At 65.4% G+C, this 51969-nt stretch carries 64 protein-coding genes, 1 pseudogene and 1 riboswitch; of the genes and pseudogenes, 33 read left to right on the top strand and 32 right to left on the bottom strand.

Annotation, left to right across the window (positions count from 1 at the left end):
• Window positions 1-283: 283 nt before the first annotated feature.
• The gene (locus NHF53_RS05220) at window positions 284-697 is read right to left on the bottom strand and encodes a helix-turn-helix domain-containing protein (RefSeq protein ID WP_112690106.1); all 414 of its coding nucleotides are present in this window, start codon (window positions 695-697) and stop codon (window positions 284-286) included.
• A gap of 87 nt (window positions 698-784) precedes the next feature.
• On the opposite strand from NHF53_RS05220, the gene NHF53_RS05225 reads away from it, so the two are divergent.
• Window positions 785-1528 carry a cation transporter gene (locus NHF53_RS05225; RefSeq protein ID WP_252833373.1) on the top strand — a complete coding sequence of 248 codons (744 nt, stop codon included), beginning with the start codon at window positions 785-787 and terminating at the stop codon, window positions 1526-1528.
• Between the two features lie 28 nt (window positions 1529-1556).
• On the opposite strand, the gene NHF53_RS05230 is transcribed toward NHF53_RS05225, so the two are convergent.
• The 4 genes from NHF53_RS05230 to NHF53_RS05245 form a co-directional block, all read right to left on the bottom strand.
• A complete protein-coding gene (locus tag NHF53_RS05230; RefSeq protein ID WP_252833374.1) occupies window positions 1557-1874 on the bottom strand; it encodes a hypothetical protein in 318 nt (105 codons plus the stop codon).
• 452 nt (window positions 1875-2326) lie between these two features.
• Window positions 2327-3037 (bottom strand): hypothetical protein, encoded by a 711-nt coding sequence (locus NHF53_RS05235; protein ID WP_252833375.1) that lies wholly within the window; start codon window positions 3035-3037, stop codon window positions 2327-2329.
• A gap of 197 nt (window positions 3038-3234) precedes the next feature.
• Window positions 3235-3756 carry a DUF1697 domain-containing protein gene (locus NHF53_RS05240; RefSeq protein WP_114365063.1) on the bottom strand — a complete coding sequence of 174 codons (522 nt, stop codon included), beginning with the start codon at window positions 3754-3756 and terminating at the stop codon, window positions 3235-3237.
• Window positions 3757-3853: 97 nt separating this feature from the next.
• Complete coding sequence (locus NHF53_RS05245) at window positions 3854-5962, bottom strand: S9 family peptidase (RefSeq protein WP_252833376.1); 2109 nt, start codon at window positions 5960-5962, stop codon at window positions 3854-3856.
• Between the two features lie 177 nt (window positions 5963-6139).
• On the opposite strand from NHF53_RS05245, the gene NHF53_RS05250 reads away from it, so the two are divergent.
• The 3 genes from NHF53_RS05250 to NHF53_RS05260 all read left to right on the top strand — a co-directional run bounded on the left by NHF53_RS05250 (window position 6140) and on the right by NHF53_RS05260 (window position 7625).
• Window positions 6140-6418 carry a CopG family ribbon-helix-helix protein gene (locus NHF53_RS05250; protein ID WP_252833377.1) on the top strand — a complete coding sequence of 93 codons (279 nt, stop codon included), beginning with the start codon at window positions 6140-6142 and terminating at the stop codon, window positions 6416-6418.
• Window positions 6418-6738, top strand: coding sequence for a type II toxin-antitoxin system RelE/ParE family toxin (locus tag NHF53_RS05255; protein WP_114365068.1), 321 nt, complete (start codon window positions 6418-6420; stop codon window positions 6736-6738). Before NHF53_RS05250 ends, NHF53_RS05255 begins: the two co-directional genes overlap by 1 nt.
• A gap of 89 nt (window positions 6739-6827) precedes the next feature.
• Complete coding sequence (locus NHF53_RS05260; RefSeq protein ID WP_252833378.1) at window positions 6828-7625, top strand: polysaccharide deacetylase family protein; 798 nt, start codon at window positions 6828-6830, stop codon at window positions 7623-7625.
• Window positions 7626-7985: 360 nt separating this feature from the next.
• On the opposite strand, the gene NHF53_RS05265 is transcribed toward NHF53_RS05260, so the two are convergent.
• Complete coding sequence (locus NHF53_RS05265; RefSeq protein WP_114365070.1) at window positions 7986-9275, bottom strand: NAD(P)/FAD-dependent oxidoreductase; 1290 nt, start codon at window positions 9273-9275, stop codon at window positions 7986-7988.
• A gap of 222 nt (window positions 9276-9497) precedes the next feature.
• Window positions 9498-9998: a GNAT family N-acetyltransferase gene (locus NHF53_RS05270; protein WP_252833379.1), complete on the bottom strand. Its 501-nt coding sequence runs from the start codon at window positions 9996-9998 to the stop codon at window positions 9498-9500.
• A 26-nt stretch (window positions 9999-10024) separates the two neighbouring features.
• On the opposite strand from NHF53_RS05270, the gene NHF53_RS05275 reads away from it, so the two are divergent.
• On the top strand, window positions 10025-10594 hold the full coding sequence (locus NHF53_RS05275) for an XRE family transcriptional regulator (protein WP_252833380.1): 570 nt from the start codon (window positions 10025-10027) through the stop codon (window positions 10592-10594).
• A 24-nt stretch (window positions 10595-10618) separates the two neighbouring features.
• Here the strand turns inward: NHF53_RS05275 and NHF53_RS05280 are convergent, their stop codons facing one another.
• Window positions 10619-11272, bottom strand: coding sequence for a hemolysin III family protein (locus NHF53_RS05280; protein WP_252833381.1), 654 nt, complete (start codon window positions 11270-11272; stop codon window positions 10619-10621).
• A gap of 199 nt (window positions 11273-11471) precedes the next feature.
• On the opposite strand from NHF53_RS05280, the gene NHF53_RS05285 reads away from it, so the two are divergent.
• The gene (locus NHF53_RS05285; RefSeq protein ID WP_252833382.1) at window positions 11472-11849 is read left to right on the top strand and encodes an MAPEG family protein; all 378 of its coding nucleotides are present in this window, start codon (window positions 11472-11474) and stop codon (window positions 11847-11849) included.
• Between the two features lie 105 nt (window positions 11850-11954).
• Here NHF53_RS05285 and NHF53_RS05290 read toward each other — a convergent pair whose 3' ends face one another.
• Together NHF53_RS05290 and NHF53_RS05295 are read right to left on the bottom strand one after the other, a co-directional pair.
• On the bottom strand, window positions 11955-12272 hold the full coding sequence (locus NHF53_RS05290; RefSeq protein WP_114365075.1) for a TraR/DksA C4-type zinc finger protein: 318 nt from the start codon (window positions 12270-12272) through the stop codon (window positions 11955-11957).
• Window positions 12273-12301: 29 nt separating this feature from the next.
• Complete coding sequence (locus NHF53_RS05295; RefSeq protein ID WP_114365076.1) at window positions 12302-12712, bottom strand: universal stress protein; 411 nt, start codon at window positions 12710-12712, stop codon at window positions 12302-12304.
• Window positions 12713-12999: 287 nt separating this feature from the next.
• Here NHF53_RS05295 and NHF53_RS05300 point away from each other — a divergent pair, with 287 nt between their 5' ends.
• The 3 genes from NHF53_RS05300 to NHF53_RS05310 are packed head-to-tail and all read left to right on the top strand — an operon-like array spanning window position 13000 to window position 15221.
• Entirely contained in the window at window positions 13000-13920 is a 921-nt protein-coding gene (locus NHF53_RS05300) for a metal-dependent hydrolase (RefSeq protein WP_114365077.1), read from the top strand.
• Between the two features lie 10 nt (window positions 13921-13930).
• Window positions 13931-14749 (top strand): class I SAM-dependent methyltransferase, encoded by an 819-nt coding sequence (locus tag NHF53_RS05305; protein ID WP_252833383.1) that lies wholly within the window; start codon window positions 13931-13933, stop codon window positions 14747-14749.
• A gap of 13 nt (window positions 14750-14762) precedes the next feature.
• Window positions 14763-15221 carry a cupin domain-containing protein gene (locus tag NHF53_RS05310; RefSeq protein ID WP_252833384.1) on the top strand — a complete coding sequence of 153 codons (459 nt, stop codon included), beginning with the start codon at window positions 14763-14765 and terminating at the stop codon, window positions 15219-15221.
• A gap of 1 nt (window position 15222) precedes the next feature.
• On the opposite strand, the gene NHF53_RS05315 is transcribed toward NHF53_RS05310, so the two are convergent.
• Window positions 15223-15789: a nucleoside 2-deoxyribosyltransferase gene (locus tag NHF53_RS05315; RefSeq protein WP_114365080.1), complete on the bottom strand. Its 567-nt coding sequence runs from the start codon at window positions 15787-15789 to the stop codon at window positions 15223-15225.
• Window positions 15790-15996: 207 nt separating this feature from the next.
• On the opposite strand from NHF53_RS05315, the gene NHF53_RS05320 reads away from it, so the two are divergent.
• Together NHF53_RS05320 and NHF53_RS05325 are read left to right on the top strand one after the other, a co-directional pair.
• Window positions 15997-16569: a GNAT family N-acetyltransferase gene (locus tag NHF53_RS05320; RefSeq protein ID WP_252833385.1), complete on the top strand. Its 573-nt coding sequence runs from the start codon at window positions 15997-15999 to the stop codon at window positions 16567-16569.
• Window positions 16570-16594: 25 nt separating this feature from the next.
• Window positions 16595-17161, top strand: coding sequence for a type 1 glutamine amidotransferase family protein (locus NHF53_RS05325; RefSeq protein WP_252833386.1), 567 nt, complete (start codon window positions 16595-16597; stop codon window positions 17159-17161).
• A 9-nt stretch (window positions 17162-17170) separates the two neighbouring features.
• Here NHF53_RS05325 and NHF53_RS05330 read toward each other — a convergent pair whose 3' ends face one another.
• From NHF53_RS05330 to NHF53_RS05345, 4 genes are all read right to left on the bottom strand, one after another.
• Window positions 17171-17455, bottom strand: coding sequence for a hypothetical protein (locus NHF53_RS05330; protein ID WP_252833387.1), 285 nt, complete (start codon window positions 17453-17455; stop codon window positions 17171-17173).
• Window positions 17456-17462: 7 nt separating this feature from the next.
• Window positions 17463-18209: a CbtA family protein gene (locus tag NHF53_RS05335; protein ID WP_252833388.1), complete on the bottom strand. Its 747-nt coding sequence runs from the start codon at window positions 18207-18209 to the stop codon at window positions 17463-17465.
• A 12-nt stretch (window positions 18210-18221) separates the two neighbouring features.
• Entirely contained in the window at window positions 18222-18407 is a 186-nt protein-coding gene (locus NHF53_RS05340) for a CbtB-domain containing protein (protein ID WP_252833389.1), read from the bottom strand.
• 126 nt (window positions 18408-18533) lie between these two features.
• A riboswitch (cobalamin riboswitch) is annotated at window positions 18534-18746 on the bottom strand.
• Between the two features lie 16 nt (window positions 18747-18762).
• On the bottom strand, window positions 18763-18987 hold the full coding sequence (locus tag NHF53_RS05345; protein ID WP_112690081.1) for a hypothetical protein: 225 nt from the start codon (window positions 18985-18987) through the stop codon (window positions 18763-18765).
• A 454-nt stretch (window positions 18988-19441) separates the two neighbouring features.
• Here NHF53_RS05345 and NHF53_RS05350 point away from each other — a divergent pair, with 454 nt between their 5' ends.
• On the top strand, window positions 19442-19678 hold the full coding sequence (locus NHF53_RS05350; protein ID WP_114365086.1) for a DUF1127 domain-containing protein: 237 nt from the start codon (window positions 19442-19444) through the stop codon (window positions 19676-19678).
• Between the two features lie 155 nt (window positions 19679-19833).
• On the opposite strand, the pseudogene NHF53_RS05355 reads toward NHF53_RS05350, so the two are convergent.
• From NHF53_RS05355 to NHF53_RS05370, 4 genes and pseudogenes are all read right to left on the bottom strand, one after another.
• A pseudogene (locus NHF53_RS05355) lies at window positions 19834-20034 on the bottom strand (type II toxin-antitoxin system HicB family antitoxin); the annotation flags it as partial.
• Window positions 20035-20075: 41 nt separating this feature from the next.
• Complete coding sequence (locus NHF53_RS05360; protein WP_252833391.1) at window positions 20076-20993, bottom strand: cytochrome c; 918 nt, start codon at window positions 20991-20993, stop codon at window positions 20076-20078.
• A gap of 93 nt (window positions 20994-21086) precedes the next feature.
• Entirely contained in the window at window positions 21087-21530 is a 444-nt protein-coding gene (locus NHF53_RS05365; RefSeq protein WP_252833392.1) for a cytochrome c, read from the bottom strand.
• A gap of 84 nt (window positions 21531-21614) precedes the next feature.
• Complete coding sequence (locus NHF53_RS05370; protein ID WP_252833393.1) at window positions 21615-21767, bottom strand: hypothetical protein; 153 nt, start codon at window positions 21765-21767, stop codon at window positions 21615-21617.
• A gap of 205 nt (window positions 21768-21972) precedes the next feature.
• On the opposite strand from NHF53_RS05370, the gene NHF53_RS05375 reads away from it, so the two are divergent.
• Window positions 21973-22239 (top strand): type II toxin-antitoxin system ParD family antitoxin, encoded by a 267-nt coding sequence (locus NHF53_RS05375; protein ID WP_252833394.1) that lies wholly within the window; start codon window positions 21973-21975, stop codon window positions 22237-22239.
• Complete coding sequence (locus tag NHF53_RS05380; protein ID WP_252833395.1) at window positions 22232-22522, top strand: type II toxin-antitoxin system RelE/ParE family toxin; 291 nt, start codon at window positions 22232-22234, stop codon at window positions 22520-22522. Before NHF53_RS05375 ends, NHF53_RS05380 begins: the two co-directional genes overlap by 8 nt.
• A 36-nt stretch (window positions 22523-22558) precedes the next feature.
• Here the strand turns inward: NHF53_RS05380 and NHF53_RS05385 are convergent, their stop codons facing one another.
• Window positions 22559-23188, bottom strand: a complete 630-nt coding sequence (locus NHF53_RS05385) for a LysE family translocator (RefSeq protein ID WP_252833396.1) — start codon at window positions 23186-23188, stop codon at window positions 22559-22561.
• Between the two features lie 130 nt (window positions 23189-23318).
• Here NHF53_RS05385 and NHF53_RS05390 point away from each other — a divergent pair, with 130 nt between their 5' ends.
• Complete coding sequence (locus NHF53_RS05390; RefSeq protein WP_252833397.1) at window positions 23319-24020, top strand: YafY family protein; 702 nt, start codon at window positions 23319-23321, stop codon at window positions 24018-24020.
• Here NHF53_RS05390 and NHF53_RS05395 read toward each other — a convergent pair.
• The 5 genes from NHF53_RS05395 to NHF53_RS05415 all read right to left on the bottom strand — a co-directional run bounded on the left by NHF53_RS05395 (window position 24017) and on the right by NHF53_RS05415 (window position 27879).
• Entirely contained in the window at window positions 24017-24862 is an 846-nt protein-coding gene (locus NHF53_RS05395) for a metallophosphoesterase (protein ID WP_252833398.1), read from the bottom strand. The two genes, NHF53_RS05390 and NHF53_RS05395, sit on opposite strands and share 4 nt — an antisense overlap.
• Before the next feature lie 136 nt (window positions 24863-24998).
• Complete coding sequence (locus NHF53_RS05400) at window positions 24999-25325, bottom strand: hypothetical protein (protein WP_252833399.1); 327 nt, start codon at window positions 25323-25325, stop codon at window positions 24999-25001.
• A gap of 436 nt (window positions 25326-25761) precedes the next feature.
• Window positions 25762-26364, bottom strand: coding sequence for a superoxide dismutase (locus tag NHF53_RS05405; protein WP_252833400.1), 603 nt, complete (start codon window positions 26362-26364; stop codon window positions 25762-25764).
• Window positions 26365-26582: 218 nt separating this feature from the next.
• Complete coding sequence (locus tag NHF53_RS05410) at window positions 26583-26927, bottom strand: YkgJ family cysteine cluster protein (protein ID WP_252833401.1); 345 nt, start codon at window positions 26925-26927, stop codon at window positions 26583-26585.
• 220 nt (window positions 26928-27147) lie between these two features.
• Complete coding sequence (locus NHF53_RS05415) at window positions 27148-27879, bottom strand: hypothetical protein (protein ID WP_252833402.1); 732 nt, start codon at window positions 27877-27879, stop codon at window positions 27148-27150.
• A gap of 140 nt (window positions 27880-28019) precedes the next feature.
• Here NHF53_RS05415 and NHF53_RS05420 point away from each other — a divergent pair, with 140 nt between their 5' ends.
• Window positions 28020-29102: an AraC family transcriptional regulator gene (locus NHF53_RS05420; protein WP_252833403.1), complete on the top strand. Its 1083-nt coding sequence runs from the start codon at window positions 28020-28022 to the stop codon at window positions 29100-29102.
• Between the two features lie 89 nt (window positions 29103-29191).
• Here the strand turns inward: NHF53_RS05420 and NHF53_RS05425 are convergent, their stop codons facing one another.
• Window positions 29192-29581: a DUF302 domain-containing protein gene (locus tag NHF53_RS05425; RefSeq protein ID WP_252833404.1), complete on the bottom strand. Its 390-nt coding sequence runs from the start codon at window positions 29579-29581 to the stop codon at window positions 29192-29194.
• A gap of 71 nt (window positions 29582-29652) precedes the next feature.
• Complete coding sequence (locus NHF53_RS05430) at window positions 29653-31080, bottom strand: PLP-dependent aminotransferase family protein (RefSeq protein ID WP_252833405.1); 1428 nt, start codon at window positions 31078-31080, stop codon at window positions 29653-29655.
• A 114-nt stretch (window positions 31081-31194) separates the two neighbouring features.
• Between NHF53_RS05430 and NHF53_RS05435 the strand changes: the two genes are divergently transcribed.
• Window positions 31195-32058, top strand: coding sequence for a DMT family transporter (locus NHF53_RS05435; RefSeq protein WP_252833406.1), 864 nt, complete (start codon window positions 31195-31197; stop codon window positions 32056-32058).
• Window positions 32059-32065: 7 nt separating this feature from the next.
• On the opposite strand, the gene NHF53_RS05440 is transcribed toward NHF53_RS05435, so the two are convergent.
• Window positions 32066-33031, bottom strand: coding sequence for a hypothetical protein (locus NHF53_RS05440; RefSeq protein WP_252833407.1), 966 nt, complete (start codon window positions 33029-33031; stop codon window positions 32066-32068).
• Between the two features lie 268 nt (window positions 33032-33299).
• Here NHF53_RS05440 and NHF53_RS05445 point away from each other — a divergent pair, with 268 nt between their 5' ends.
• Entirely contained in the window at window positions 33300-34268 is a 969-nt protein-coding gene (locus NHF53_RS05445; RefSeq protein ID WP_114365052.1) for a hypothetical protein, read from the top strand.
• 24 nt (window positions 34269-34292) lie between these two features.
• Window positions 34293-34649: a hypothetical protein gene (locus NHF53_RS05450; protein WP_252833408.1), complete on the top strand. Its 357-nt coding sequence runs from the start codon at window positions 34293-34295 to the stop codon at window positions 34647-34649.
• Between the two features lie 13 nt (window positions 34650-34662).
• Here the strand turns inward: NHF53_RS05450 and NHF53_RS05455 are convergent, their stop codons facing one another.
• A complete protein-coding gene (locus NHF53_RS05455) occupies window positions 34663-36378 on the bottom strand; it encodes a peptidase domain-containing ABC transporter (RefSeq protein WP_252833409.1) in 1716 nt (571 codons plus the stop codon).
• Window positions 36379-36666: 288 nt separating this feature from the next.
• The gene (gene msrB / locus NHF53_RS05460; protein WP_252833410.1) at window positions 36667-37080 is read right to left on the bottom strand and encodes a peptide-methionine (R)-S-oxide reductase MsrB; all 414 of its coding nucleotides are present in this window, start codon (window positions 37078-37080) and stop codon (window positions 36667-36669) included.
• Window positions 37081-37291: 211 nt separating this feature from the next.
• Here msrB and NHF53_RS05465 point away from each other — a divergent pair, with 211 nt between their 5' ends.
• A complete protein-coding gene (locus tag NHF53_RS05465; protein ID WP_252833411.1) occupies window positions 37292-38635 on the top strand; it encodes a ferric reductase-like transmembrane domain-containing protein in 1344 nt (447 codons plus the stop codon).
• 23 nt (window positions 38636-38658) lie between these two features.
• On the opposite strand, the gene NHF53_RS05470 is transcribed toward NHF53_RS05465, so the two are convergent.
• Entirely contained in the window at window positions 38659-39132 is a 474-nt protein-coding gene (locus NHF53_RS05470) for a helix-turn-helix domain-containing protein (RefSeq protein ID WP_252833412.1), read from the bottom strand.
• An 83-nt stretch (window positions 39133-39215) separates the two neighbouring features.
• On the opposite strand from NHF53_RS05470, the gene NHF53_RS05475 reads away from it, so the two are divergent.
• The 13 genes from NHF53_RS05475 to NHF53_RS05535 all read left to right on the top strand — a co-directional run bounded on the left by NHF53_RS05475 (window position 39216) and on the right by NHF53_RS05535 (window position 51092).
• Window positions 39216-39623 (top strand): hypothetical protein, encoded by a 408-nt coding sequence (locus tag NHF53_RS05475; protein ID WP_252833413.1) that lies wholly within the window; start codon window positions 39216-39218, stop codon window positions 39621-39623.
• Window positions 39624-39865: 242 nt separating this feature from the next.
• Window positions 39866-42265, top strand: a complete 2400-nt coding sequence (locus tag NHF53_RS05480) for a putative monovalent cation/H+ antiporter subunit A (protein ID WP_252833414.1) — start codon at window positions 39866-39868, stop codon at window positions 42263-42265.
• A 250-nt stretch (window positions 42266-42515) separates the two neighbouring features.
• Window positions 42516-42935 carry a Na+/H+ antiporter subunit B gene (locus NHF53_RS05485; protein ID WP_252833415.1) on the top strand — a complete coding sequence of 140 codons (420 nt, stop codon included), beginning with the start codon at window positions 42516-42518 and terminating at the stop codon, window positions 42933-42935.
• Window positions 42935-43312, top strand: coding sequence for a Na+/H+ antiporter subunit C (locus tag NHF53_RS05490; RefSeq protein WP_252833416.1), 378 nt, complete (start codon window positions 42935-42937; stop codon window positions 43310-43312). Before NHF53_RS05485 ends, NHF53_RS05490 begins: the two co-directional genes overlap by 1 nt.
• Window positions 43313-43496: 184 nt before the next feature.
• Window positions 43497-45083: a Na+/H+ antiporter subunit D gene (locus tag NHF53_RS05495; RefSeq protein WP_252833417.1), complete on the top strand. Its 1587-nt coding sequence runs from the start codon at window positions 43497-43499 to the stop codon at window positions 45081-45083.
• Window positions 45080-45553 carry a Na+/H+ antiporter subunit E gene (locus NHF53_RS05500; RefSeq protein ID WP_252833418.1) on the top strand — a complete coding sequence of 158 codons (474 nt, stop codon included), beginning with the start codon at window positions 45080-45082 and terminating at the stop codon, window positions 45551-45553. The genes NHF53_RS05495 and NHF53_RS05500 overlap by 4 nt, the downstream gene beginning before the upstream one ends.
• Entirely contained in the window at window positions 45550-45921 is a 372-nt protein-coding gene (locus tag NHF53_RS05505; protein WP_114365041.1) for a cation:proton antiporter, read from the top strand. Before NHF53_RS05500 ends, NHF53_RS05505 begins: the two co-directional genes overlap by 4 nt.
• Window positions 45918-46253: a monovalent cation/H(+) antiporter subunit G gene (mnhG, locus tag NHF53_RS05510; RefSeq protein ID WP_114365040.1), complete on the top strand. Its 336-nt coding sequence runs from the start codon at window positions 45918-45920 to the stop codon at window positions 46251-46253. Before NHF53_RS05505 ends, mnhG begins: the two co-directional genes overlap by 4 nt.
• A 429-nt stretch (window positions 46254-46682) precedes the next feature.
• Window positions 46683-47111 (top strand): MucR family transcriptional regulator, encoded by a 429-nt coding sequence (locus tag NHF53_RS05515; protein WP_114365039.1) that lies wholly within the window; start codon window positions 46683-46685, stop codon window positions 47109-47111.
• A gap of 370 nt (window positions 47112-47481) precedes the next feature.
• Entirely contained in the window at window positions 47482-48474 is a 993-nt protein-coding gene (locus NHF53_RS05520) for an ornithine cyclodeaminase family protein (protein ID WP_252833419.1), read from the top strand.
• Between the two features lie 5 nt (window positions 48475-48479).
• Window positions 48480-49445 carry a threonine/serine dehydratase gene (locus NHF53_RS05525; protein ID WP_252833420.1) on the top strand — a complete coding sequence of 322 codons (966 nt, stop codon included), beginning with the start codon at window positions 48480-48482 and terminating at the stop codon, window positions 49443-49445.
• Between the two features lie 407 nt (window positions 49446-49852).
• Entirely contained in the window at window positions 49853-50266 is a 414-nt protein-coding gene (locus tag NHF53_RS05530; RefSeq protein ID WP_252833421.1) for a helix-turn-helix domain-containing protein, read from the top strand.
• Entirely contained in the window at window positions 50259-51092 is an 834-nt protein-coding gene (locus NHF53_RS05535) for a DUF6456 domain-containing protein (protein ID WP_252833422.1), read from the top strand. The genes NHF53_RS05530 and NHF53_RS05535 overlap by 8 nt, the downstream gene beginning before the upstream one ends.
• Before the next feature lie 303 nt (window positions 51093-51395).
• On the opposite strand, the gene NHF53_RS05540 is transcribed toward NHF53_RS05535, so the two are convergent.
• On the bottom strand, window positions 51396-51830 hold the full coding sequence (locus tag NHF53_RS05540; RefSeq protein WP_252833423.1) for a SufE family protein: 435 nt from the start codon (window positions 51828-51830) through the stop codon (window positions 51396-51398).
• Window positions 51831-51969: the final 139 nt, after the last annotated feature.

The raw sequence follows: 51969 nt of genomic DNA on the forward strand, positions 1-51969 counted from the left end.
CCCGGCATGACGGAGGACGGAGGCGTGCGCCCCTTACGACTGCCCCTCACCCTGACCTGCCAGGGCAGAGCCGCGTGTCTCTGCCCGTCCTTCGGCCCCCCGTAGGAACGGGGAGAGGGACGGCCAACGCGGTGCCTCAGTGCCGATCTCCCCCCTTGAGGGGGAGATGCCCGGCAGGGCAGAGGGGGGTGTCAGTGCAAGCGCCGAGATTGGGGGCACCCCCCTCTGTCACTTCGTGACATCTCCCCCTCAAGGGGGGAGATCGGTCGCCAGAATACTCCCCTCAGTGCTCGCCCTCGCAGAGGCCGTGGTCGGAGAGGGCGCGGATGACGTGGCAGTCCCCGACGCTGTGGCCGTCGCAGCAGGCGGCGATGCGGGAGAGTTCCGTTTCGAGCTTGCGCAGCCGGGCGATCTTCTCGCGCACCTCGGCGAGCTGTTCGCGGGCAATCTCGTCGGCGCGCTCGCAGGGCCGTTCCGGATGGCCGCTCAGCGCCAGAAGCTCGCGGATCGCCTCGATCGGAAAGCCGAGGTCGCGCGCGTGGCGAATGAAGGCGAGCCGCTCGAGATCGCTCGTCTCGTAGCGCCGCTGGTTGCCGCCGGTCCTGTCGGCGGCGGAAATCAGCCCCATCTGTTCGTAGTAGCGGATCGTCGGGACCTTCACCCCGGTCCGCTTCGCCATGTCGCCGATCGACAGCATTTTTTTCGCCCGCCCCTCTTGAACCTCTAGTCGCTAGAGAGACTAGGTAGGGTCAAGCCTTGCAGGATCAAGAGGGAAGGAAGAGCGATGAGTGCGAGCTGCGGCCATAGCCACGGAACCTTCGAGGGCGTCTCCGCCGAATACAAGCGCCGGCTCTGGGCAGTGATCGCCATCAATGCCGGCATGTTCGTGGTGGAGATGACGGCAGGCCAGCTCGCGCGCTCGCAGGCGCTACAGGCCGACGCGCTCGACTTCTTCGCCGATGCCGTCACCTACGGCATCTCGCTCGCCGTCATCGGCGCGCCGCTCGGCGTGCGCAGCCTTGCGGCCGCCGGCAAGGGCGCGAGCCTCTTCCTGATGGGGCTCTTCGTCTTCGCCACCACGCTCTGGCGGGTCTTCTACGACGGCATGCCCGAAGCGCCGGTGATGGGGCTGATCGGCTTCCTGGCGCTCGCCGCCAACGTCACCAGCGTGCTGCTCCTGATGCGCTACAAGGACGGCGACGCCAATGTGCGCTCCGTCTGGCTCTGCTCGCGCAACGATGCGATCGGCAACGTCATCGTGATGATCGCCGCCCTCGGCGTCTGGGGCACCGCGACCGCCTGGCCGGACCTCGCCGTCGCCGCCGTGATGGCGGGCCTCTTCCTCAATTCGTCGGTGCAGATCCTCAGCCAATCCTGGCAGGAATGGCGCCGCGGCGGGGCAGCAGCGCTGGCCGAGGTGGTCGACCAGGGCTGCTGCGGCAGCGGTGCCTGCGGCACGGGCCACGATCACGCCGCGTCAGGGCATGAAGACCATGCCCATGACAACCGCCACGATCACGTGCATTGACGGAGAAAAGAGAGAGTTTGGCCGCCGCTCAGTCTTCCATGTCCTCGACGGGACCGAATTCGCGGTAGAGCGCCTCGACCTGTTCGAGCTGCGAGCGTTCGGCCTCGCTGCCGTCGACAGGCGATGCGGCGAGGGTCGTCGTGGTGCCGGAACGGCGACCGCCGTCCAGGCTCCAGAGTGCGGTGGCGAGCGAGGCGGAGACGAAAGTGCTGCTGAAAGCGGGCCCGCCGGCGCGGCGCGGATTTGCGGCAGCCGTCGTCTCGGCGGCCAGCTCCTCCGTCTCGGCAACGGTGCGCACATACCGGTTCTGATAAGAATAGCCGCCGAGGCCACTTTCGATCCGCATTTCACGCTCACTTCTTCAGTTGTTAACCTTTTGTTAACTTTTGAAGCTTGCGCGAAACTTGCGTCGGGTCACGCAGCACCATTGCCAGCCGGGGGCAAATCAGCTAGCGGCGCCGCCCGTGAAGCGGCCTATGGTGCGCGTGGCGAGGCGCCGTCGAAGATGTCGCAGAGGACGAGCTGGCCCCGCCCCTTCGAATCACCCCCTGCGGCAGAAGGCACGATGAAACTCGGCGATCGGCCCGTCGCCGTCGTTGATCGACATCAAACGGCGCCAGAAGCGGAATGAGCGTCGAGATGCGCGGCCCTCCCCTCGGCTGTCTCTTGATGCTGGATGATGCAAGATCGGTGAGGGTCGCGAAACCGGCAGGGACCTTGCACGGGGAAATTCCTCGATTCTTTGGCTTCAGCACCCGACGGCGTGTTCAGAGCGCGCGGCGTCCTGTACAGAAATCATCAAAGTCTCCTGGTGAACATGTTCGTTGCGGGAGACCTCTTCCCTGCCGGGGCCTTTTCGATTTGCGCCTTGGTCCAAAGGGCCTGCTGCACTGCAAGCCATGGAAAGGTCGAGGTTATGTCGGTGTATTGGCGATTTCTGACGAACGTGATTGTGCCTTTTATAAACCGGACTGGGCACTGAGCCTGCTGATCGCAGACCTCTGGTTCATAGAGTGTTGTAGGGTCTTTGGGGTCGGGCAGGATCCAGAGTTTCGGCAAGAGTTCCAGCCCGAACGGCATTGTCCGGCGCTCGGAGGCGGCCTTCCTCAGCGCGTCGATGGTCTCCCGGTCTCCTGCCCGTTCGAGATGAAGCAGTTTCAGCGGGATGAGGTTTGGATAGTTCCATCTCTCGATCTGATAACGATAGTAGTTGAGATCTGGACCATTGACGCTGACGAGCAGAAGGTGTCCGCTCGGCAACTTGGCGGTGGCTGCATCAGCCAGCACGTCAGTTGTGATACCTTTCCAACTGCCGTTCATGGTCGGATGCGACTTGTAGATGACCTCCCAGATGGCCGTTGCCCTGGCAGGACTGCCATCGACCTCGAAATCGGCATCGATGCGATAGCGTACCGTGACATCGGGAAAGGCAAAGAACGTAAGCCAGATCAGATAGACGACGACCGACGCGAGGGAGCCCAGAAGGAGTACCCGGTTCTTTGTACGCATATAGCTCTATCCACTAGAAGGCGAAAGGAACGACAATATGCAGAGACTGGTAGTGCCATCTGGTGAAGAGAGTAAGCCCTGAAAACCGGCTGTATTTTTGAAAATCTGCGGACATGCTCGAGAATATGTCGTCCAATACATAACGGCCCTCCTTGAGGGTCGCGCCGTTCCGGCAAAGCCGAGTGCACGCTCCGCCCTCACCCCTCCTCGATCCCACCAGCGAGTTCAGCCAGCCGGGCGACGGTGTTGATGTTGCGGGAGGTGCCGGCCTTCAGCGCCGGGAGCCTGATCTTCGAGCGGCCGGAGCCGATCGGGTAGTGCACGTAGATTTCCCGGCCGCGCACCACCGCCTCCTCGCCGTCGGGGGCGAGGAAACCGTGCAGGGCGTCGTCGCCGGGCGCCTCACCGAAGAAGCTGACGAGCACGCGCTCCGGCGCCATTGCCCCGAAGGGATTGCCGTCGAGGACGGCCCTGAGCTCCGCCGGTGTACGGACGAAGACGCCGGGGGCCTTGCCGAGACGAATGCCGAGCGCCGCGTCGAGCCGCGCGGCGATCACCGCCGGATCGCCGCCGTCGCGGAAGATCAGGTTGCCGGACTGGATATAGGTGGAGACCTCGGCGAAGCCGAGGCCTTCGGCGAGCGCCTTCAGCTCCGCCATCGGCAGTTTCCCGGTGCCGCCGACATTGACGGCGCGGATCAGGGCGACATAGGCGGGCATCGTCTCTCCTCTCCGGGCGGAAGGCGGCGCGCCGCCGCCGTTACAGACTTAGCGCGAGACGGTGGAGGGGCAATGGCTTAGAGAAACGAACGCCCCCTCACATTTTCCCCGCCACCTTCACCGCAAAGGCGTATTCGAAGGCGATTTCCTCGAGGCGCTGGAAGCGGCCGGACTTGCCGCCATGGCCGGCGGCCATGTTGGTCTTCAGGAGATAGGGGCCTGCCTCGGGCGCCGTCTCGCGCAGCTTCGCCACCCATTTGGTCGGCTCCCAGTAGGTCACGCGCGGGTCGGTGAGGCCGGAGAGTGCGAGGATCGGCGGATAGGATTTTTCGCCGACATTGTCGTAGGGGCTGTAGGCGGCGATCCAGCGATACTCCTCTTCCGATTCGATCGGGTTGCCCCATTCCGGCCATTCCGGCGGCGTGAGCGGCAGGGTGTCGTCCAGCATGGTGTTCAGGACGTCGACGAAGGGCACGGCGGCGATGATGCCGGCGAATTTTTCCGGCGCCATGTTGGCGACCGCCCCCATCAGCATGCCGCCGGCCGATCCGCCTTCGGCGATGATCCGGTCGTAAGCGGTGAAGCCCTCCTTCACCAGATGGTCGGCGGCGGTGATGAAGTCCTTGAAGGTGTTGACCTTCTTCTCCATCTTGCCGTCCTCGTACCAGGAAAAGCCCTTGTCCTTGCCGCCGCGGATATGGGCGATGGCATAGACGAAGCCGCGGTCGGCGAGCGACAGGCAGTTGGTGTTGAAGCCGGCGGGAATGGTGATGCCATAGGCGCCGTAGCCATAGAGCAGGCACGGTGCAGAGCCGTCGAGCTTGGTATCCTTGCGGTAGAGCAGTGTGACCGGCACCTTCTCGCCGTCATGGGCAGGCGCGAAGACCCGCCGTGTCACGTAGTCGTCCGGGTTGTGGCCGGAGGGCACTTCCTGGGTCTTCAAGAGCGTGCGCTCGCGCGTCGCCATGTTGTAGTCGAAGAGCTGGGAGGGCGTCGTCATCGACGAATAGGAAAAGCGGATGACGTCGGTGTCGTATTCGGCGGCGCCCGAAAGCCCGAGCGAATAGGCCTCTTCCGCAAAGGCGATCGCGTGCTCCTCGCCCGTCTTCCGGTCGCGGATCATGATTTCCGGCAGGCCGTCGCGGCGCTGCAGCCAGACGAGGTGGCGGGCGAAGGCCATGTGGGAGAGGATCAGCAGGCCGGGCGTATGCGGCACCACTTCCTTCCAGTTCTCCTTGAAGGGAGCGCCAACCGGCGCCTCCATGATCTTGAAATCCTTGGCGCCGCCGTCGTTGGTCAGGATGTAGAAGACGTCGCCGCCCTCGGCGAGCGAATATTCGACCCCCTCCTCGCGCGCGGCGACCAGCAGCGGCTCGGCCGTCAGCTCCTTCGTCGAGAGGATGCGGAACTCGCTCGTCTCGTGGTCGTGGATGTCGATATAGATGAAATCGTCGAGCAGCGAGCCGCCGACGCCCATGAAGAAGCCGTGGTCCGTCTCCTCATAGACCAGCCGGTCGGAAGACTGCGGCTCACCGACGATGTGGTGGAAGACCTTGGAGGGGCGATGGTTGTCGTCCTGCAGGGTGTAGAAGAAGCTCTTGCCGTCCGGCGCCCAGGCGCCGCCGCCGCCGGTGTTCTCGATCACGTCGGGAAGATCCTCGCCGGTTGCAAGGTCGCGCACCCTGAGCGTGAAGTATTCCGAACCCTTGTCGTCATAGCCCCAGAGACCGAAGGCGTGGTCGCTCGTGTGGTCGAGGCCGGCGAGGCGGAAATAGTCCTTGCCCCTGGCTTCCTTGTCGCCGTCGAGCAGCAGTTTCCGGCTCGCCTCGTCCTTGTGGTCGCCGTCGCGCGGGATGCGGAAATAGCGCGGCTGCTCGCCGCCGGTGACGAAGGCGGTGCCATAGGCGAAGGGGCCGTCCTTCATCGGTACCGACGAATCGTCCTCCTTGATGCGGCCCTTCATCTCGGCGAAGAGCTTTTCCTGCAGCGCCTTGGTGTCGGCCATGGCGGCGTCCATATAGGCGTTCTCGGCCTCGAGATGCCGGCGCAGCTCCGCGTCGAGCAGCGAAGGGTCCTTGAACATCGCCTGCCAGTTTTCCGCCCGCATCCAGGCATAGTCGTCGGTGCGGGTGATGCCGTGGCGGGTGTCGGAGACGGGCTTCTTCTCGGCGGCGGGCGGCGTGGGCAGGTTCGGGAATACGGACAAGGGCGAAGCCTCTCTTGAGGTGGGGAAATTGCTTCTGGGACAGATAGAGACCGGGCGCCGGCCTATCAAGGCGGAATCGGCGGGAAGGCGGGGAGCGACCGGGTGCTGTCACGCGACTTTGTATTTCGAACGTGCCGGGTTACACTGTCATCTGCTGTATCACAGAGGCGACCACCTATGACGCAGACCGAAAAGACGCAGGTTTCGCTCCAGTTGCCCCGGCAACTGGTCGCCGACTTTGATCGCATCGCCGCGGCACTCGATCGTGACCGCGCCTGGGTCTTTCAAACGGCACTTGCCCACTATCTCGCCGGTGAAGGCGCCGAGATCCTGCAGGATGCCGAGGGCATCGCGGAGTTCGATCGCGGTGAAAGCGTCGACCTCGATGAGGTGATTGCGAAGGCCCTCCGCCTCGTCGAAGAAGCCGAGGATCGCCGTCGTCGCCGGGCCGGCTGATGCCGCCGGTTCGCCTTTCGAAGAGCGCCGAACGCTGGTTCCTGAAAAAGATCGCCGAACTTGCCGCTGTCAATCCCGCCGCAGCCAGGAGGCTGATCGATCGCCTGGAGAGGCAGAAGAGCCTGTTGTCTTCCTTTCCGGAGATGACCGAGAAGGGCGTGCTCGAAGGGACGCGCAAGGTGAGCATGCCGCCTCTCGTCCTGACGACGCGATACCGCGACGGCGTGATCGAGGTGGTGGCGATCAGGGACGGCCGGCAGAAGGATGCTTACGCACCCGACGAACTCCTTTCCGAGAACGAGGAGGATACACCCGGATAGCCGGTGAACCAGCACACCTACCCCCTTGCCACAATTCCGGCACCTTGGCGGCGGAAGGAAGCGCAGTCCCTCCGTTTCCCCGGTCTCCCATGCGCCTCTTCTTCCTTTCTGCAACGCTCGCGGCCTCTCTCGTCGTCCCGGCAACCGCCGGGGCGCGTGACGGCCTCGTCGAACCGAAGCTTGTGATCGCCCGCGGCGGGCCGGCGGCGCCGCGCGTCGCGCTGACGCTCGATGCCTGTTCGGGGGCGGCCGACGAGCGTATCTTGGGCGAGCTCTTCCGCGAGGAAATTCCGGCGACGATCTTCGTCACCACCCGCTGGGTGCGGCGCAATCCGCAGGTCGTGAAGCGGCTGCAGAGCCGGCCGGACCTCTTCGAGATCGAGGATCACGGCGAAAACCACGTGCCGGCCGTCGACCGGCCGCTCGCGGTCTATGGCATTCCGGCCGCGGGTTCGCCGGCTGCGGTCGCCGCCGAAGTCGAGGGCGGAGCGCGCGCGATCGTCGCCGCCGGCTCGCCGGTGCCGCGCTGGTTCCGTGGCGCGACCGCCCGCTACAGCACGACCGCCATCGCCGAGATCGAGAAAATGGGCTACCACATCGCCGGCTATTCGGTGAACGGCGACCAGGGCGCGGGCCTCATCGCCGGCATGGCCGAGAAGCGGATCGCGGCGGCGAAGGACGGCGACGTCATCATCGCGCACGTCAACCAGCCGAGCCGTTCGGCCGGCGAAGGGGTCGCCCGCGGCATTCATGCGCTGAAGGAAAAGGGCGTCACCTTCGTCCGCCTCGACGAGGGCCTTGCCGCGCCGACCGCCGGAGCGGCCGGACGAGTGATATCCGGTCCTCTTCTCCCCGCCGGGGAGAAGCTGGCGCGCAGCGCCGGTTGAAGGGCTGAACATCGGGACAAGTGGCTTCCCCTCATCGCCTCGCATTCGCTCGGCACTTCTCCCCGCCGGGGAGAAGAGGGTGTTCCAGATCGACGCCGCAGGTTCCTGACGCGTCGCCAGCACGGAGAGAGCATCGGCTTGTGCGTGGATCCTCGGGTCAGGCCCGAGGATGACGGTGCTCCGGGTGGGGTGACTGCCCAAAGACATGTTTCGCCCGATGGAAACGACGGACGGGACACCCTGTCCCAAACCGAAGGGTGGTCATCCTCGGGCTTGACCCGAGGATCCACGATCCACGCAGCCGGCATGACGGAAATTTGCGGTTAGCGCCACGGAACGCGGCCCTCCGGCCGCGCCCGCTCACTCGCTGTCGAACTTGACGGCCTTGAGCTTGTCGATGCCGAGCACCTGCAAAGCGAGCTTCTCGTAGAAGGGCTCGGAGCGGCCGCTCCTGATCTTGTGCAGGAAGTATTTCTCGAAGCCGATCTTGGCGGCGTGCACCCACTTGCCCTGCGACGACCAGTTGACGTTGCGCGGCGGGATCTGCGGCTGCGCCACGAAGGCGATGCCTCCGTCGCCGAAGTCGGCAAGGCAGACGGCATTCCAGGTGCCTTCGGCGTTCGGCTTCTCGCCGCGGACCAGCCGGGCGATGTTGGTCGCGGTCGCCGTCACCATGCTTTCGATCATGAAGCCGGTCTTCGGCACGCCGACCGGAACCGGGGTCTTGCCCATCGGCGGGATGGCGACACAGACGCCGACCGAGAAGACGTTCTGGAACTTCTGGTTCTGCTGGTGCCGGTCGACGAGGATGAAGCCGCGCGGATTGGTCAGCCCCTCGATATCGCGCACCGCTTCCACGCCGCGGAAGGCGGGCAGCATCATCGTATAGGCCGAGGGCACCTCGTGGGTGGTCTTCACCGAGCCGTCCTCGTTGAGCTCGTCGGCGATGACCTTGCCGTCCTCGAACTTCTGCACCTTGGCGTTGGTGATCCACTTGATGTGCTTGGCGCGCAGCGCGCTTTCCAGCAGGCCCTTGGTATCGCCGACCCCGTCGAGGCCGAGATGGCCGATATAGGGCTCGGAGGTGACGAAGGTCATCGGCACCTTGTCACGCACCTTGGCGTCGCGCAGCGCCTTCTCCAGGATGAAGGCGAATTCGTAGGCCGGACCGAAGCAGGAGGCGCCCTGCACGGCGCCGATCACCACCGGTCCCGGATTGGCGACCAGTCTGTCGAAGGCATCCTTGGCGGCGAGTGCGTGATCGATGTGGCAGACCGACTGGGTATGAGCCTCGGGGCCGAAGCCCTCGATCTCGTCGAATGCGAGTTCCGGACCGGTCGCGATCACCAGATAATCGTAGTCGACGGAGGTGCCGTCGGTGAGTTCGATGCGGTTTTCGGCGGCGTGCAGGCGCTTCGCCCCTTGCGGGTAGAGCGCGATGTCGCGGCGCTTGCAGGCGGGCGCCAGATCGACCTCGACCGTCTCGCGCTCGCGCCAGCCGACGGCGACCCACGGGTTCGACGGTACGAAAGAATAGACCGAACCCTTGTTGATGACGCTGACGCGATCGTCGCGTGACAGCACGTCCCTCAACTCGTAGGCCATGATGGTGCCACCGAGGCCGGCACCGAGAACAACAACATGAGCCATAAAGAACCTCCCGCTTCGTCAGGCATATATCTATTTGTCACCATATATACGAAGCTTCGTAGATTTGATTTGATTTCCATCAATTGTCAATAAAAAAACGGGAAAGGGTCAGCCGGGCAGCTTCGGACGCACGTTCTGTTCGGGGAGGAGTTCGTCGAGGATTGCCGTGCCGATCAGCGACAGCGGCAGGACAGGCGCCGTTTCGGGCGATGGCCCCCGACCTCAGAGCTTCAGTTCCATCATCGCCAGATCGAGCCAGCGGCCGAACTTGGTGCCGACCTCCTCGTGGATTCCGACGAGGCGGAAGCCGAGGCTCTCGTGGAGCCGGATGGAGGCGGTGTTGCCGGCCTCGATCGCGGCGATCATCACGTGCACCCTGCCCTCGCGCGCCCGCTCGATCAGCGCCTTCATCAGCGCCTTGCCGATGCCGCCGCCGCGCGCATCCTTGTGGACGTAGACCGAATGCTCGACCGTGTGGCGGTAGCCGTCGAAGGCCCGCCAGTCGCCGTAGGAGGCGTAGCCCGCGACCTTGCCGTCCACCTCGGCGACGAGCACCGGGAACCCCCTTGCGCGGCGCAGCTCCAGCCAGGCGCGGCGGTTCTCGACATCGATCAGCTGATCGTTCCAGATCGCCGTCGTGTGCTCCACGGCGTCGTTGTAGATGTCGCGGATCGCGGCAAGATCGGCCTCGGTCGCGTTGCGGATCAGGATCGGTTGCGTCATGGCGAGTTGTCCACTATAGTGAATTTATGTCAAACATATCAGACGATCTGGATCGCTGTCTAGGGGAGAGAATTCGCGTCGAGCGGCTTTCGCGCGGCTGGTCGCTCTCCGATCTCGCCGAGCGAGCCGGTGTTTCCCGGGCGATGATTCACAAGGTGGAGCGCGGCGAGAGCAGTCCGACGGCCGCACTCCTCGGCAGGCTCGCCGGCGCTCTGTCGCTCAGCGTCTCGACGCTGGTCGCCCGGGCGGAAGCCGGTGGAAGGCGCCTCCTTCGCAGCGACGAACAGCCGGTCTGGACCGATCCCGCGACCGGTTATCGCCGCCGCCATGTCTCGCCGGTCGTCGACATGCCCCTCGAGATCGTCGAGGTCGAGCTGCCGCCGGGCGCCGAGGTACCCTATGGCGCCGCCGCCTTCACCTTCCTGCGTCAGCTTGTCTGGGTGCTCGAAGGCGCGCTCACCTTCGTGGAGGGCGAGACGGTACACAGGCTTCGCCAGGGCGACTGCCTGGCGCTCGGGCCACCGGCCGACTGCTGTTTCAGGAACGAGGGCGACAAGCCCTGCCGCTACGCGGTGGTGTTGACCAAGGTCGGCTGAGACAGAGTCCCGGGAGGGCTCCGTTCAGAAGCTCAAGGCGGTGACGACCGCCGAGTAGTGAACGGCGGCGGCAGTGACCACGAAGCCGTGCCAGATGGCGTTCTGGAAGCGCAGCCGTTCCCAGACGTGGAAGATCACGCCGGCCGAATAGATGCAGCCGCCGACAACGATCAGGAGCACGGTGATGCTCGGCAAGGTCTGCGAAATCGGACCGAGCGCCAGCGCGCCGCTCCAGCCCATGGCGAGATAGAGGAGGATCGCCAGCCGGTCGTAGCGGCCGGGATAGCGGCATTTGAGCGTGATACCGACGACGGCGGTCGCCCAGATGCCGATCAGCAGCGCGAAGATCGCCCAGTCATGCGCGCCCTTGACCAGGAAGGGCGTGTAGGTGGCGGCGATCAGCACGAAGATCGCCGAGTGGTCGAAACGCCGGAGAATCCACTTGGTGCGCGAATGCGGCCACATGTTGTAGGTAAACGAGACGGCAAGCGCGATGACTAGGCCGAGGCCGTAGATCCAGGCTGCGGCCATCTCGGCATAGCTCGTCCAGACGGTCGCATAGAAGATCAGAGCCGTCGCCCCGACGAGCGCGAACACCACGCCGACGCCGTGGACGATGCCGTCGGCCACCAGCTCGTGGAAATCGTACGGTCTACCGAAATGGAACGGTTCGGTCATCGGATCGGCTTGTCCCCTGAGGTCTTTGTCCGGCGTTCTTCTCCCGTCCGGATAGACGCCATCATGGGCGAATTTGCGACGTCCGGCAAGCGGTCGGCGGCGCTTGCACGGCCCTCCGCTTCGGCCTACAAATCCGCAGGCGTCGCGATCACCTGCGTGGGCGATCAGATCGGCGCGCTGCCATCCGAGGAAGGAAGCCATGCGGTTCACGGTTCTCGCCACCTTCTCCGCGCTCGTCGCCTATGCCTGGTTCATGATCAAGGTCGGCCGTGCCCGCAGGCAGTTCGGCATCGAAGCGCCGCGGATCACCGGCGACGAGGCCTTCGAGCGCATCTTCCGCGTCCAGCAGAACACGGTGGAACAGCTCGTGCTGTTCCTGCCGGCGCTCTGGCTCTTCGGCGTCTACGTCTCCGATCCGGTCGCCGGCATTCTCGGCCTCTGCTGGACGGGCGCACGGGTGCTCTATGCCACCGAATACTACGCCGACGCGAAACGTCGCGGGCCGGGCGCGGCGCTCACCATCCTGATCGCACTGGTGCTGCTCGTCGGCGGTACGGCCGGCGCGCTGCTGCACTGAGCCATCCTTCTCCGACACGAAGAAGCCGGCGGCGGTCCGGAGACATGATCATCGTCTCCGAACCCCGCCGGCGGGCCCGTCCGGGAGGGGTATTCCGCGCCGGCCTCAGCCGGGCACGCAGTCCTGGCAGAACGGCGTGTGCGGCACGGCATCCAGCCGTTCCTCGGAGATCGGCTGGCCGCAGGTCACGCAGATGCCGAAGGTGCCCTGCTCGATGCGCTTCAGCGCCGCGTCGATCGCCTTCAGCTCGGTCTCGCCGACCTGTCCGAATTCCTCGAGCACTTCGTCATTCTCGGCCTGGGTGGCCTGGTCCTCGAAATCCGGGCTCTTCTGCTCGCTCAAATCGGCATCGATCTTGTTGAGCCGCGCGAGGATTTCGAGATGGCGCTGGCGCAGGATGTTTTCGTATTTCTTGGTGTCCATATGAGGTCGCTCCTTGCCTTTGCTCCGTCTCAGCGGTCGACGAGCACCGAGCACTTGGAGTGGCGGACCACCCGGTCCGCGGTGGCGCCGATCAGGTAGTTGGAGAAGTCCGGCACATGCGAGCCGATGATGACGAGATCGGCCTTGTGCTCGCTCGCCGCGGCGAGGATTTCGCGGGCGGCGGCACCGCTGCGGATTTCGACGCGGGCGGCGATCCCGGTCTTCTCCTTGAGCTCGACGAGCTTGGCCTTGCCGTCCTTGATGGCGTTTTCGATGACGTCCACGGGAAGATCGATCGCAAGATAGCCGGGCATGTCCTCGACTACCGTCAGGAGCACGATTTCACCGCCGGTGTCGAGCAGGGAGGCCGCCTTGCGCAGGATCTTCTCGCCCTTGTCGAGCGCGGCGCAGTCTACCGGTACGATGATCTTCTTGTACATCAGCTCTCTCCTTGTCGCGGCAGGACGACTCCTGCCTTTCCAGCCCTTTTGACGCTACAATCGTGCGGCCGGCCTCGCCCTGCATTGATCAAGATCAAGTTTTGAAACGACCCGACGTCAATGCCCGCCGACACGATGGCCCACCCTGTTCTTGAACAGCAGGGCGGTCACATACCTCCGGCAAAGGTGCGCGGTTGCCACTGCACCCGCGTTTAGTATAGTCCCTCGCAGAACGATGTCCCGGCGCACGACGCGGCCCGGGTTCCAGCAGAACGGGAAACTTTACGATGGCCGAACCACAGGCAAATGGGCATGGCGCCCACTGGAAAGGCGTCGCGCCCGCCAACGACGACGAGGATATCATCCCGCGCGACATCCGTTTCGGCATCCTCGAAAACCCGACCCGCCACTGGCTGGACGGCGATTTCCACAAGACGGCGCTCATCAACGGGCTTTCGATCTTCCTGCCGGAAGGCGAGCGCTATTTCATCCGGGCGTTGAAATACTACGCGCCGAGGCTGGCCGATCGCCAGCTCGCCGCCGAGATCAACGGCTATGCGGTGCAGGAGGCTTTCCACACCCGCGAGCATGAGGAATACAACCAGGCCCTCGGCAAGCTCGGCTACGATGTCGAGGCAATGGAAGAGCCGGTGCGCGAGACGCTACGCAGCGACAAGATCCCCATCTTCCGGCTGGCCGTCACCTGCGCCATCGAGCACCTGACGGCGACGCTCTCGACCGTCACGCTGCGCAATCCGCAGTTCCTCGAGAACGCCGCACCGGCCTATCGCCGCCTGTGGATGTGGCATGCGCTGGAGGAACTGGAGCACAAGGCCGTCGCGCTCCACGTCTTCAAGGCCGCGACGCCGAAATATTCCGGCTTCAAGCGCTACATGCTGCGCACCATGGCGTTCAACGCGGTGGCCTGGACGTTTCTGGTGATCACGCTGCGCAATCTGACACTCTTCGCCAAGGCCGATGGCATCAAGACCGGACCGCGCTTCTGGGCGCGCCTTTTCTGGGTGCTGTTCTTCGCACCGGGTTACTGGCGCAAGTGCGCGCCGCTGGTGCTGAAATACTACCTGCCGGGCTTCAGCCCGCTGAACAAGGACGACCACGACCTGATCCGCAAGGGGCGGGACTGGCTCTACCGCGAGTTCACCGCACTCGAGGCCGCGTCCGCGCCGGCTGTCCCCGCCGCGGAGTGAAAGTGCACCGATGAGCAGCCGTCTCTTTTCCAGCGTCCTCGACATCGCCACGCCCGGCCGTTTCCCGCGCACCCAGAAATGGATCTGGCGCCGCGTCTACAATCTGCTCTCGCTGTTCTGGAAGGACGGCGACTGGCGCTTCATGAACTACGGCTACGTCGGCGACGGCGCGGCCTTCCCGCTGCGGCCCGAAGACGAGAAGGAGCGTGCCTTCATCGGGCTCTACCAGCAGGCGGTGGAAGGCCTGCCGGTCGAGGGCGCACGCGTGCTCGAGGTGGGGTCCGGCAGGGGTGGCGGTGCGCGCTACGTCGCCCGCTATTTCGCCCCCGCCGCCGTCACCGGGCTCGACTATTCGCCCGAGACCGTCCGCCGCGCCCGAAGCCTCAACGCCGACACGCCGAACCTCACCTTCGAGCAGGGCGATGCCGAGAAGATGCCCTTCGCCGACGCCTCGTTCGACATCGTCGTCAACATCGAATCCTCCCATTGCTACGGCGACGTCGAAGCCTTCGCCCGCGAGGTCGCCCGCGTGCTGAAGCCCGGCGGCTGGTTCACCTTCGCCGACATGCGCCCGAAGAGCCAGCTTTCCACCCTCGATGCGCAGCTCGCGGCACCCGGCCTGGAATGCGTTGCAAGCCGCAACATCTCGACGAATGTCGTCGCCGCCCTCGACGCGGCCGAGGCCCGCAAGCGCGAGCGCATCGGGCGGGCCTGGTTCCTGAAGCAGTTCATGGCCGAGTTTTCCGGTGCGAAGGGCTCGATGCTCTACAAGGGCCTGAAGGGCGGCAGCGTGGTCTACGTGGCGCGGCGGTATCGCAAGACGCCGTAAGACGGGGGAGCCCATGCCCATCATCCGACAGGAAGACGCGCCGCTCGAGGAAGCCACCGGCAGCGGCATCAACGCCGAACTCGGCCCCTACCGGGCGCGCCTGCTCTCGGATGCCGGCGGGCTCACCCAGTTCGGCGCCTTCCTCGAAACGCTGCCGCCGGGGTCCTTCTCCTCCCACAAGCACTGGCACGAAAAGGAGGACGAGTTCATCTATGTTCTCTCGGGGCGGGTGACGCTCAACGAGGGCGACAGCCTGACCGAGATGCATCCGGGGGACGCCGCGACCTTCAAGGCGGGGGTGGCGGTCGGCCACCGGCTGGAGAACCGGTCGGAAGAGCCCACGACCTATCTCGTCGTCGGCACCCGCTTGCCGGACGAGGTGGTGCACTACACGGACAAGGACCTGCACCTCACCAAGGTGAACTTCGAGAAGCGCCTGACGACGAAGGCCGGAGAACCCGTCGAGCGGTGATCTAGGGCCGCTCGGCGATGAACTTCAGGCACTGCTCGAAGGCCGTGAGGTCGGAATAGAGCGCGTCGGGCGCGGCGGCATGGACGGCGACGAGCCCGCTGCGGCGCACGACACCGCCATGCAGCATCAGGTTGTCGATCATCTCGACATCCTCGATGGAAATGCCGTCCGGCCCGCGCCAGCGGCCGTTTTCGTCCTTCGACACGGAACCCTCGTAATGGCGCATGGCGCGGTCGAAATGGCTGTCGGCGACGTTCGTGTAGGCACAGGCGATCTTGCCCTGGGCGCACATGTAACCGAGCTCGAAGGCGGTACCGACATCGGCCGCGATGCCGCGGAAGGGCGTCAGGTTGGCGATGATGCCGTCGGCCGAATTCATCATGTGCTCGTCGACCGAGCTGATGCGCAGGCCGAATTCGCGCGGCGTCGGCGCAGGCTCGATGAAGATGTCGCCGGGCTTGACCGGCTCAAAGCCGTAGGCGCGCGTCAGCTGGGCCTTGGCATCGAGGACCGAACGGGCGTCCTTGAGGAAGACTTCCGGTCCGGCGAGATAGAGCTTGAGGGGCATGGGCAACGCCGTGTTCGTGGAGGAGGGAAAACCCTTCTAGCAAGCGGCCGTGCAGACCGCCATAGCGGAGCCAGCCTGGGAGAGACAAAGTCGACATTGACAATCGATTGAAATCGGCGCATTTGTCCTTTCATGATCGACGCACGCGCACTCATCACCTGCACGTATTTTTGGGCCTACCGGTAGAGGGCGGCCCGACAGATCATCATGTCAACAGGCCGCCGTCAGGCGGCCTTGTTGTTTTCGAAGACAGCTTCCCCTGACGGCACCGAGCGAAAGAGGGAAGCGACAATGACCGAAGACACCGACATCACCCTGCCCCGGCCGCCCGTCGTGGTGATCCGCCACGCGCGAACGTCCGACCTGCCGGAACTCAACGAGATGATCGCCGCGCTCGCGGCCCATCACGGCGACGCCTCGGCGATGACGCCCGACAAGCTCGAACGCGACCTCTTCGGCCCAGTGCCGTGGATCACCGCGCTCGTCGCCGACGGCGGCGAGAGCCTCATTGGCTACGCCATCCTCGTGCCGCTCTACAAGGCCCAGGAAGGCAAACGCGGCATGGACCTCCACCATCTCTACGTCCGCGACGGCCAGCGCGGAAACGGCATCGGCCATCATCTCGTCAAGCGCGCCCGCGAGATTGCCCGCAGCGCCGGTTGCGACTACCTTTCGGTGAGTGCTGCCACCGGCAATTTCGCCGCCCACCGCTTCTACGAGCATCTCGACTTCGTGCCGCGTCCCGTGACCGGCATGCGCTACCTGCAGGCCCTCGCCTGAACGGAAACCAAGACGGAGACGGTTCATGACCCGCATCGCCATTGCCCTTGCCGAAGACTTCGCCGACTGGGAATGCGCCCTGCTGATGGCGACAGCCCGTGCCTATCTGGGCGTCGAAGTCCTGACCGCCTCTCCCGACGGCCGGCCGGTCACCTCGATGGGTGGGTTGAAGGTGACGCCCGACCTCTCCTTCGCCGATCTCGATCCGGCGCGCTTCGACGCGCTCGTGCTGCCGGGCGGCCTATCCTGGGAAAAGGGAACGGCACCGGACTTTTCGCCCCTCCTCCGCGCCTTCCATGAGGCCGGCAAGGTCGTCGGCGGCATCTGCGCGGCGGCGAGCGCCGTCGCCGCCTCCGGCATCCTCGACGGCGTCGCCCATACCGGCAATTCGCTCGCCTCGCACCAGAAACATCCCGGCTATCACGGCGCCGAGCGCTACGTGGACCGGCCGCAGGCGGTCTCGGACGGCAAGGTGGTGACGGCGCCCGGCAATTCGCCGATCACCTTCACCACCGAGATCCTGAAGGCGCTCGGTCTCTGGAGCCCCGAGGCCGAGGCGGGAATCGGGATCTTTTCGGCCGAGCACCGCTGAGCGCGGTCGTCAGGATGCGCGCAGCATCCGCAGCGCCCGGCGAATCTCGCGGCTGTTCAGGTTGAAGGCGTTGCCGGGAACGGGACCACGCCCGGCCTTCTCGTCCGCTGCCGCCTCGAAGGCGGCGCGATGGCCTACAAACCATCGCATGCAGTCCTGCGCGGTCGGCGAGGCGTTTTTCGTCAGGGCGCGAAAGGCGAGCCGGTGGACGAAGCAGCGGCTGCCGGAGGCCGGATGCGAAAAGACCAGCGCATCGAGATCGATGCGCCAGTCATAATTGAAAGCGCCGGCCATCGCGACCTCAGGCTTCCATGCGCTGGCGGAAATAGCCGGAAAGGCCACCGAGCAGCGCCCAGAAGACGAGGCTGGTCAGGGTCGCGATGACCACGAAGCGGCGCGACAGCGCCTCCGGGGCGAGTGCCGCCTCGCCTTCCGGCGCGACCGGAGCGCCGACCACATGCGGCAGCGCGATCAGCACCAGTGCCACAGCCGCCGCCCAGGGCGTACGCTTGAAGTAGAGGAGCGCGATGCCGCCGGCGGTCGCGACCGCCGTCGCGATCCACCAGACCTGCCGCTCGGCGAGCGGCGCGGCCGGTGTGCCCGGCAGTTCCGGATGCAGCCCGAGCGTCGGCGCGAGCATGACGGCTGCAAAGCCGCAGAGCCCCCAGGCAAGCCCGGTCCGCCAGCCCGCCGGCTGGCGCGTCGCCTGCATCAGCCCGTTCAGCACCAGCGCGAAGCCGGTCGCGGTGAGCACGTTGGCGACGAGCGTCGCGAAATGCCGCTCGAAACCGTCGGCCGGCGCCCAGGCATCCGCCGCATGTTCGTGCTCGTGTGAGGCCTGAGGCGCCGCGGTTTCCATGCCGGCCGCCGTGCCATGGTCATGGCCGTCATGGCCGCCAAGGTCGGAGGCCGCCGGTGCGGCGGTCTCGTAGACCTCGGCGGCGAAGATCAGCGGCTCGGTGCCGACATACTGCACGAGACTGATGACCACGCCGACAATCAGGCCGACCAGCGCCGAAACGAAGACCAGCGATCGGAAGAGATGCATTCCGGCCGCCCGTCAGTGACAGGGGAAGGCGTTGGCGTGGCGGGTGTCGTGGGCCGCGTTGTGGACCACGTCGAGCTGCGAGAAGCCGACGAAACCGACGACGAACAGGCCGAAAAGGACGCTCATCATCGAGGGCAGCAGCGCGCCGGCCTTGAGGCCGGAGGTGGAAAGGGTGGAAGCGGCAGTATTTGCAGTCATGGTCGTCCCTCCGAGGAGCAATGAAAACTCGTCGCCCTTGGACGAGGGCTGAAGGACAGGACCGGTCTGACGGCAATTCCCCAGGGAGGAAACGCATCGACGGCTGCCCGGAACAACCCCGTCCGGCAGGCGGTTCAGTGCGATGGCAGGTCTCCTGGCTCGCGGGTCATCACGTCCGGACGGCCTTCCCGGATATCTCCAGTGGCCTTGGCGCCGGACGTTCTCCGCTCACAGTTGCGGGGGCAGCCACGAATCGGGTCCCTCTGGGGTCTCCCCTATCGTATTCCCTATTATTCCCCGAGGCGCGGCCTCGAAGGAACCATCATGACGAATATCAACTGTCCGATCGCAGCCGTCAATGGCGCACCGGCGGCTTTTCCGACCAGTTCTGCAGGGTGGTCTTGATGAAGACGAGGGCGGCGCGCTGGGCCTGGTCGCGCTCGCCGGGGTCGACGATCGCCTTGAGCCGCGCCTGGAGAGCGCCGACCGTCTCCATCACCCAGCGATGCAGCATGGGATCAGGATAGCGGTCGAGCAGCCGGCGCAGCGCCTGCTCCATCCGTCGTCTCTCGACGCTCATTTTCCGCCTCCCCAAAAGATCCGCGTCTGGTAATTCTACGGCCGGCGGCTTGCGCGGCGCTGGAGCGCGCCGCCTGGGCAGTGTTGCACGACTGCCACAATTCTCGCCGGAAAGCTGCAATTCGCGATTGCAGACTTGAAGATCACCGAATCTCGTGTAGCTTACGATCATCCGCAACTCACAGCACAGGAGGCGTGACATGATACTCACCACCACATCCGCACGCCTCTTCGGCGGAACGGCTTTCGCAGCGTTTGGCATCTATGTGCCGGTGCGACGCCGAACCTCAATCTCCGGCTTTTAAAGCCCGGATTTCCGCCGCTCAGGCATTCCAGAACCGACCTTAACGTGACCGACTGGTACGGCTGTGCCTTGCGCGCATCCGCGTCCGCACCGGTCCATCCTTCGCAACTTCGAAAGGACCTGGCCGCATGGCGCGCCGGGACGGAAGACCATGCACAAAGAACACGCTATAGTTGTCGATGCCCTGCCCGTCGCCGCCGACGAACTCTGCCGGAAATTCGGTTTCTGGAAGAGCACGCTGGCGCTGATCGCGGCAGCCCGCCGGCGCCGGAGGATCGACGGGCAGCTCTCGCATTTCTCCAACCGCCTGCGCCGCGACGTCGGCCTGCCGGAAGTCTACGATCCGAGGGGCGAGGCGACGTTCACGCTCTGGGACATCCGGCTGTGACAGTGGCACCGCGGTGCCGCAAGGGCTTGCTGGTGGGCGCGGAATGATCGGGGCACCGGTCATTCCGCGTCCGCGCCCCAGCCTTCGAGCACGGCGCGGACAACCATGAGAGCGGGCGCAACGGGGGTGCCGCCGGCGGAGTGCTACGGTCAAACCTTCATCGGCGCCCGCCCGAGCTTTCGGCAAGTTTCCAGATAGTCGTCGACGGCTTCGTGGAAGGCAGCTTTCAGCCCCTCCACCGTATCGGCGTGAAAGCCGACCACATCGTCGATTCCGGCCAAGCGGCCGACGAAAATATCGTCCTCGCCATCGAATTCGATGCGGGCCGAAAGCCCCTTGTAGGTCATGGTATTCATCGCAGACCTCGCATGTTCCGGCGGATCGCGCCCGCCCCACCCTATTCCACCGCGGGGACGGCCTTCAGATAGGCGGCGATCGCCGCGCGGTCCTCGGCCGGGAGCTCGGCCATGTTCTTCTGGACCTCGACCATCGCGCCGCCGACACTATCGAAATCCGGCGTGAAACCGGTTTCGAGGTAGGTGGCGATGTCGTCCTCGGTCCAGGAGCCCATGGCCTTCGAGCCGGGGGTGATGTTCGGGATCGTTCCCTTGCCTTCCGGGTTCGGCCCGCCGGCGAGCCACAGCCCGGACTTGAAGCCGCCGAAGCCGTCGCGGGGCGTGTGGCATTCGCCACAATGGCCCGGCCCCTCAACGAGGTACTGGCCGCGCTTCACCGCATCGGAGGCACCGGCAAGCTCGACGCGCGGCTCGCTCGAGAAATAGAGGAACTTCCAGCCGCCGAGCAGAAGGCGCTGGTTGAAGGGGAAGGAGAGCGCGTGGTCCGGCGCCACCTTGTCACTCGCCGGCAAGGTCTTCAGGAAGCCGAAGAGGTCGTTGACGTCCTTCGGCGTCATCCGCGCATAGGAGCCGTAGGGAAAGGCCGGGTAGAGATGCTCGCCATCGCGGCCGACGCCGCGGGTCATGGCATTGCCGAACTCGGCGAGCGTCCAGCCGCCGATGCCGGCCTTGGCATCGCTCGAAATGTTCGGCGCGTAGAAGGTGCCGAAGGGGCTTTGAAGCGGCACCCCGCCGGAGAGCACGAGGCGATCGTCGCCGGCAGCACCCTTCGCCGCATGGCAGCTCGTGCAGCCGCCGGCAAAGAAGATGCGCCGGCCGTTTTCGAGGTCGGGCGTGCCGAGATCCGCCCAGACGGACGCCGCCTGCGGGGCCGGCGCGGTGACGAAGAGAAAACCGGCGCCGCCGGCGATCCCGAGGACGACGAGGGCGCCGAGCGCCTTCAGGGTTTTCCGTGCCATGACACCTCCGGAAGCCTGCGGGAAACGCGATGCGCCGAAAAGGCCCCGGCCGCCTTCGGCCGGAACCCGCTTCGTCGCGTCTCGCCCGGGCGGTTACTTCTTCAGCCGGTACGTCTCATGACAGGCGCTGCAGGCCTCACCGAGCGCCTTCATGGTCGCGCCGGTGCTCGCCTGATCGGCCGGAAGGGCGGCGAGCTGGGCATCGGCGACCTTCACGAGATTGGCGGCCTTGGCCTTGAAGTCATCCATGTTTTCCCAGATCTTCGGGCTCGCTTCGGACTTGAAGCCCGTCTCGGAGCCGGCGGGGAAATTTTCCGGGAAGGTCGCGGCGACCTCCTTCATGGTGGTCAGCGAGGCCTTCACCACCGCGGCGTCGAAGGGCTTCTTGCCCTTGACGATCGCGCCGATGGCGCCCATCGCGTCGCCGACCTTTTCCATCATTTCCTGACGCACGACCTGAGGTTCTCCGGCGGCGAAAGCCGTGCCCATTCCCAGAGCGGCGGTAACGGCCGCAGCCACGACAAATCTCAGCTTCATAGAAAATTCTCCCGTTCAATAACCGGCCGCGCCGGCGTTGATACCAACGCCCGATGATTGCAGGATGTTCGCCAAGGAATGAAGTCACAATCCGGTGATGCCGGGTGCGGGTCGCAAATCCTTGATCCCGTTCATGAAGTCGACGGCGATCGAGGCTGCCGGAAAACGGCGATCAAGACGGCCGGCGATCGGCGGCGCAAGCACAAAACCGCCGTCATGCCGGACGTGATCCGGCATCCAGCGCGATCAAGTCCTTGATCGCGAGAAGAGTCCTTCGCGGCGGAGACTGAGCCACGCGTCGCCCCAACAACCGTGGCCAGTAGCCTCCGCCTCAGCGGAGGCTCTCCCAGAGCGTGACGGCGGCGGCAAAGGCGTGTCTCGATGTTAAATATTGTGATTTTTTCTTATTTCCTTTACCATCCTTCACATCAGGAGGCAGAAAATGGCGACGATGACGGTTTCCCTTCCCGATCCGATGAAAGAATGGATCGAAGCGCAAATTGCCAAAGGCGAATATGCCAGCGCCAGCGATTACGTGCGGGATCTCGTGCGGCGCGATCGGGCCCGGCGCGACCAGGAACTGACGATCGAGGAACTGCGCCAGATCGTTGCAGACTCCAGAGCGAGCGGCACCGGCAATCGGTCCGTCGATGAGGTTTTCGCGGAGGCCGAGCGGATTGCGGCCGCGCGAGGCCTGATACGTGAGTAGATACCGGCTCACCGAGAGAGCGGAAGCGGATCTCCTGTCTCTATTCCTGGACGGTCTGGAATGGTTCGGGCTCAGGCAGGCTCGGCGCTACAAGACCGAACTCGAACACTGCTTTCAACTGCTCGCGGAAAACCCTCAAATGGGCCGGCTTGTGGAATCGATCGGCCCTGCGGTGCGCCGCCACGTACATCAAAGCCATGTCATCCTGCATGAGATCGGTGACAGCGGCATTCTGATCCTCGCGATCGTGCCGGCTCGCAGCGTCCGCAAATTGAAGCTTTGACGGACGCCCCAACGACCGTGGCCAGTAGCCGCCGCCTCAGCGGAGGCTCTCCCAGAGCGTGACGGCGGCGGCGGTGATCAGCAGCACGCCGGCGCCGCGACCGATCCAGACGGTGATTGCCGGGCTGTTCGTCAGCAGGTTGCGGGCACGGTCGCCGGCAAGCGCCACCGCGCCGTAGACGAGGCCCTGGATCAGAACCGTCATGGCGCCGAAGACCAGACCCTGCAGCCAGATCGGCCCGTAGACGGGTTTGAGGAACTGCGGATAGACCGCGAGCACGAAGATGTAGGCCTTGGGGTTGAGGAGGCAGGTCGTCACCGCCTGGCGGAAGGTCGTCCAGCCGCTTCGCCGTCCGGTGCCCTCAACCGAGGAGACGGTGATCGAGCTCAGGACGAGCGAGAACCCGACCCAGATCATGTAGGCGGCGCCGAGGACGAGCAGCGGCAGGAAGAAGCGCGGCGCGAAGGCGACGAGGAAACCGGTGCCGAGCGTGCCGTAGAGCGTGTGCACCGCCCCGCCCGTCATCATGCCGCCGGTCGCCGTCAGCCCCTGCCGGCGGCCGCCCGAAAGCGAACTGGCGAGCACATAGATCATGTCCATGCCCGGCACGACGATGATGCCGAGGATCAGGAGGAAGAAAAGCCAGAGATTTTCCGTGTAAGTCATGTCAGTATCCTTGCGAGAGCGGATCGGCTGCATCGTCGTTTCTGACGGAAAATCAGCCTGTTGATCGGCAATCTAGCGAGGAGCAACTGACAGCGTCCTGTCAGGAGACCCGTCCAGGGAGGATCAGAAAATGCGCAAGGCCTCGCGGCTCTTCGAGATCATCCAGATCCTGCGCACGGCGCGGAAGGCGGTGACGGCACGCACCATCGCCGAGGCGCTGGAGGTGACGGAGCGGTCGATCTACCGCGACATCGCAGCCCTTCAGGCGATGCGGGTGCCGATCGAGGGCGAGCGCGGGCTCGGCTATATCCTGCGGCCCGGCTTCGACCTGCCGCCGCTGATGTTCACCATCGAGGAGACGGAGGCGATCGTGCTGGCGCTCGCACTCCTCGAACGCACCGGCGACGAAGGGCTGAAACAGGCGGCGAAACGGGTCACCCAGAAGATCGCCGGCGCCGTGCCTCCGCCGCTCCGCCGCACGCTGGAGACGAAGGCGCTCTACGCCTGGGGCGCGGCCGCCCCCTCGCCTGCCGGCGTCGACCTGTCGCTCCTGAGACGCGCGATCCGCGACGAGCGCAAGCTCGAGATCGACTACCGCGACGAACTCGGGCGGGCAACCGAGCGCATCATCCGGCCGATCGCGCTCATCTACTATTCGCAGACGGCGACCATCGTCGCCTGGTGCGAGCTGCGGCAGGCGCTGCGCAGCTTCCGCGCCGACCGGATCGAGCACTGCGCCGAGGCGGACGGCTTCTTCAAGGGGGAAGGCGAGCGGCTGCGGGCGCTCTGGGTAAACGGCTGGCGGGTCGAGGACGCCGCGGTCAATGGCTAGCGAAGCGCAAGTCTCCGGTTCGGCTCGCGGCCGAAGCCGGTGATGTCGATCCGGTCGTCGAAGACCTCGACGAGGGCGAAGGCGTTCTCCCGCTCGGTATCGACCATGCCGCGGAAATTGACGAAATGGGTGCCGCCGAGTTCGCCGTAATTGCCGGTGTGGTTGTGGCCGCAGAAATAGGCGGCGACCGCCGGTGAGCGGACGAGCAGGCCCGCCACCTCCTCGGCGTTCCAGAGATTGTGCTCGTTGTGCGGGAAGAGCGGATAATGCCCCATCACGATCACCGTCTCGCCGGCTTCTTCCGCGAGCGTGAGACGCTCCGACAACCAGGCGAACTGGGCTTCGCCGACGCCGCCGTTCCAGGTCTGGGCATTGGTGGCTCCCGCCTGCTGCAGGGCGCGCAGCATTTCCTCGGCAGTCGCGCGGCGGGGATCGCCGGGCGGCGGCGCGAAGAGCGAGATGTCGCTCCCCTCGATGACGACGATGCGGCAACCGTTGCGCACGAGGTCGTAATAGGGCGCGGCCATGCCGAGCCTCTCATGCACCTCCCCCAGTCGCGCCTCCTCGACCTTGAAATCATGGTTGCCGGGCAGGAACAGGCATTCGTGGCGCAGCCCCGCATAGACGGCAAGAACAGCATCGAAATTCTCGAAGCCGCGGTCGATCACGTCGCCGAGGGTCAGCACGAAGTCGAGCTCCTCGGCGTTGAACCGGCGGACCGCTTCATCGAGCTTGTCGAGGCTGTTGACGAAATAGCGGTCGAGCCGGAGATCGGGCTCGGCGGCGGCATATTGCGGATCGGCGATGATGCCGAAACGGAGACGGAGAGCGGAAGAGGTCACGAGACGCCTGCGATCAATATTGGCAGAGGGGCGCTCTTAGGATGCGGATGTGACGACGCGATGACAAGCGACGGACGGCACATGAAGACGGGCGGGGGACGCATCGCCCCGCCTGTCGGTCTCCCCGGACGTCTTTTCAGTACCAGCGGTAATGCGAGCGCTGGGGCGTGTGCGACGAAGTGGCGATGAAATAGCCCACGAGGCCGCCGATCAGGCCGGCCATCAGGAGCGCCGTCGAGGTTGCGGCAGGGTGTTCGCGCACGACACCGGCAACCGTCGCCGCCTCGTTGCGGGCATATTGCGCTGCATCGCCTGCCGTCCGGCTCGCCCCTTCGAGGGCCGCCGTGGCGCGCTGGCGCAGCTGTCCTGCGGCCCGCTCGCCCTGGAGCCCGAGCGTTTCCCGGAGTTCCCGGATCTGGGCCTGAAGTTCGCGCATCTGTTCCTGGATCGGATTGTCGGCCATGGTCGCTCCTCTTTGTCTTCAAGGGATTGCGAAACGTCCAGTCGCCGGGGATTGTTCCACCTTCCCGCCATGCTGGCAAGGAGCGACGTCGCGGCACGACGCGGCGGAAGGTCGCGCAGGGCATCGCGCAAAGAAAACCCGCCGCCTTGCGGCACCGGGTTCAGATCGCGGACAACGGTTACTGTGACCAGTGCGGCTCCCCATCCTCCGCCACCCCGGCCTTGAGCCGGGGGCCCGCAACGGCGCGTCTGCGCCGTGAAAGGGTCCTTTTGCGATCAAGGACTTGATCGCGCTGGATACCGGCTCGGGGGCCGGTATGACGGTAGCCTTGCGCGTGCACGGCAGCTCGCCGAAAACCTTGACGGCAGGTTCCTCGACGAAGAAACCCGGCGCCTTGCGGCACCGGGCTCCAGAAATTCCAGCAAAGGGCCGGGGTTTACTTCGTCGCGGCTTCGTAGCGCTCCAGGACGTAGTCCCAGTTGATCAGGTTGTCGACGAAGGCTTCGAGGTACTTCGGGCGCAGGTTGCGGTAGTCGATGTAGTAGGAGTGTTCCCAGACGTCGACGCCGAGGATCGGGGTCGCGCCGTGGACGAGCGGGTTTTCGCCGTTCGGCGTCTTGGAGATTTCGAGCTTGCCGTCCTTGACCGAAACCCAGGCCCAGCCGGAGCCGAACTGGGTGGTGCCGGCGGCGATGAAATCGGCCTTGAACTTGTCGTAGCCGCCAAGGTCGGAGGCGATCGCGCTTTCGAGCTTGCCCGGCAGCTTGTTGCCGCCGCCGCCCTTCTTCATCCACTTCCAGAAGTGGACGTGGTTATAGTGCTGGGCGGCGTTGTTGAAGAGGCCCTGATTGGTGCCGAAGGACTTCCTGACGACGTCCTCGAGCGAGAGATCAGCCATGCCGGCGTCGGCTGCGAGCTTGTTGCCGTTGTCGACATAGGCCTTGTGGTGCTTGTCGTGGTGATATTCGAGCGTTTCCGCCGACATGTAGGGGGCGAGCGAATCGTAGGCGTAGGGAAGTTCGGGCAATTCGAAAGCCATGGTGATATCTCCTCTTGGCAACAGAGTGCGGAAAATCGATCGATCGGGAACATAGGAGCGGAAGCCCCCGGAGGCAACCTGCGAAAGATCAAATTGTCGCGGGTGGCGGCAAAGTCTTTCCCGCGCGCAAGCCGCTGGAGGAATGGAAATCCTCGTCCGCCGAAGGACCGCATCTTCTTGAAAAAACAAGGCGGAAGAAAGTCGGTCCCGCGCCCGCCTCAGCCTTCGTAATAGACCTCCGGCGCCGGCAGGCCGGTGAGGTCGAAGCCCTTTTCCGCCCGCGCCATGCGGCACTCGGCATCGCCCGGCATGCAGTCGCGGCAGACGAGCGGGCGGACGGCATAGACGGCGCAGCCGACATGCTTGCCGAGTTCGCCGGTGAGCGCCGCACAACGGCCCTCCGCAAAGCGCATGCCGGAGAGATCCTCGGCGATGAGCTTTTCCGGGATCAGCGCAAGCGCCTCGTCGCTCTCCAGCGAGAAGCGCGGCCAGTCGGCCGAGTAGGCGCAGCACGCCCCGCAGGTCTGGCAATCGAAGATATCGGGCGGCGAGGTTTCGAGCATGGCCCTTCCCTAAGCAGATGCGGCGCGGAAATCCAGCGCTTTCGGCGGAGCCGGGAACTGTATGGTGCGCCTCTCACCCTGACCTGTCGGGGCAGAGCCGCGGGCCGCTGGTCTATCTCCCCCCTTGTGGGGGAGATGCCCGGCAGGGCAGAGGGGGCCGTCCTCCGTCATGCCGGGTCAGGGCCGACATCACGGAGGGCCTGCATTGTCGCCGCCAAGCTCATTCGATCCGCACCCGCACCATGTCGCCGCGGACATGGATCGCCGGCTTCGCCCCCGGCGTGTTCGGCAGCGTGCTGTCGACATAGGAAGCCGTCGCCTCGACGAGGTAGCTGACGGGTGTCGGTACGAGGAAGTGGAGACCCGCATCGAGCATGTTGCCGGTGAGCGCGATGGTCTCGTTCTGCATCACCTTGTCGAAGACGACCCGCGCCCTGAGTGCTGCGCCAACGAGCGAGAGCTGCGCGGCATGGCCCCGGAGGTTGATGTCGCCGGCATCGCTGCGGATATCGACGGACGAGAAATCTCCCTGAAGATCGGTCTGCGAGGCCTGCTGGTCGATGGCGACGGCGGCCTCGGGTTTCAGCCGGGCGGTGAGCGTCATCGTGCAGTCGGACCAGCGGTAGAAATGCGTGCCGCCGAGGTCGACGACGAGCGTATCGCCGTCGATGCGCATGCCGCCTTCCGGGCAGGAGACGGGAAACCATCCGGAGTGCCAGAGCGCGCCCCAGCCGCGGCGCTCGCCTTCGAGCCTTGCTTCATGGGGTCCCTCGGCAGCGGCCGAAATGAGGAGCCGGCCGGCCTCGCCCTCGACGCGGATCTTCGAGACGGCGGAAAGGTCGAGCGGCCCGACGGCGCTGGTGCGGGTGGTGACGAAGGCGGCCGCACCGTCGAGGGCTGCGGCGGCGAGCACGACGCCGAGGAGGGAGAGGAGGACGGTTCTGGTCTTCATGGGAGAGGCTCCGGTTCGGGTTGACGAATGACCCCATCCGGCACGGCGCGCCGCTTTGTTGCGACCTTGATCGCGTTTTGGGTCGACCGCGAACGCGATTGCGGCCAAAGTGACGGCAATTGCCCGCCGGTTGTCGCTCCATGCTCCTCGTTCCGCTTTCCTTTCTCGTCTCGCTCCTCCTCTTCGTCTTTCTCGTCCGGCTCCTGCGCCAGGGGCGCGAGGCACTCGGCCGCAACCGCCTGTTCGTGGTGCTGATCGGCCTCTATGTCGTCCAGACGGCGCTCGTCGGCATCCGCTGGGGCTACGGTGTGATCGCCGTGCTGCCGGCGCTGCCGCTCCTTGCGAGCCTCATTCCGCCGCTCTCCTTCCTCGCCTTCCGGGAGCTTGCGGCGGAGGAGGGGGCGATCTCCGCCCGCGACTGGCCGCATCTCATTCCGACGCTTTGCTGCGTGGTGGCGATGCTTGTCGGCTTTCGCGATCCCGTCGATCTCGTGCTGATTGCCGAGTTCGCCGGCTACGGCCTGGCGCTGCTCTGGCTTGCCCGCCTCGGGCCGGATGGCCTCGTCGCCTCGCGGCTCGACGGGACGCTCCGCTCCTACCGCTCGCTGCAACTGACGGCGCTGGCGCTGATCGGCTCGGCGGCGACCGACATGGCGATCAGTCTCGATCTCCTGCTTGCCGGCGGCCGCCATGCGCCGGCCGTGGTGTCCGCCGCGACGACGTTCATCCTGCTCATGCTCGGGGTCGCCGCCATGACGGCCGGCGCGGAGGAGGCAGATGACGCGCCGGAGGCGGAGCCCGAACTGCAGGCCGTGCCGCTCGCGACCAGTGCCGATGCCGAGGTCGCCGCGGCCCTCGACCGGCTGATGCAGGGCCAGCGGCTCTTTGCCGATGCCGGGCTCAATCTCGGCCGGCTCGCCCGCCGCCTCGGTCTTCCGGCGCGGGCCGTCTCCAATGCGGTCAACCGTGTTCACGGCACGAGCGTCTCGCAATACGTCAACAATTTCCGCGTCGCCGAGGCCTGCCGGCTGCTCGGCGCCACCGACATGCCGGTGACCCGCATCGTCTTCGAGGCGGGGTTCATGACCAAGTCGAATTTCAACCGCGAATTCCTGCGCGTGACCGGCATGAACCCGACCGCCTGGCGCGCGGCGGCGCCGCGGGAAGTGTGCTCGATCTCCCCCCTTGAGGGGGAGATGTCACGAAGTGACAGAGGGGGGTGAACCTCGGGACCCGGCGCCTGTGATACACCCCCTCTGCCCTGCCGGGCATCTCCCCCTCAAGGGGGGAGATCGACCCGTGACAAGCCCCCTCAGATGCCCTCGACCGCCGTCTTCAGCATGTCGCGGACCGTGCCCGCGACCGATTTCAGCGCGGGGTTCGGGATCGCCTCCATCGAGGCAACCGGATCGATCGCGCTCACCATCACCGAGGCAGGGCCGGTGCGGCGTACGATGACGTTGCAGGGAAGCATGGCGCCGACCTTCGGTTCGAGGCCGATCGCCTGGTGCGCCATGGTCGGGTTGCAGGCGCCGAGGATCAGGTAGTCGTCGACATCCTTGTCGAGCTTCTTCTTCAGCGTCGCCTTGACGTCGATTTCGGTCAGCACGCCGAAACCCTGCGCCGAAAGCGCCGCCCGCGTCTTCTCCACCACGGTTGCGAAATCCTCGCCCGTGAACGTCCGGTCGATCGTATAGGCCATCATTGCCTCCTTTGCGGTCGTTGGCGGGGGATTGAACACGTGGAACGGGGCCGCTTTGCGGCAGTCTCGTGTTAATCCGTAGCCGGTGCGCAGGCCGCCCGCTCCATGGCGGCGGCAAGCGAGGGCAGGATGCGCGGGTCCTCCGACTGCGCCACGTTGAAGCGCAGGTATCCCCCGGCGGTCTGCGAGACGCTGAAGGCGTTGCCGGGTGCGAGAATCACCCCGTCTTCGAGGCAGGTGCGAGCAATGGCGGCGGCATCGAGCCCCTCCGGCAGCCGGCACCAGAGCAACATGCCGGCCTTCGGCGTGATCCACGGCTCGAGCCCCGCGGCCTTGATCTGCCGGCCGACCCGCTCGCGGGCGGCGGCGAGCCGCTCCCGGAGCGCCTCGACATGCTTGCGGTAGCTGCCGTCGGTCAGAAGCGACAGCACGAGTTCGGAGGAAAGCCGCCCGCCGCCGAAGCTGGTCGCGATCTTCAGATCCGCGAGCGCCTCGATCCAGTCCGGCCGCGCGGCGATGAAGCCGCAGCGTACCGAGGCGGAGAGCGTCTTCGAAAAGCTGCCGATCGCGATCACCCGGTCGAGCCCGTCGAAGGCGGCGAGCCGCGGCGAGGGCGTCTCCTCGAAATCGGCGAAGATGTCGTCCTCGACGATCGTCAGCCCGGCCGCGTCGGCGAGCTTCAGCAGCCGGTGCGCGACGACCGGCGAGAGCGTCGCCCCGGTCGGGTTGTGGATCGCCGAATTGGTGATGTAGAGCCGCGGCCGGTGCTCGGCGAGCATCTCGCCGAAACGGGCGATGTCCGGCCCCTCCGGCGTATAGGGTACGCCGACGATGCGCACCCGGTGGGCGCGGAGCAACGCGATGAAATTGAAATAGCACGGATCGTCGACGAGCACGGTGTCGCCCGGTTCGAGGAGGAAGCGGCAGACGAGGTCGATCGCCTGCGTGCCCGATTCGGTGAGCATGATCTGGTTCGGCGCCGCCGTCACGCCGGTATCAGCAAGCCTTCGCGCGAGAAGCTGGCGCAGGCCTGCAAGCCCGAGCGGCGTGCCGTAATCGGAAAGGACCGCCTCCGGCCCGCGGGCCGCCGCCCGGAGCGCCTTGGCGAGTGCCGCCTGCGGCATCCATGACGGCGGCAGCCAGCCGCAGCCGGGCTTGGCGACCGTCTCGCCGCTTTCGAGCGACTGGCGCGACACCCAGAGCGGGTCGATCTCGCGGTCGAGCCGCGGCCCGATCTCGGCGAGCGAGAGCGGTGCGAGCGGCGCGGAGACGAAGAAGCCGGCGCCCGGCCGCGAGCGGATCACCCCCTCCGCCGCCAGCCGCTCATAGGCCTCGACCACAGTCGAGACCGAAACCTGCTGGCTGCGCGCGAAGGCCCTGACCGAGGGAAGCTTCGCCCCCGGCGTCAGGCTGCGGGCGGCGATCCGCGCCTTCACCGCCGCCATCACCTGGCCGATGCGCGTGCTCGCCACCTTCTCCGCCGCGCTGGAAACATCCATCCGTATTGCTCGCCATGTCATAACAGTTTCAGCGTATTGTACTGCACCGTCTCTGGTTCTTCCAGCCCGCACATCGGAAAAGACCGTCGAGAACAACGGAAAGGACGATTTCGGATGCAGGCGACACGCAGCGGCTTGATGAATGGAATGGCGGGGGTGGCGATCTTCAGCGGCTCGCTGCCGGCGACGCGGCTCGCCGTTACCGGTTTCGACCCGGTTTTCCTGACGGTGGCGCGTGCGGCGATCGCCGGCGGCCTGGCGCTGGCGCTGCTCCTTGCGCTCCGCCAGAAGCGGCCGGCCTCGGGCGATCTCCTGCCGCTCGCCGTGGTGGCGCTCGGCGTGGTCGTCGGCTTTCCGCTGCTGACGGCTTACGCGCTGGAGACCGTCACCTCGGCGCACTCGGTGGTCTTCATCGGCCTCCTGCCGCTTGCGACCGCGATCTTCGGGGTCTTGCGCGGCGGCGAGCGGCCGCGGCCGCTCTTCTGGCTGTTTTCCGGCCTCGGCAGCCTGCTGATTGCCGGCTTTGCCGCGGGGCAGGGGCTCGGCGCCACCTCCACCGGCGACCTCCTGATGCTGGCGGCGATCCTCGTCTGCGGCCTCGGCTATGCGGAAGGGGCGGCCCTTTCGCGCCGGCTCGGCGGCTGGCAGGTCATCTCCTGGGCGCTCGTCCTGTCGCTGCCGGTGATGGCGGCGGTGCTGATGCTGCGGCTGCCGGAGAGCTTTTCCGGCGTCAGCCCGGCCGCCTGGGGCGGGCTCGCCTATGTGTCGCTGTTCAGCATGCTGATCGGCTTCGTCTTCTGGTATCGCGGGCTCGCCCAGGGCGGCATCGCCGCCGTCGGCCAGCTGCAGCTTTTACAGCCCTTCCTCGGGCTGACGCTCGCCGGCCTCCTGCTCGGGGAAGAGGTGAGCCCGCTGATGCTTGCCGTCACCACCGGCGTGGTCGGCTGCGTCGCTGCGGCGCGAAAGTTTGCCCGCTGAGATGCATTCAGCGGATCACCGGCTCGCCGTGATAGCGCCGGCGCGACGGCTTCGAGACGCCGTAGGCCACTTCCATCATCAGTCGCGGCCGCGCCCTCGGCAGCGTTGCCATATGGAAGCCGAAGGGGTCCTCGACGAAGCCGGTGCCGGCCGGGCCGGTCAGCGTCATCACCGCGTCGCGACCGTAATAGGCGAGCACCTCGTCCGCCGGATGGCCGGAAACCGGGGTCAGTTGGTGCTTCAGCCGCCGGCGGCGATGGCTCTCGCGGATATAGACATGCGGGCCGGCATCGACGCCGACATCATTGATGTAGAAGAAGAATTTCAGCATCCGCCAGTCGTCGAGATCGAAATGGTATTTGAACGACAGCCGGTTTGGGTCCGCCTCGCTCGCGCCCGCCGCCGGGAAGCTCCACCACATGCGGAGCGTCACCTGCTGCGCCTGCCCGCCGAGATAGTGCTGCGCCACCGCCTTCAGCAGCGGGTCCCGCTGCACGGCAAGTGCCGCCTCGCAGGAGAGCACCCGCTCGAAATGGTGGCCGCTCAGGATCGGCCGGCCGAAGTGCGCCTCGGCCTCGCGGTGTTCGTCGGGGAGAAATTCGAGCCGCCGCTCGAAATTGCCGAAGCAGGGCGTCTCGCGCGCGAAGCGGCCGATCTCGTCATGAATTTCCGTCGGCAGCCTGAGGCCGGTGAAGATGCCGTCGCGGCGGATTTTTCCGGCGATCGTCTCGGCCGGCAGGTCGCCGAACATCGAGCTTTCCGTTCCGCTCTCCGGCGGCGCCGGCCGCGCCGTCAGCCAGTGCGCCTTGCGTGCCGGCATGGTGCGGGCGAGCACGAACATGGCGAGCCAGGCGGGGTTTTCCCTGAGATCGGCGAGATAGGTCGGGATGCGCGCCGCGATGCGGCTTGCGAAGCCGCCGTCCCGGGCGACCCATTCGAGGTCACGGCGGTTGGAGCGTTCGGCGTCGAGCATGCGCGGTCCTTCTCGCAAGACGCAATGAGGTTCTGAGGCAGTCAAGACGGGCAGGCCGGCCCTCCCGTGCCGCTGCGTTTGCAAGGCTCATCCGGCAATGCAGCGGAAATGTGGCGCAAGTCCCGCACACGGCCGGGCCGTCGCGCGCCGGAGCGGAAACCCGTGAATAATCGTGGGTGCAATTTTAGCGTATTTCCTTTTCATAATACAACCGTGTGTTAGAGTGTCTTCATGGTGTTCTGGTCGAGGCACAGGGGGTGGCGACCGGATGGATTATTCCGACGACTATTTGCGCGCGCGCCTGCCGAGGGAGGATCCCCCGGCGGAGCTCGTTCCCGCCGACGTGGACCGCGAAATCGCCGCCTGGATCGAGCGCGGGGAGCTTGCCGATGCCGCGCTGGTGGCGCGCAGCGTGCGCTGGACCTATGCGATCTTTTCCGAGCTCGCCCTCGGCAATTACCGGCTCGGCCGCAACCTGCCGCCCTGGGACAGTTTCCTGGCGCTGGCCTCGATGGCCTCGCCGGCTGTGCCGCGGATCACCGTCGGCCTTTATGATCCCTCGGTGGAAATGCCGGGCTTCGGGCTGGCAATCAACGTGCCGGAATGGGACGGGCCACCCTTCCTCGTCCTCGACGAACTCACCTTTCCGCGCCTCGGCCGGCGTTTTCCGCTTGCGCTGCGCCAGGTCGTCACGGAACTGCATGCGGCGCCAAACCCCGCCAATGCGACGGCCGCCTGCTGGGCGCGCTGCAATCTTGCCGGCGACTGGGGGATCGTCACCGCCGGCCATGCGATCTGCAGCAGCCAGCCCGGCTTTTCGGTGCCGCTCGCGACCGGCGGGACGGGTCGTCTCGCGCGTTCCTTCTGGCAGCCGGTCGACGCCGCCTTCGTGCTCACCGATCCGCCCGAAGCGCCGCCGTCGCCGCTCGCCCTCTGCCACTTTCCGGCTGCCGGTCTGCCGGTCACCGTCGAAACCCGTTCCGGCTGCCTTTCCCGGACGGTCGCAAGCGCCTGCAATTCGCTCGGCTTTTATCGCACGCGGCTCTATCCGGTGCTGTTCTTCCTCGACAGGCCCTGCGTGCCCGGCGATTCCGGCGCGCTGGTGCGGCTGACGAGCGGGGAGGCGGCCGGCCTCTACAGCGGCGCGCAGCCCTCGCCCGCGACCGGCGGCAATTCCGGCCGCGTCCTCAACTTCGCCCAGGCGATGTTCGCCCTCGATACCACCGCCTATCTCTGAAACCCCGACCCGGAGGAAAATCCGATGCCGAAAGAAAAGCCCTTCGAAATCTCGATCTTCGTTCCCGAAAAGGCTGCGGCGTTCGCCCCGATGCCCGCCCGCGAGGAGGCGGTGGAACACGCGCTGACCAAGGGGTTTGCCACGGCCCTCGGCGGCATCGCCAGGGTCGGCGCCGACAAGGTGAAAGAACAGTGGCGCGGCACCGTCGACACGCTGGTCGGCCTCGGCGCGACCGTCTCCGAGAGGGCCGAAGGCTGGCATGTCGAGGAGATCGAGGTCGGCTTCACGCTGAGTGCCTCCGGCGAACTGCTCTTCATCGCCGAAGCCGGCGCCGAGGCGAGCATCACCTTCAAGCTGAAGCCGAAGACGGCGGGGGCGTGAGCGGGGGAGGGGCTCAGCTTGAGAAGGCGACATGCAGGCTGCGATACGTCTCGCAGCGATCGAGAAGTTCGGTGTGCCGCCCGGTGTCGAGGACCTGTCCGGCGTCCATGACGACGATCAGGTCCGCTTGCGCGGCAATGCTCATCTCGTGCGTCACGAGAAGAACAAGCCGGCTGCCACCAAGCGCCAGGAGTTCGGCTTCGAACGCCTTGGCTGCTTCCGCATCCATGAAGGACGTCGGTTCGTCCAGCACCAGCATTCTCGGTTCGCTGTAAAGCGCACGTGCGTAGGCGATCCGCTGCCTCTGCCCGCCCGAAAAGTTGAGCCCGCCCTCGGCTACGGATTGAGTGGGCTCGGCGACCAGGTGTTCGATGCCGGCCTTTTCTGCAACGCGTGCGATGCGGTCCCGATCGATCGCTGTCGTCGTCTTCGTGATGTTCCCCGCAAGCGTTCCGGAGAACAGCACGGTGTCCTGCTCGACGATACCGATTCGTCGCCGCAGCCGTCTCGGATGCAGGTCGCGAAGCGAGCGTCCGCCGAATGCGACGTCGCCTTCCGCCGTCGGCAGCAGGCCGAGAATCGTCCTCAGGAGGCTGGTCTTTCCCGATCCGTTGCGGCCGACGATGGCGATGACACCGGTTTCGGGCAGCGAAAGACTGACATTGTGAAGGACATCCGGAGCCGCGTCCCCGTAGCGGACTGTGAGGTTCCTGACCGTCAGGCCCATCGTTGCGGGCGTGGCGTGACCGGAGGGAATAGTGTTGTGGGCGGGTGATCCGGTGAATTCCGCCAGCGCATTCGTTGCGGTCTTCACCTCGGCGTATTTGGAAAGGGCGTCACCGCTCGTCAGGATGGGATTGACGACTCGTCCGACAAGGATCTGGATCGCGAACAGGTCGCCGACGGACAGGGCGCCCGACGCGAGCCTGTAGCATCCGAAAAGCAGCAGAAGGGTGGTAATGGCGCCGGAAACGATGTTCATCCCCCGTGCGAAGGTGCGGGACGTCGAACCGAACGCCATCTCCGCCACGATGCCGCGTTTGAATATCTGCACGAAGGAGCGGAAGCGGAGCGCTTCCAGGGTGTGGATCTTCACCGATTCCAGCCCGGACAAGGTCTCCGAAAGGTTACTCTGTTTCTCCGTTTCCACGTTGAAAAGCTCGGTTCCCAGTTCCTCGAAGCGACCGAGAAGACGGCGCAGAAGCACGCTCACCGAGCCCGCGAGGCCGACGACGAGGGCCGCGATCTGCAGGTCGTAGCTCGCCAGCACGATGGCGCCGACCACCACCTGTCCGGCGTCGAGAACGAAACGCGGCGCCAAACGGAAGGCGAAGTCGCGGATTTTCGAACTCTGCTGAAAAGCCGTCAGCGCTTCGCCATCCCCCTTCTGCCTGTAGTCGAAGGGGCGGAGCAGGAGGTTGAGCAGGAGACGACGGTTCATCCGTTCCTCGACGAACACGCCGATCTCTTGAATCATCTTCTCCGAGATGAACTGGCTCTGCGCATCGAAGAGGTAAAGCAGGCCGACCACGCCAGCAAACATGAGCACCCAAGGGGTTACCACTCCATCGCGGATCGTGGTGTCGATCGCGCGCTGGATGGCGACGGGGATTGCAGCCAGAGCCAGATAGGAAAAGAGGCTCGTCGACATCAGAACGGCGAGAGACCGCCGCCTTTGCATGAGGATGCGCCAGATCCAGCGCCAATCGATGGACAGATGCGAAGTCATGTTTGCCGGGTTTCCAGGTGCTGGGGTTCAGGGACTTACGGCGGATTTCCAGATGGCGCCCGGCGGAAACGTCCGCAGTCCCGACATCATCGAATGCAACCTTCGAAAGAGCACGACCTCTTCGTTCGTTGACTTCCTCTCCAGATATGCGGTCGGGGAATTCGGCGTGGCGCGTTGAGCCCGTCGGCGATGCCGCTGACGGTCTCAAGTCTGTGGACAGGTTATCGCGCGAACGACTTGCAGGGCGCAAGCAGCCGAAATTGAGTGGATTTCGCGATCAGGTGTTTCTCACCCCTCCGGCTCGAACACCATCGCGTGGCCGTTGATGCAGTAGCGCAGGCCGGTCGGCTTCGGGCCGTCGGGGAAGACGTGGCCGAGATGGCCGCCGCAGGTGCCGCAGCGGATTTCGGTGCGCACCATGCCGTGCGAGGTGTCGCGGTGCTCGCTCACCGCGCCGGGCCTGACCGGCGCGAAATAGCTCGGCCAGCCGCAGCCGGCGTCGAACTTGGTGTCGGAGCGAAAGAGCGGCGTGTCGCAGGCCGCGCAGCGGTAGAGCCCGTGCTGGAATGTGTTCCAGTAGGGGCCGGTGAAGGGCCGTTCGGTGCCGCGCTCGCGCAGGATATGGTACTGCTCGGCGGTCAGCTGCCCGCGCCACTCCTCGTCGGTCTTCTCGATCCGGGTCGTCGTCACGTCGTTGGTCATCGCTCGTCTCCCTGTTCCTCCACCAAGAGATAGGGCGCCGGAGCGGCTGCGGCAATTGCGCTCGCCCTTCTCCCTCGGCGCCGGCGGGCTTCGCCTGTATAAGGAGAAGTGCGGACTCATCCGTCGTCAGGGAGACGGACCGGGAAACCTCGGGGGCAATTTCTCGTTTGCCCCGCCTGCCGATCTCTCCCGCCAAGAGGGAAAGCGTGTCATGCGGAATATCAAACTTGCCTTGTGGGGAACACTGGTCCTGTTGAGCCTGCTCTGGCTGGCTGCCGAGCCGGATGTGTTCCAGTCGGAAAACGTCTTTGCGCTGCGTGCCGCGATGATCCAGTACAGCGGTGTGCTCGCCATCGGCGCGATGAGCATCGCGCTCGTCCTGGCGCTCCGGCCCGGCTGGCCGGAGACCTGGCTCGGCGGGCTCGACAAGATGTACCGCCTGCACAAGTGGCTCGGCATTTCCGCCCTCGTGCTGTCGCTTGCCCACTGGCTCTGGTTCGAAAGCGCCGGCTGGGCGATCGAGCTCGGCCTCGTCGCGCGGCCCGAGCGGCCCGAGCGGCCGCCGATCGAAAATCCCGTCCAGGAGTTCCTCGTCGGTCTGCGCGATCCCGCCGAGGGGCTCGGCGAATGGGCCTTCTATATCTCCGTGCTGTTGATCGTGCTGGCGCTCGTTCCGCGCTTTTCCTACTGGTGGTTCTTCAAGACCCACCGGCTGCTCGCCGTCACCTATCTCGTGCTCGCCTTCCACACGGTGGTGCTCGCCGAGTTCGCCTACTGGACGCAGCCGGTCGGCGTCGTGCTCGCCGTACTTCTCGCCTGCGGCACCGTCGCCGCCGTCATCGTCCTCCTGCGGCGGGTGGGGATCAGCCGGCAGGCCTTGGGCAAGATCACAACGCTCACGGCCTATCCCGGCGTCCGGGCGCTCGAGATCGGCATGACGATGGAGCCCGGCTGGTGCGGCCACGAGCCCGGCCAGTTCGCCTTCGTCACCTCGGACAAGGGCGAGGGCGCGCATCCCTTCACGATCGCCTCGGCGTGGAATGCCACCGACCGCAGCATCACCTTCATCACCAAGGCGCTCGGCGACTACACGAGCCGTCTCCCGGATACGCTCGCCGTCGGCCAGGAGGTGCGGGTCGAGGGTCCCTATGGCCGCTTCACCTTCGACGACGGATGTCCCCGCAAGATCTGGATCGGCGGCGGCATCGGCATCACGCCCTTCATCGCCCGGATGAAATACCTCGCGGCGCAGCCCGACCGCCGTGTCGGCCAGGCGATCGACCTCTTCCACTCCTCAAGCGAGCTCGACGAGGAGGCGTTTGCGCGGCTGACGGCCGATGCCGCGGCCGCCGGTGTCCGTCTGCATATCCTCGTCGACGCCCGCGACGGCCTGCTCACCGGTGAGCGCATCCGCGCCACGGTGCCGGACTGGCGGGAGGCAAGCATCTGGTTCTGCGGTCCCGCCGGCTTCGGCGCCGCGCTCAGGCGTGATTTCGCCGGCCAGGGTTTCGATGTGAAGAAGCGCTTCCATCAGGAGCTCTTCTCCATGCGGTGAGCGAGGGTGGACACACTGCCCGCTCAGACCGTGCCGCGCTTTCGTGTGCGGCCCCGCGGCCGGGCGGGCTCCGCCTGCCGCAGTCGCGCGATCGTCTGCCGGGCGAAGGCAGCGGGATCGGCCCGCATCGCCGCGACCAATTCCGCCGGGGCATCGGTCTGCGTGTGCCGCGCCGACCAGAGAACGATCGAGACGATGACGGGGGCGAGATCGGCGCCCTTCGCCGTCAGCCGGTAGACGAAGCGGCGGCCGTCGCGGGGATCGCGGTGCTTCTCGATGATGCCGTGGCTTTCGAGCCGTGCGAGCCGGTCGGAGAGGACGTTGGTGGCAATGCCCTCGCCGGCGGCCAGAAAGGCCTTGTAGCTGTCCGCGCCGCGGAACATCAGGTCGCGCACGATCAGCAGGGACCAGGCGTCGCCGAAGAGTTCGAGCGCCAGGCTGACGGGGCAGAGCGAGCGCGGGTCATTCTTCCCGGATGGGGTGGAGGTGTCTTCCATGGCCGCAACATGAGATTATAACTTGCAAATTGCAAGTGAATATGGTGCTATCGCGTGTGCCCGTCAACTGGAGACGTCCGCCAATGAATAAGGCATTCTGGCTCGGCTTCGCAGCCTATCTCCTGCCGACCTTCCCGCTCGGCTACGTCTGGCACCTGAGGACCTTCGCCTCCCTTTACGAACGGCTGGAGATGTACCGGCAGGACGTCATCATTCCCTTCGGCCTTGCCGCGATGGTCATCCAGGGGCTGCTGTTCTCCTGGCTCTATCCGAAGTTGTTCTCCACTGCGCGCCAGGATTATCTCGCAAGCGCACTCGGTTTTGCGCTCGTCTTCGGGCTTCTCGCCTTTTCGTTCGCCGTGCTTCCGGTCGCCGCGAAGTATCGCATGACCTCCGTGCGCGATTTCATCGTTCTGGAGACGGCCTTCACGATTCTCCAGTTCGCGATCGTCGCGCCGCTGATGTCGCTCGCGCACCGGCAGGCCGGTTAACCGCCTTCATCCATCCCGCCCCTCCGAATTCCGGGGGATAACGGAGTTTTGACCGGCCGCATCAGGGGGCGCCCGCTTGCATTGGCGGGCGCATTTTCCAACACTGCCGCGCGAACGGCCCGGCGGCGTGTCGCCGGCCGATAGCCTTTGCCCTTGAGACGGGGGCGTCTTTGCCCTAACAGGATGGGCACCTCCGGCGAGGGCTGAACGGTCCCGCCGCGCTGCGAGAAGAAGGAGAACAGATGCCCGTGGATGGAGCCGGCCTGACATTGCTCGCAATGCTTCTGCCCTTCGCCGGTGCGGCGCTCGCGCCCGTTCTCACCGCCCGTCTCGGCCATAACGCCGCCTGGTTCCTCGCGCTGGTCCCAGCCTTCGCCTTCGTCCATTTCGCCGGCTTCCTGCCGGAAGTCGCGGCAGGCGAGGTCGTCACCGGCGGCTATCCCTGGGTGCCGAGCCTCGGCCTTTCCTTCTCCTGGTTCCTCGACGGGCTCTCGCTCACCTTCGCGCTGCTGATCACCGGCATCGGCACGCTGATCGTGCTCTATTCCGGCGGCTACATGAAGGGCCACCCCCAGCAGGGGCGCTTCTTCTCCTTCATTCTGATGTTCATGGGCTCGATGCTCGGCGTCGTCGTCTCCGACAGCCTGCTGATGCTCTTCGTCTTCTGGGAGCTGACCTCGATCACCTCCTTCCTGCTGATCGGCTTCGACCATGCCCGCGAGGCCTCGCGGCGGGCGGCGCTGCAGGCTTTGGTGGTGACGGGCGGCGGCGGACTGCTGCTGCTCGCGGGCCTCATCTTCCTCTGGGACATGTCCGGCGTCACCCAGCTCTCGCTGCTCGTCCATGGCGGCGACGTGCTGCGCGAAAGCCCGTTTTATTGGGCGGCGCTCCTTCTCGTCCTCGGCGGCGCCTTCACCAAGTCGGCGCAGTTTCCCTTCCATTTCTGGCTGCCGAACGCCATGGAGGCACCGACCCCGGTCTCGGCCTACCTGCATTCGGCGACCATGGTGAAGGCCGGCGTCTATCTCCTGATGCGGCTCAACCCGGTGATGGGGGCAACGCCCGCATGGGAATTCCTGCTGCCGCTCTTCGGCGGCGTCACGCTGCTCGTCGGCGGGCTGCTTGCGGTCCGCCAGACCGACCTCAAGCTGATGCTCGCCTATACGACCGTCGCTTCCCTCGGCCTTCTCGTGATGCTGACCGGCTTCGGCTCGCCCTATGCCGTCGAGGCGGCGGTGCTCTATCTCGTCGCGCATTCGATGTTCAAGGGCGCGCTCTTCATGGTCGCCGGCCTGATCGACCACGAATCGGGCACCCGCGACGTGACGAAGCTCGGTGGCCTCAGGAAGGCGATGCCGCTCACCTTCGCCGCCGCCGTGCTTGCGGCACTCTCGATGGCCGGCCTGCCGCCCTTCTTCGGCTTCCTTGCCAAGGAGGAGATCTATGCAGCACTCGCCGGCGGTGATCCGCGCGCCATCCTCTTCACGGCCGTTGCCGTCGCCGGCAATGCGCTGATGTTCGCCATCGCCTTCGCGGTGGCGCTGAAGCCTTTCCTCGGACCCGAGATCAAGACGCCGAAACACGCCCATGAGGGCCCGGCGCTGCTCTGGCTCGGACCGGCGGTGCTTGCGCTTTCCGGTCTTGCCGCCGCCGTGTTCTCCGGGCTTTCCCACGCTTACATCTCCTCGCCGATGGCGAGCGCCGTCGCCGGCGAGGCGGAGACGGTCACCATCGGCCTGATGCCGCATATCGGCGTGCCGCTTGCGCTTTCCGTGCTGACGATCGCGATCGGCATCGGCCTCTACCTGTCGCTGTCCGCCGTCCGCGGCGGCATGGCGCGACTGCTCGATCTCCTCGGGCCGGGGCCGGATCGCGGCTTCGACGCCTTCATTCGCGGCCTCGTGCGGCTTTCCGTCCGGGTGACGCGGGTGATCCAGGACGGCCGGCTCGACGTCTACGTCACCGTGACCTTCGTGCTGCTCGCCGTCGTGCTGCTGGTGCCGCCCTTCGTCTACGGCGAGCTTCCGGCGATGCCCGCCTGGCCTGCGGATGTCGGCTTCCACCAGCTCACCTTCTTCGTAATCGCGATCATCGGCCTCGTCGCGGTGCTGACGGCCGGCGACCGGCTGACGGCGATCGTCTCGCTCGGCATTCAGGGTTTTGCCGTCGCCGTCATCTTCCTACTCTTCGGCGCGCCGGACCTATCCTTCACCCAGTTCATGGTGGAGACGCTCTCGGTCGTCATCCTGGCGCTGGTCATGACGCGGCTCAGGCTCTCGCCCTCCGACCACCGGACGCTCCGTGAGCTCGTGGTCGACGGCACGATCGCCGCCGCCGGCGGCCTCGGCTTCGCGCTGATGCTCCTGAAGACGACGCAGCTTCCCTTCAACGGCGCTCTCACCGATTTCTTCAACGCCTATTCCAAGGTGATCGCCCACGGCGCCAACGTCGTGAACGTCATCATCGTCGACTTCCGCGGCACCGACACCCTTGGCGAAATTTCGGTGGTGATGATCACCGGGCTTGCGATCCTGGCCTTGATCCGCATCCGCATCGCACCCGTCTCGCCGGCCATCGTCCCGCCCGTCGAGCCGGCGAAGCCAGCGTCGAAGAAACGCGCCGCGAAGGAGGGCAAGGCATGACGACTGTCCTTCACCCCCCTCTATCGGCTGCGCCGACATCTCCCCCACAAGGGGGGAGACCGGCTTGTGGCCACGCCGCGCCTCTATCCGGCCGTTCATCTCCTGAGCCGACGGCCGAGAGGAACGTGTGGACCGAGTACGGAAAGACACGAGCGGTTTCCGAGGATCGCTCTCCCCCCGTGTGGGGGAGATGCCCGGCAGGGCAGAGGGGGGCGCTCTTGCGCGAGACCGGCCGTGAAGGGGGACGTCCATGAACACGCTGATCTTCCGCACCGTCGCGCCGTTCCTCACCGCGCTGATGATTCTCTTCTCGATCTTCGTGCTGCTGCGCGGCCACAACGAGCCGGGCGGCGGCTTCATCGGCGGGCTGATCGCGGCTTCCGCCTTTGCGATCTACGGCATCGCCTTCGGCGTGCAGGCGGTGCGCCGGGCGCTGTGGTTCCATCCGATGTCGATCGCCGGCGCCGGGCTGATGCTCTCCTGCCTCTCGGGGCTGATTTCGGCGGCCTTCGGCGTGCCCTTCATGACCGGGCTCTGGATCTATCCGAACGTCTTCGGGGTCGAGGTGCCGCTCGCCACCGTCATGTCCTTCGACGTCGGCGTCTATCTCGTCGTGGTGGGGGCTATCACCTCGATCGCGCTGGCGCTCGAGGAAAGGGAAAACGACTGATGGAAGCGCTGTTTTCCGGCCTCGTCGGCATCTTCTTCGCCGTCGCCCTCTATCTGATGATGTCGAAGCGCATCGTGCGCGTGCTGCTCGGCATCGCCATCCTCGGCAATGCGGTCAACCTGCTGCTCTTCACCGCCGGCCGGCTCACCGCCGCGGTGCCGCCGATCATCCCGAAGGGCGCCGAAACGCTTGCCGACGGTGCCGCCAACCCGCTGCCGCAGGCGCTCATCCTGACGGCGATCGTGATTTCCTTCTCCTTCTTCTGCTTTCTGCTGGTGCTCACCTACCGCGCCTACCAGGACCTCGGGACGGACGACACCGACGAGATGCGGGTGGCCGAGCCGGAAGACCAGCCGCTGCCGCCGATGGGATATTGAGTGTGATGATGCTGCCGATGACGTTTGCCCCTCACCCTGACCCTCTCCCCGCTCGCGGGGAGAGGGGACGTGTGCCGCTTCGACCCTGCGTCCGCCGCTTGTCCCTTCTCCCCGTCTTGACGGGGAGAAGGTGCCGGCAGGCGGATGAGGGGCAGCGCAAGTGGCCGCACGGGGGGCGTCGCTGATGGCCGCGTCCTCCTCCGTCGAACTCGCCAAGGCCTGGATCATGGCGCCCGCTACGGCGGACCAGTGGCTCGTCATCCTGCCGGTGGCGCTGTCGCTCGGCTTCGGTGCGGCGTTGATGATGATGCGCCATTCGATCCGGCTCCATGCGATCGTCGCGATCATCGGCCTTTCGATCCTCGTCGCCGTCGATCTTCTGTTGCTCGGCAGGGTGCTCGCCGCCGGCCCGGTGACGATGATGATGGGGCGCTGGCTGCCGCCCTTCGGCATCGCGTTTACCGTCGATGTCGCCGGCGCGCTCTTTGCGCTCACCGCCGCGGTGGTGGCGCTCGCCGGCGCCGTCTATGCGACGAAGGACATCAATGTCAGCGGCCGGCGCTACGGCTTCTATCCCTTCCTGATGGTGCTGATGGCCGGCGTCTCCGGCGCCTTCCTCACCGGCGACATCTTCAATCTCTATGTCTGGTTCGAGGTGCTGCTGATCTCCTCCTTCGGCCTCCTGATCCTCGGTTCGGAGCGCGAGCAGATCGACGGGGCGCTCAAATATTCGGTGCTGAACCTCGTCGGCACGACGCTCTTCCTGATCGCCGTCGGTTATCTCTATGCGATCTTCGGCACGCTCAACATGGCCGACATCGCCCGCAAGGCCGTCGAGCACCGCGGCACCGCGCCGCTGATGACGCTCGGCGCGCTCTTCGTGCTCGCCTTCGGCATGAAGGCGGCGGCCTTCCCGGTGAATTTCTGGCTGCCCGCCTCCTACCACACGCCGCGCATCGTCGTTTCGGCGCTCTTCGCCGGCCTGCTCACCAAGGTCGGCGTCTATGCGCTGCTGCGCACCATGGTCATGCTCTTCCCCGTCGAGGCCGAGGCGCTCAGCCTGGTGATCGGCATTGCCGCCGCCGCGACGATGGTGCTCGGCGCCATGGGCGCGCTCGCCCAGGCCGACATCCGCCGCCTGCTCGGCTTCGTCGTCATCGCCGGCATCGGCAACATGCTGGCCGGTGTCGCGATCGGCGGCAGTCCCGGCCTTTCGGCGGCGATCTTCTATGCGCTGCATTCGATCGTGCTGATGACGGCGCTCTACCTCCTGGCCGGCGAGACCGCGCGGATCGGCGGCAGCTTCTCGCTCGCGGGCCTCAGCGGTCTCTACGCGCGGGCACCGGGTTTCGCCGCGCTGTCGCTCGCGCTCTTCTTCGCCGCGAGCGGCCTGCCGCCGCTGTCCGGCTTCTGGCCGAAGGCGATGCTGGTCAAGTCGGCGATCGATATCGGCGCCTGGTGGCTCGCCGGGGCGATCCTCCTTTCGGGCTTCCTCACCACGATCGCCTTCGGGCGGGTCTTCCTGCTCGCCTACTGGCGCCCGGCGCCGCAAGCCGCGCCGGTGACGATCGAGACCATCGCGCTTGCACCGCCGCCGGCCGAGACGTTCCGGCTTTCCGCGCTCGCACCGATCCTTCTCTTGTCCGCACTGGTCGTCTGGTTCGGCCTCTTCCCGGAACAGCTGATCGGCTGGACCCGGATCGCCGCCGAGGGGCTTTTGAACCCCGCCGCCTATTTCCAGTCGGTCTTCCCCGAAGGAGGCGCGCAATGATCCTCTATGCGATCAACCTCCTGATGGCGATCGTCTGGGCGGCGGTCACCGGCAGCGCGACGCTGCTCAACCTCATCTTCGGCTTCCTGCTCTCGACCTTCACGCTCGGTCTCATCCGCGAGCAGGTCAACGGCACCGGCTATCTCACCCGTTCCTTCCGTGTGGCCTCGCTCGCCTGGCTGTTCTTCGTCGAGCTTGCCAAATCGGCCTGGAAGGTGGCGGTCATGGTCGTTTCGCCGAAAGTCGACATCAAGCCCGGGATCTTCGCCTATCCGCTGACGGTGACGCGCGACTTCGAGATCACGCTGCTTGCGAACCTCATCACGCTGACGCCGGGCACGCTGTCGGTCGACGTCTCCGACGACCGCAAGACGCTCTACGTCCACGCCATCGACTGTTCCGACCCGGAGGCGGCCCGCCGCGACATTGCCGACGGCTTCGAACGCAAGATCAGGGAGGCTTTCGAATGACGGCACCCGAAGCCATCATCCAGGCGGCCTGCACCTTCGCGCTGATCGTGCTCGGCGTCGCTTTCATGCTCACCGTCTTCCGCGTGGTCGTCGGGCCGACGCTGCCCGACCGGGTGCTGGCGCTCGACATGCTGGTCGGCATCGTGCTCGGCTTCATCGCCGCCTTTGCGATCCGCACCGGCTACACGCTCTATATCGACATCGCGATTTCGCTCGGCCTCGTCGGCTTCCTGACGACGGTGGCCTTTGCCCGCTTCATCCTCGCCCGCGGGCTGGTGGGCGAGGCGGCCGCCGCAACCCCGAAGGGCGGCGCCAAGGCGGGCAAGAACAGGAAGAAGAAAACATCGGTGAAGGGAGCAAAGTCATGAGCGTGCTGTTTGCCCTCGTCACTGCGGCGCTGATCGTCGGCGGCTCGCTCTTCGCGCTGGTCGCGGCCATCGGCATCAACCGCCTGCCGGATCTCTACACCCGCATGCACGCTGCCTCGAAGGCGGGCACCGTCGGCTCCGGCCTGCTGCTGCTCGCCGTCGGCGTGCATGCAGGCGACGTCGCAACACTCGCCCGCGCGCTCGCCGCCTTCTTCTTCTTCATCCTGACGGCGCCGGTCTCCGCGCATCTGCTGGCGCGCGCGGCCCACAAGGTCGGCTATCCTTTGACGCGGATGTCCGTTTGCGATGATCTGAAGAAAGATGGTTCCTGACGCATTTTCCACCGCCGGATTTGCGGTTCCATTTGCAGTGCGAAAGCACAGGCGTCGCATTTCTCGCGAAATAATGCGGAATTTCCACTGCGTCGATCCGGTAAAAATAGTAATTGGATATTCGGCCAAACAATGATAATCGCTGAAGCGGAGCACTGGTCTTGAGAACTGGCGTTTCGAGGTTGTGACGGAAATCTTCCGCAAGTTATTTTTGCAGGAATACTGCAATAGGTCGATTTTCTAATGCAGCCTCTATGCTGGATCATCATTTCCAGACAGGCGGGACCGACGTTGCCACTCGAAATCTAGGGGTGGGTTTCATGTTGCTTCAACAGGGCGGCGGCGTAGGTCATGTTCTGGTTTGCTGGGTGAGTGGCGGCCGGCCATCTGGGCGGCGCTTGGCAAGACATGTTGAACAGGAGAATGACAATGAGTGATTCCGCCCATGGCTCCGGCCATGACCTTTTCGTGGAATTGACGGCCGACATCGTCGCGGCCTACGTAAGCAATCACGTGGTCCCCGTCGGCGACCTCCCGAACCTGATCGCCGACGTGCATGCGGCGCTCAGCAACACGACCGCCCCGGCGCCTGCTGCTGTCGTCGTCGAAAAGCCGAAGCCGGCGGTTTCGGTGCGTAAGTCCGTGCAGGACGACCAGATCATCTGCCTGGAATGCGGCGGCGCCTTCAAGTCGCTGAAGCGGCACCTGATGACCCATCACAATCTTTCGCCGGAAGAATACCGCGAGAAGTGGGACCTGCCGGTCGACTACCCGATGGTGGCCCCGGCCTATGCGGAAGCCCGCTCGCGCCTCGCCAAGGAAATGGGCCTCGGCCAGCGCCGCAAGCGCGGCCGCTAAGACCCGCCGCGATCACAGGAAGACCTTTCCGGTCCCGAAGGGGTGGCCGGAGGCTCTTTTTCAGACCCGGTTCCGCCGCACGCGGGGCCGGGTTTTTTGCGTGGGCGCGAGCAGGGGGTGGGGGGAGGGGAAATGCTCCAGCCTTCGAACTTATCCCTCGTCGTGCGGGGCGAAGCCTGCGCGCTGACGCCCAGGCTCGGAAAGACGCCTGCCGCAACTCACTGCCAAAGCCCCTATGCGATACAGAACAATCTGCTTCAGGTCGCGGCGAATGCGGCCACTAGTCCCCCTGCTCTCCCACTACGGTGATTGCGGTACAGGGTGTGCCGTGCCGATGCATCCCATGAAGCCAAAAATCGAGGGGTCATGCATGAAAACGCTGCTGCTTAAGAAAGATGAAGTAAGGCGGCTGATCGGTATGACGGAAGTCATCGGCGCTGTGGAAGAGGCATACAAAGCCTTTAACAGCGATCAGGTGGAACAACCTGATTACATAGGGATGCATCTCCCATCGCCCCGTGGGGAAATTGACTTCAAGATTGGTTACCACAAAGCCGATGAAGTGCTCTCCATGAAAGCATCTTCCGGAGGGTTCATTGATAACCCGACAGCACACGGCGTGCCGAGTGGCATGGGGACCATTCTGCTGTTTGATGCCAGGAGCTGTGCGTTGATTTGCGTCATGGATGGGAGCTTGATCACCGGCTTCAGAACGGGGGCGGCTGGAGCCGTCTCCGTCAAAGCCCTGGCCAGGAAGAACGCCGGAACGATCGCATCGATCGGCACAGGAAATCAGGCAAGAATGCAAATCCGGGCGATCAACGAGATCATGAAAATTGAAGAGATCCACGCTTGGGACAGTAACCCGGACACGCTTTTCCAATACAAGACCGATATCGAAAGCGAGTTCGGCATTCCCGTCACTGTCGCAAGCTCCAAAAAAGAAGCCGTTGAGCAGGCCGATATCTTGATTACGACGACCCGCGGGAAAGGGTCGCTTGTGGAAGCGGATTGGGTGAAGCCCGGCACACACATCGTTGCCATCGGCACAGATCAGCGCGGCAAGCAGGAGCTGGATCCGGAACTCTTCAGGAACGCGAAAATCATCGTCGACTCGATCTCGCAATGCACAGAAAAGGGCGAGACCTGGCACCCGCTGAATGAAAACATCATCGCCAAAGACGACATCCATGGCGAAATTGGCGAGGTACTGTTGGGAAGGAAGCCGGGACGAGAAAGTGATGACGAAATCACGATTTTCGATTCCACGGGGATGGCCATACAAGACAATACCACAGCCAGCAAAATCTATCAGAATGCAGTAGCCAATAACGTCGGCACGTTATTTCAGTTCTTTGAGTGATTACTATGCGCAATTACCCAACCATCCAGGACATCCGTGAAGCTCAGGAACGGCTGAAACCGCACGTCAGGCATACGCCGCTATTGCGTGCGGACAAAATCGAGAAAGCCGCTGGCTGTCAGCTCTATCTCAAACCCGAAACCCTGCAGATCACTGGTGCCTTCAAAATCCGCGGCGCGCTGAACAAGGCTCTCTCGCTCTCGAGAGACGAGATCGCAAACGGCATCATTGCGACCTCGTCAGGCAACCATGCCCAGGGGCTCGCTTATGCCGCCAGGATGCTGGGCGTAAAAGCGATATTGGTTCTTCCGGTCACCACGCCAAAGATCAAGATCGAAAATACAAAAGCCCTCGGGGCGGAAGTCGTTCTTTTCGACGGCGATACCGCCGCCAGATGGAAAAGGGTGTATGAAATCGCGGAAGAAAACAAATACGCGGCTGTTCACGCTTTTGAAGACCCCATCGTGATGGCCGGTCAGGGAACGATCGGATCTGAAATACTGCAGGACCTGGACGATGTAGATACGGTCATCGTTCCCGTCGGCGGCGGAGGCCTGATCTCGGGAATCGCGACCGCCATAAAGGAAACGAAACCCTCGGTTCGCGTCATCGGCGCAGAGCCTGCCTTGACACCGAAGTATTTTTACAGCCGGCTCAACAAGGAGCGCACTTCGCTTCCCTTGAAGAACACCATTGCGGATGGCTTGAGGATAAGCGTTCCGGGTCAAAACCCGTATCCGATCATCGAAAAATATGTGGACGAGATTGTTCTTGTTGAAGACGAGCACATCATCGCCGGGATGCGTGCTCTTGCCAAGGATGCGAAATTGATCGCTGAACCTGCCGCCTCGATTGGCATCGGAGCACTGTTGGCGGGCAGCATAGACGTCGAGCCCGATGAAAAAGTCTGTGCGGTGTTGTCCGGCGGAAACTGGGATCTATGCGACCTTGCCGAGATATACACAATGTAGCGGGGTAAGCAGTTCCAGCTTCGGTCGGTTCACCACCTCGAACGCAGTTGAACGTCTGCAATCCTCATGGTCAAGCAAGACTCTGCCGGGCCGGAACGCGGCCCGAACACGTCATTCGGCGATCAGCTTGGCGACGACCGCTCCCCACCATTTAGTTGCCAAGATGCCTTCAACCCGATGTCCGCTTTCGGGCGGATGCCAAAGCTGTCGGAGCGTCCGAAACGAAGGCGCAAAGCTGCCGCTCTGAAACCACGCGAGATGTCCCCCCGGCCCCTCAACCCGCTCGTCCCCCTCCACCCCACCCCCCTCTCGAAAAACACACCTCCCCCCAATTCCTGTGGTTTTCTCGTCCGGCAGTTGGGCTAAAAGAATATAGGAATAAAAGCCTATACGTCGAGGAGAGCCCCATGCTGTCACAGGAAGCCGTTCCCGTCGAGTACCAGAAGGTGCCGCGGCCGCCGGACCCGGCGGCGATGCTGTCTCCCGCCGAGCGGCAGGATTTGCGCTTCCGCTGCATGATGGTCCGGCAGGTGGTGGCGGAGCTGCTCGCCTTCGCCGGCTACGAGGGCAGGGCCGGTCGTGACCGTCGCCGCTCGGTCCAGCACATCCGCCAGATTTCCATGTATGTCAGCCACGTCGTCCTGCAGATCCCGATGCAGCATGTGGCGGTCGCCTTCGGCGCCGACCGCACCACCGTCTCGCACGCCTGCCGCATCGTCGAGGAGCGGCGGGAGAACCGTGCCTATGATGACTTCGTGGGCGCCGCCGAGCGCCTGACGGCAAGCTTTTTCCTGACGCCCGGAGGCCACCTGCATGGCTGACGGCAATCTGGTGCCGGCAGAGCGCAAGGCGCTCCTGCGGCTGATGCGGCTTGCCCTTTCCGGGCCGATGCGGATCGCGGGCGAGGAGGGCGGCGCCTGCCGCCTTTCCGGCAGCGGCGGTGAAATCGCGCTTTCCGAACGGCTCTTGCGCCTCGCCGTCGCCCGCGGTCTCCTCAAGCGGCGCGGCCGGGCGATCGTCGCGGGCAAGGAGGCGCGCGCCTATCTCAGGCGTGCGCTCGCCGATCCCGAGGCGAGCGGCTTTGCCGACCAGCACCGCGAGATCGAACTCTGCGCGCTGCCGGGCGAGGAGGGCGGGGAGGGCGAGGCGGGGACGCCGGCCGCCACCGTGCGGCGCAATCTCGCCGAATCGCCGCTCGGTCCGCTCGCCCGCCTCAAGGGGCGCGACGGCAAGCCTTTCCTCGATGCGCAGGCGATCGAGGCGGGCGAGCGGCTCGCCGCCGATTTCCTGCACGCCGGCCTGCAGCCGCGCATCACCTCCTCCTGGGAGCCGCGGCTTTCGAGCCGGGTCAAGGGAGCGGCCGGCGGCGCTGCGGAGCTCGGCGACGGCGCCCTTGCCGCCCGCCGGCGGGTGACGGCGGCGGTGGAGGCCATGGGGCCGGAACTCGCCGGCGTGGCGCTCGACGTCTGCTGCTTCATGAAGGGGCTGGAAACGGTGGAGCGCGAACGGCAATGGCCGGTGCGCTCGGCAAAGCTGATGCTGCGCGCCGCGCTGATGGCGCTCGCCCGGCATTATGCCCCGCCGGCGGCTGCGGGACGGCACACCCGCCACTGGGGGGCGGAGGATTATCGTCCCGAGATCGGCTGAGGCGTGGTTCTGTTCGGGGTGGCGGGGTCGGCCATCGTCGAACGAGGCCTTCACCCCCCTCTGCCCTGCCGGGCATCTCCCCCACAAGGGGGGAGATCGACTCGCGGCAAGCGTCCCCGGGCTCGTCCAGTGCCGCGTCTACAGCCTTCCTTTCCGCAGATTCCGATGCCGGAGATGGCACGGCGAGTTCTCTCCGTCCGATCTCCCCCCTTGTGGGGGAGATGCCCGGCAGGGCAGAGGGGGGTGATCGGAGGGCAGAGACGCAAACCGTCGACGCAGACGAACGGCGGCAGGGCCAAGCGATCAGCGTCCGGGGGCGCCTTCCACCAGCGCCTGGGCGGCTTCCTCGCGGATGCGCTGGATCATCGAGCGCAGCCCGTTCGCCCGCTGGGCGGAGAGGTGCTCGATGAGGCCGATCTTGCCGAAGAGCTCGATCGCGTCGAACTTGACGATCTCGGAGGCGCGCTTGCCGGAATAGGCGGCGAGCACGATCGCCACCAGTCCGCGCACGATATGCGCGTCCGAATCACCTGAAAACGCGATCACCGGGTCGTCGCCTTCGCCGACCCTGCTTGCGAGCCACACCTGGCTCGCGCAGCCCTTCACCTTGCGCTCGGCGGTCTTTTCCGCCTCCGGCATCTCGGGCAGCGCCTTGCCGAGTTCGATCACGTAACGATAACGGTCTTCCCAGTCGTCGAGGAAGGCGAAATCGTCGATCATGTCCTGCAGGGTCGTCATTCCCGGCTCCGTGCGTTGTCTCTTCTCCGATATAGGCGATCTTGGCGGTGAATTGAACTGTTGCACTGCGGGAAAAGAAAACGCGGCACCTTTTAAAAAGGCACCGCGTCGGCCGAAAGGGGCACAAGTCGACAGTGTG

The sequence above is a fragment of the Ciceribacter sp. RN22 genome, assembly GCF_024054295.1.
Taxonomy (GTDB): domain Bacteria; phylum Pseudomonadota; class Alphaproteobacteria; order Rhizobiales; family Rhizobiaceae; genus Allorhizobium; species Allorhizobium lividum.

Bases quoted from the DNA above. Each gene is read 5' to 3' on its own strand.
- NHF53_RS05400 (WP_252833399.1), bottom strand. From the start codon at position 25,325: ATGGCCGACAATCCGATCCAGGAACAGATGCGCGAACTTCAGGCCCAG.
- NHF53_RS05425 (WP_252833404.1), bottom strand. From the start codon at position 29,581: ATGGCCTATACGATCGACCGGACGTTCACGGGCGAGGATTTCGCAACC.
- NHF53_RS05260 (WP_252833378.1), top strand. From the start codon at position 6,828: ATGCGCCTCTTCTTCCTTTCTGCAACGCTCGCGGCCTCTCTCGTCGTC.
- NHF53_RS05305 (WP_252833383.1), top strand. From the start codon at position 13,931: ATGAGCAGCCGTCTCTTTTCCAGCGTCCTCGACATCGCCACGCCCGGC.
- NHF53_RS05280 (WP_252833381.1), bottom strand. From the start codon at position 11,272: ATGACCGAACCGTTCCATTTCGGTAGACCGTACGATTTCCACGAGCTG.
- NHF53_RS05270 (WP_252833379.1), bottom strand. From the start codon at position 9,998: ATGACGCAACCGATCCTGATCCGCAACGCGACCGAGGCCGATCTTGCC.
- NHF53_RS05360 (WP_252833391.1), bottom strand. From the start codon at position 20,993: ATGGCACGGAAAACCCTGAAGGCGCTCGGCGCCCTCGTCGTCCTCGGG.
- NHF53_RS05345 (WP_112690081.1), bottom strand. From the start codon at position 18,987: ATGAGCGTCGAGAGACGACGGATGGAGCAGGCGCTGCGCCGGCTGCTC.
- NHF53_RS05490 (WP_252833416.1), top strand. From the start codon at position 42,935: ATGGAAGCGCTGTTTTCCGGCCTCGTCGGCATCTTCTTCGCCGTCGCC.
- NHF53_RS05350 (WP_114365086.1), top strand. From the start codon at position 19,442: ATGCACAAAGAACACGCTATAGTTGTCGATGCCCTGCCCGTCGCCGCC.
- NHF53_RS05240 (WP_114365063.1), bottom strand. From the start codon at position 3,756: ATGCCCGCCTATGTCGCCCTGATCCGCGCCGTCAATGTCGGCGGCACC.
- NHF53_RS05415 (WP_252833402.1), bottom strand. From the start codon at position 27,879: ATGAAGACCAGAACCGTCCTCCTCTCCCTCCTCGGCGTCGTGCTCGCC.
- NHF53_RS05315 (WP_114365080.1), bottom strand. From the start codon at position 15,789: ATGCCCCTCAAGCTCTATCTCGCCGGACCGGAAGTCTTCCTCAAGGAC.
- NHF53_RS05295 (WP_114365076.1), bottom strand. From the start codon at position 12,712: ATGTACAAGAAGATCATCGTACCGGTAGACTGCGCCGCGCTCGACAAG.
- NHF53_RS05325 (WP_252833386.1), top strand. From the start codon at position 16,595: ATGACCCGCATCGCCATTGCCCTTGCCGAAGACTTCGCCGACTGGGAA.
- NHF53_RS05285 (WP_252833382.1), top strand. From the start codon at position 11,472: ATGCGGTTCACGGTTCTCGCCACCTTCTCCGCGCTCGTCGCCTATGCC.
- msrB (WP_252833410.1), bottom strand. From the start codon at position 37,080: ATGACCAACGACGTGACGACGACCCGGATCGAGAAGACCGACGAGGAG.
- NHF53_RS05255 (WP_114365068.1), top strand. From the start codon at position 6,418: ATGCCGCCGGTTCGCCTTTCGAAGAGCGCCGAACGCTGGTTCCTGAAA.
- NHF53_RS05320 (WP_252833385.1), top strand. From the start codon at position 15,997: ATGTCAACAGGCCGCCGTCAGGCGGCCTTGTTGTTTTCGAAGACAGCT.
- NHF53_RS05440 (WP_252833407.1), bottom strand. From the start codon at position 33,031: ATGCTCGACGCCGAACGCTCCAACCGCCGTGACCTCGAATGGGTCGCC.
- NHF53_RS05525 (WP_252833420.1), top strand. From the start codon at position 48,480: ATGCGCAATTACCCAACCATCCAGGACATCCGTGAAGCTCAGGAACGG.
- NHF53_RS05220 (WP_112690106.1), bottom strand. From the start codon at position 697: ATGCTGTCGATCGGCGACATGGCGAAGCGGACCGGGGTGAAGGTCCCG.
- NHF53_RS05290 (WP_114365075.1), bottom strand. From the start codon at position 12,272: ATGGACACCAAGAAATACGAAAACATCCTGCGCCAGCGCCATCTCGAA.
- NHF53_RS05340 (WP_252833389.1), bottom strand. From the start codon at position 18,407: ATGACTGCAAATACTGCCGCTTCCACCCTTTCCACCTCCGGCCTCAAG.
- NHF53_RS05520 (WP_252833419.1), top strand. From the start codon at position 47,482: ATGAAAACGCTGCTGCTTAAGAAAGATGAAGTAAGGCGGCTGATCGGT.
- NHF53_RS05330 (WP_252833387.1), bottom strand. From the start codon at position 17,455: ATGGCCGGCGCTTTCAATTATGACTGGCGCATCGATCTCGATGCGCTG.
- NHF53_RS05480 (WP_252833414.1), top strand. From the start codon at position 39,866: ATGCCCGTGGATGGAGCCGGCCTGACATTGCTCGCAATGCTTCTGCCC.
- NHF53_RS05250 (WP_252833377.1), top strand. From the start codon at position 6,140: ATGACGCAGACCGAAAAGACGCAGGTTTCGCTCCAGTTGCCCCGGCAA.
- NHF53_RS05445 (WP_114365052.1), top strand. From the start codon at position 33,300: ATGGATTATTCCGACGACTATTTGCGCGCGCGCCTGCCGAGGGAGGAT.
- NHF53_RS05385 (WP_252833396.1), bottom strand. From the start codon at position 23,188: ATGACTTACACGGAAAATCTCTGGCTTTTCTTCCTCCTGATCCTCGGC.
- mnhG (WP_114365040.1), top strand. From the start codon at position 45,918: ATGAGCGTGCTGTTTGCCCTCGTCACTGCGGCGCTGATCGTCGGCGGC.
- NHF53_RS05275 (WP_252833380.1), top strand. From the start codon at position 10,025: ATGTCAAACATATCAGACGATCTGGATCGCTGTCTAGGGGAGAGAATT.
- NHF53_RS05435 (WP_252833406.1), top strand. From the start codon at position 31,195: ATGCAGGCGACACGCAGCGGCTTGATGAATGGAATGGCGGGGGTGGCG.
- NHF53_RS05265 (WP_114365070.1), bottom strand. From the start codon at position 9,275: ATGGCTCATGTTGTTGTTCTCGGTGCCGGCCTCGGTGGCACCATCATG.
- NHF53_RS05375 (WP_252833394.1), top strand. From the start codon at position 21,973: ATGGCGACGATGACGGTTTCCCTTCCCGATCCGATGAAAGAATGGATC.
- NHF53_RS05495 (WP_252833417.1), top strand. From the start codon at position 43,497: ATGGCCGCGTCCTCCTCCGTCGAACTCGCCAAGGCCTGGATCATGGCG.
- NHF53_RS05540 (WP_252833423.1), bottom strand. From the start codon at position 51,830: ATGACGACCCTGCAGGACATGATCGACGATTTCGCCTTCCTCGACGAC.
- NHF53_RS05310 (WP_252833384.1), top strand. From the start codon at position 14,763: ATGCCCATCATCCGACAGGAAGACGCGCCGCTCGAGGAAGCCACCGGC.
- NHF53_RS05365 (WP_252833392.1), bottom strand. From the start codon at position 21,530: ATGAAGCTGAGATTTGTCGTGGCTGCGGCCGTTACCGCCGCTCTGGGA.
- NHF53_RS05500 (WP_252833418.1), top strand. From the start codon at position 45,080: ATGATCCTCTATGCGATCAACCTCCTGATGGCGATCGTCTGGGCGGCG.
- NHF53_RS05505 (WP_114365041.1), top strand. From the start codon at position 45,550: ATGACGGCACCCGAAGCCATCATCCAGGCGGCCTGCACCTTCGCGCTG.
- NHF53_RS05455 (WP_252833409.1), bottom strand. From the start codon at position 36,378: ATGACTTCGCATCTGTCCATCGATTGGCGCTGGATCTGGCGCATCCTC.
- NHF53_RS05230 (WP_252833374.1), bottom strand. From the start codon at position 1,874: ATGCGGATCGAAAGTGGCCTCGGCGGCTATTCTTATCAGAACCGGTAT.
- NHF53_RS05335 (WP_252833388.1), bottom strand. From the start codon at position 18,209: ATGCATCTCTTCCGATCGCTGGTCTTCGTTTCGGCGCTGGTCGGCCTG.
- NHF53_RS05530 (WP_252833421.1), top strand. From the start codon at position 49,853: ATGCTGTCACAGGAAGCCGTTCCCGTCGAGTACCAGAAGGTGCCGCGG.
- NHF53_RS05390 (WP_252833397.1), top strand. From the start codon at position 23,319: ATGCGCAAGGCCTCGCGGCTCTTCGAGATCATCCAGATCCTGCGCACG.
- NHF53_RS05420 (WP_252833403.1), top strand. From the start codon at position 28,020: ATGCTCCTCGTTCCGCTTTCCTTTCTCGTCTCGCTCCTCCTCTTCGTC.
- NHF53_RS05235 (WP_252833375.1), bottom strand. From the start codon at position 3,037: ATGCGTACAAAGAACCGGGTACTCCTTCTGGGCTCCCTCGCGTCGGTC.
- NHF53_RS05485 (WP_252833415.1), top strand. From the start codon at position 42,516: ATGAACACGCTGATCTTCCGCACCGTCGCGCCGTTCCTCACCGCGCTG.
- NHF53_RS05225 (WP_252833373.1), top strand. From the start codon at position 785: ATGAGTGCGAGCTGCGGCCATAGCCACGGAACCTTCGAGGGCGTCTCC.
- NHF53_RS05535 (WP_252833422.1), top strand. From the start codon at position 50,259: ATGGCTGACGGCAATCTGGTGCCGGCAGAGCGCAAGGCGCTCCTGCGG.
- NHF53_RS05410 (WP_252833401.1), bottom strand. From the start codon at position 26,927: ATGCTCGAAACCTCGCCGCCCGATATCTTCGATTGCCAGACCTGCGGG.
- NHF53_RS05300 (WP_114365077.1), top strand. From the start codon at position 13,000: ATGGCCGAACCACAGGCAAATGGGCATGGCGCCCACTGGAAAGGCGTC.
- NHF53_RS05405 (WP_252833400.1), bottom strand. From the start codon at position 26,364: ATGGCTTTCGAATTGCCCGAACTTCCCTACGCCTACGATTCGCTCGCC.
- NHF53_RS05450 (WP_252833408.1), top strand. From the start codon at position 34,293: ATGCCGAAAGAAAAGCCCTTCGAAATCTCGATCTTCGTTCCCGAAAAG.
- NHF53_RS05470 (WP_252833412.1), bottom strand. From the start codon at position 39,132: ATGGAAGACACCTCCACCCCATCCGGGAAGAATGACCCGCGCTCGCTC.
- NHF53_RS05465 (WP_252833411.1), top strand. From the start codon at position 37,292: ATGCGGAATATCAAACTTGCCTTGTGGGGAACACTGGTCCTGTTGAGC.
- NHF53_RS05515 (WP_114365039.1), top strand. From the start codon at position 46,683: ATGAGTGATTCCGCCCATGGCTCCGGCCATGACCTTTTCGTGGAATTG.
- NHF53_RS05370 (WP_252833393.1), bottom strand. From the start codon at position 21,767: ATGCCGGATCACGTCCGGCATGACGGCGGTTTTGTGCTTGCGCCGCCG.
- NHF53_RS05430 (WP_252833405.1), bottom strand. From the start codon at position 31,080: ATGGATGTTTCCAGCGCGGCGGAGAAGGTGGCGAGCACGCGCATCGGC.
- NHF53_RS05475 (WP_252833413.1), top strand. From the start codon at position 39,216: ATGAATAAGGCATTCTGGCTCGGCTTCGCAGCCTATCTCCTGCCGACC.